This window comes from Planosporangium mesophilum, from assembly GCF_016863255.1.
Classification (GTDB): Bacteria; Actinomycetota; Actinomycetes; order Mycobacteriales; family Micromonosporaceae; genus Planosporangium; species Planosporangium mesophilum.
Map to the genome: position 1 here is coordinate 1 of NZ_BOON01000032.1, position 56,907 is coordinate 56,907.

Here is a 56,907-nt window from a genome sequence, read left to right on the forward strand (position 1 = left end):
TCCCGTCGGGCGCAGTCGGCTCCCCACGCCTACCGTATGCCGATCCGGTGGGCCTGGGGCAGCGCCGCCGCGCCGGCGGGGCGGGCAGTGGCCCGCGTGAGCGCGCCCGCGGGAACATCCCCCACAGTGGACGCTGACGGTATGACGTCAGGGGCCGGGTGCTGGAACGCATGGCGGTGGTCCAAATAGAACTGTAGAAAATAGACGAACACCAAGGGTAGCAACTCAATAACTGTACGGCGTTGCAAACTCAGCGATTTCCGACCCGCGTGACCGGTTTCGTGTGTCACTTATCGATAGAGGGGTGACGTTACGCATCCTCATCGATACGATCAGCGTTGTGCGAGTCGGGGATCAAGGATGGCGAGCGGCCCACCTTCGCGGGCCGTTGTCGTCGCCCCGGCTGGAGACTGCCGCCAGATCCGTTGCGCGGCAAGGTTTTCCCACTCGTGACCTCGAAACGGTGACAGGCGGCCGATGCGCCGCCGTTACTATGCTTCGGTCCGTCCGGGACGGGCGCCCGGCTCGCTGCCTTCGTGGCGGTGCCGCCGGCCGAGCTCCACCGCACAGCGTGGTCGGGACAGCAAGGTGTGGCTCTCCGTGTGCACCGACCCGACCCGTCGGGCGCCGATGGGTCGGCTACCAACCCGGGAACGTGTTGCTACGGCGATGACCAGGACTCCGCGAGCCCTGGGCCGAGGCGCCACCGCGATGCCGGTCCGGGCCGGCAGGCGACTCACGAAGGGGTCTGTTGATGGACAACTACTTCACCACGAAACGTCACGAGCGTCTCCGGGAAGAGGTCCGCGCCTTCGCCGAGGCGGAGGTACGCCCCCGCGTACCGGAGATGGAGGCGTCCCGGACGGTTCAGTACGAACTGTCCCGGCTGATCGCACGTCAGGGCTGGATCGGAGTCACGATCAGCCCCGAGTACGGCGGCATGGGGCTGGGTCACCTGGCGAAGACGATCATCATCGAGGAGTTGTCGCGGGTCAGCGGCGCCATGGGCGCCATGGTGCAGGCATCCCAGTTGGGCGTCGCGAAGATCGTGCACTTCGGCAACGAGGATCAGAAGAAGGCCTGGCTGCCCGCGGTGTCGGACGGAAGCTGCCTGCCCACCATCGCGGTCACCGAGCCGCAGTCGGGCGGCCACGTCCTCGGCATGACCGCGAGCGCGGTACGCGACGGGGACGACTACATCCTCAACGGCCGCAAGGTGTTCGTCGGCAACAGCCACGTCGGCGACCTGCACGGCGTCGTCGTACGCACCGGGCCGGGGTCCACGGGCCTGGCGGCCTTCCTGGTGGAGTCGGACCGCCCGGGCTTCTCGCTCGGGCCGCACCGCGCCGCCATGGGCCTGCACGGCTTCAGCTTCGGCGAGCTCATCTTCGACAACTGCCGGGTCCCGGTGGAGAACCTGCTCGGCGCCGAGGGTGACGGCCTGGCCGTCGCGTACTCCTCCAGCGTCCTGTACGGCAGGGCCAACCTCACCGCCGTCTCGCTCGGCATCCACCAGGCCCTGATGGAGGAGACCTCCCGGTTCGTCGCCGAGCAGCACCGCTACGGCAAGCCGCTGTACGACCTGCCCTCGATCAAGCTGAAGCTGGGGCAGATGCAGTCCCGCCTGATGACCGCGCGGCTGGCCGCCTACCACGCGGTGCACCTGCTGGATCAGGGCCTGCCCTGCGACGCGGAGCTGATGAACGCCAAGCTCATCAATGTCGAGTACGCCCTGGACTCGGCGCGCAACGCGATGGAGGTGCACGCCGCGTGCGGGCTCTACCCCGACCGCCCGATCGAGCGGTACCTCCGCGACGCGCACCACATCTTTGCCCCGGCCGGCACCTCCGACGTGCAGCTGCTCCGGCTCGGGGAGGTGGCGCTGGGCATGTCGAAGGGGCAGTGGTCGGAGCGGCTCGCCGCTGCCGTGGTGGGGGCGGCGGCCGCGTCCTGACTAGTCCAGCCGTCCGTCGCGCTGGTTGATCCGCTCCACCAGTTCGGCGGCGAGCGCCTTGATGGTCTCCAGCCCCGGCCGTCCCCACGGGCGGGGCTCGGTGTCCACGACGCAGATCGTGCCGAGGGTCGTACCCGTGTGGTCGATGAGCGGGGCACCCAGGTACGACCGGATGCCGATCTCGTCGACCACCGGGTTGCCGGCGAACCGCGGGTAGTCGCAGACGTCGTCCAGCACCAGTGCCTTGCGCCGGACCACCACGTGCGGGCAGTAGCCGTGGTCCCGGGCCATCACGCGGCCGGGCTCCCCGCTGGCCCCGCTCTCCACGTTGGTGCTGGCCTGCCCCGACGAGGGCGTGTGCAGTCCGGCGAAGTACTGGCGGTCCTCACTGATGAAGTTGACCATCGCGTACGGGGCGCCGGTGATCCGGGCCAGCTTGTGGGCGAACTCGTCGAACTCCGGGTCGGGGTTCTCCCCGAGACCGAGTTCGCGCAGCCGGTTCACCCGGTGCGGCGCTTCCGGGTCGACGGGGGTCAGCGGCTGGTGGTCGGCGGGGTCGTAGCTCATGAGAGGCTCCGTATCTGGTGGGGGATTTCAGGCGGATCGGGAGGTGGCGGCGCCGAGCAGGTGCTGGATCAGCGCGACCAGCGCGGCGGTCGCGGAGCGGGCCTGGCGGGCGTCGCACGTGACGACCGGGACGTGGGGCTTGAGGTCCAGAGCGAGCCGTACCTCCTCGGGGTCGTAGCGGAACGCGCCGTCGAACTGGTTGATCGCCACCAGGAAGTTGATGCCTCGGGATTCGAAGAAGTCGATGGCGGCGAAGCAGGCCTCCAGCCGGCGGGTGTCGGCCAGGACGACCGCCCCCAGCGCGCCGTTGGACAGTTCGTCCCACATGAACCAGAAGCGCTCCTGCCCGGGCGTGCCGAACAGGTAGAGGACGTACCTGGGGTCGATCGTGATGCGGCCGAAGTCCATGGCCACGGTGGTCGTCGACTTGTTCTCCACCCCGGCCAGGCTGTCGGTGCCGGCGCTCGCCGTGGTGAGTAGCTCCTCCGTGCTCAAGGGTTCGATCTCGCTCACCGCGCCGACGAAGGTCGTCTTGCCTACGCCGAACCCACCGGCGACCAGGATCTTGAGCGCCGTCGGGAACGGCTCAGAGCCGTCGTTGTAGGCCATCGAGAAGTGCCTCCAGAACAGAACGATCAGTGGAATCGGCGGCAGAGCCGGGGGCTCGGGTACTCACTGCTCCGCAGTCGACCAGATCGGACAGCAGCACCTTTGTGATGACCGCGGGCAGTTTCAGGTGTGCCGCGATCTCTGCGACCGTTGTCGGGCCGGCGCACAGGCCGAGGGCCCGGGCGTGGTCGGGCTCCAGGTGTGCACGGGGCACCCGGCCGGTCGCCATCACCATGGACAGCAGATCCAGCTTGGCGGTGGGCTGGGTGCGCCCGTTGCTCACCGTGTACGGGCGCACGAGGCGCCCGGCATCGTCGTCGAGCCACAGCTCGTCCTGGGGCCCCGTCATACTCACCGGATCGCGCTGCCCGGCATGCCGACGGTATGCCGCGCGGGCGTGGCGAGGTACGGACGGACGCTCTTGACCAGTTGCGACATCTCGTACCCGAGAACGCCCGCGTCGGCTCCGCGGGCCGCCAGCACGGCCAGCACCGCGCCGGAGCCGGCCGTCGAGACGAAGAGCAGGGTGTCGTCGAGCTCGGCCACCACCTGCCGAACCCCGTCACCGCCGCCGAAGCGGGTCCCGGCGCTGCGCGCGAGCGAGAACAGCCCCGAGGCAATCGCGGCCAGATGGTCCGCGCTGTCGGCATCCAGGCCGTGGGCGGCCTTCTTCAGGCCGTCGGAGGACAGCAGCAGGGCGCTTAGGGTATGGGGAACGCGCTGGACCAGGCCGGTCAGCAGCCAGGCTAGATCCGCGGCCTGCCCTGGGGGGACGTCGCTCAGCATGATAGGTGGATCCTCCTTGGGGGAATGGGGGATGAGGCTTGGTCAGCTGATGCCGTCCGTACGGCCGTGGTGGCCGTCCTCGTCGTCGGCCCCGCTGTCGGCCAGGCTCACGCCGCGCATGAACGAGGCCATCAGGTTGGGGTCGTGGCCGGCGACCGGTTCCTCCGGCCGGGGCGCGGGGGCCTGGTGCAGCTGGGGCACGAGGTGCGTCTGCCGGTGACGCTGGGGAAGTTGCGGGCGGTCGCTGGGGCTGGCGGCACCGTGGCTCGCGCCGCTCATGCTCGCGCCGCTCATGCTCGCGGCACCCATGCTCGCACCACCGTGGTTCACGCCGCCGTGGTTCACGCCGCCGTGGTTCGCGGCACCGTGGTTCACGCCGCCGTGGTTCGCGGCACCGTAGCTCGCGCCGCCGTGGTTCACACCGCCGTGGTTCGCGGCACCGTAGCTCGCGCCGCCGGCGCCCGGGTCGCTGGTGGGGGTCGTCGGGACGGACACCACCGGCGCGGGCGACGGCTCCCGCATGACCGGGCGTACCACCTGGGTAGGGCCGCTGCTGTGGCCGTAGCCGGGGGTGGTCGGGGCCTCGGCCGGGATCGCCGCCGTGGCGTGGGCGGCCAGCGCCGGTACCGGCTGCTGCGGAGGCGGCGCCTGGATCACCTGCTGCGCCGCCACCTGCTGCCGGGCCTCGTGCTCCGGCTCCCCGCCGAGCAGCCCGTGGGGCAGGATCACGACGGCCTGGGTACCGCCGTAGATGTTGGCCTGCAGCCGCACCGCGAGGCCGTGCCGGCGACCGAGCGCCGAGACCACGAACAGGCCGATGCGGCCGTCGCGCAGCAGCTCGCCGATGTCGACCCGGTCGGGGTCGGCGAGCAGGTTGTTCACCCGGTCCTGGTCGGCGAACGACATGCCCAGGCCGCGGTCCTCGACCTCGACGGCCAGGCCGGAGGTGACGCTCTGGGCGCGCAGCAGCACGTTGGTGTGGGGAGGGGAGAAGTTGGTGGCGTTCTCGACCAGCTCCGCCAACAGGTGGATGACGTCGGCGACGGCGTGACCGCGCAGGGTGCCCTCGATCGGCGGTACGAGCTTGACCCGCGAGTACTGCTCGACCTCGGCGATGGCCGAGCGCAGCACCTCGGTCACGGCCACCGGCCGGCTCCACTGGCGCCGCGAGACCGCGCCGCCGAGCACCGCGAGGTTCTCCGCGTGCCGACGCATGCGGGTGGCGAGGTGATCGACGTAGAACAGGCCCTTGAGGAGGTCGGGATCCTCGACCTCGTTCTCCAGCTCGTCGAGGAGCTGGATCTCCCGGTGCACCAGGGACTGCAGCCGCCTGGCGAGGTTGACGAACACCTCGACCTGCTGGCCGGACCGGCCGGCGGGGGTCATGGTGGAGGCGCGGACGACCGCCGCCTGCGTGGCCAGCTGCGCCTGGTTCAGGTCGTTCTCCAGCAGTGCGAACACGTCGCCGGCGTCGGCGGGTACGTACTCCGCGCCGCGCAGGGCGGGGCGTTCGCCGTTGTTCAGCGCGTCGAGCAGCCGCTGCAGCTCGGCCTGGCCCCGGGCGGTCGACGACCGCAGGGCACCGACCCTCCGGTTCAGCGCGCGGGTGACCCCGCCGGCCTGGGCGGCGGCCGCGAGCAGGACGGCCACGGCCGTCAGGACCGCCGCGCCCAGCACGACCTGGGTCGCGACCGGCACCGCGGCCCCGGAGGTGGTCATCACATAGACCACCGTGCCCGCCCCGAGCAGAGCCATGACGGTCGCCGGGAGCACAGCGGCCCACAGCAGGCGGGATCTTATGCCGCCCTCGGCTTGTACCTGGCGGGCGGGGGGGCTGGCATAGCGCCCGCCACCCCGGCGAACCGCATGCGCGTTGGGTGAGGAGAGTTTCGACATCAGCGTCCTCGCTACAGGGGCCGGCCCGACAACAGGGTCACGGTGCTTGACTCTGTGTTGCAAGGGGGCAGTTCAATATTTCGATGGCAGCAGTGTAGTGATGTGGTTGGCGCACAGGCGAACCCGAACGACCATTGTGGACGTGGTCGTCAACGGGGGCACTCCCGCTCACAGATACGGCTCGGGTACCCCTGGTCGTCACCGGTACTGACCCTAGCCTCTCGGTCCGCGTCTGAGCAGGTGTCGGATTCACCCGTACGGTGCATGTTCAGCAGGACCGGACACGTCCCCGGGCCGCACTCGGCGATCCAGCCGATCAGTGCCCCAGCGCCCGGTCGAGGTTGGCCACGGCGCTGATCAGGGCCGGACGGGTGAACGCCTGCGGGAAGTTGCCCAGCGCCTTCCCGGACCGGTCGATCTGCCCGGCGTACGGGCCGACATGGTCCGGGTCGCGTTTTCCGCCCGGTTGCGGGCGCATGAACGGCGCTGTCGGGACTGACGACGCTGTCGGGACTGACGACGCTGTCGGGCTACGGCAGGTCCTCGGGGTACTCGACCTCCGCCAGGTGCCCCGCCCGACGGCCGCCGTGGTCGGGGCCGCCGCCGTCGGGATCGCCGGGCGTCTCGCCGCCGCGCGGGACGCCGCCGCGGTCCACCAGCTTGGGCTCTGAGGACCACCACGGGTCGTAGACGCGACGGCCGCGCCACAACAGGGCTGCCTCCGTCGCGGTGACGAAGGCCGCGGCCAGGCCCTTCCTCGACCTCACACCGAATCCGGCGGCCAGCAGCGGGCTCCCGGTGGGGCCCGCTGCGCCCAGGTCGATGACGGCCTCGCCGTCGTCGCTGCCGGAAACGATGGTTATCGACGGGCCACCCCGGGCCACCTCGCTGACCAGTACCCACTCGCGTCGCCAGCGGCCCTGCCCGTACCGCTCGAGGATCTGTTCGTCCACCCCGGCCTGGTCGGCGATGCGTCGCACCGTGACCGCGCCGGCCTTCAGTACAAAGGCGCCCTGCCGCGAGAAGCGGACGTGCATCTCCAGGTTGCCATTGCCGACCGCACCCAGCGCCGGTGCGCCGGCCGCACCGACCACGCCGAGCGCCGGCGCGCCGGCCGCCGCGAGTCGGGTGCTGACCTGGGCCCCGTCGTGCGAACTGTAGTCGTAGTCGACCGGCTCGCCGGCCGGGTCGGCCGAGAACCTGACCCCCAACTCGGCCAGCGTCGTCTGCTTGGTCCAGCCCGACTCGTCGAAGACCCCGACATCGCCGAGGCTCATCGGGGTACCCGGCAGCCAGACCGGAAGCCGCTCGAAACTGCCGCGCGCCTCGTGCCACAGGCTGTTGACCAGACTGTTCACCGGACCCCCTGTAGTGTCGTGATCGGAGCGACCCGGATCGAGGCGGCGGCGTGGATGCCGTAGAGCAGGCCGAGAGGGTTTCCGCGGTCCTCCAGCAGGCGCCACTTCGCCCCGTGCAGCGCCTCCCCGACGGTCTGCGCCCTGCCGGTCAGGTTCGTGTAGAAGTGCTTCGAGATCTCGGCGGCGACCCGGTCCGGCACGTTGGCCGCGGTGCCGATGATGCCCCGGTTGCGGTTGTCGTGGAACGGCTTGAGCAGGGAGGCGGCGCTCGCCGGATCCATCACGGCGGTGCCGCACGCGTTCAGGAAGACCAGCGGCTTGTCTGCTCGCCTGCCGGCCGGCGAGCGCCGCACCAGCTCACCCACGAGCTTGTCGAGCAGGATGACCAGCCCCCGCCGTCGCTCGTCGGCCAGCCGGTACGCGAACGTCGCGGTGTCGCCGCCGTCGGCCTCGCAGTGGCAGGCGAAGTGGACGATCTGGTCGGCGTAGCTTCGGCGCGCGCCGTCGACGCCTAGTGCCGGGTCGCACAGCTGCTGCGCGAGTGTCGGCGCGCCGGTGTCGGTGACGTCCCTCGGGTACGGGCCCTCCAGCCGGAACAGCCGCCCCCTGCCCCGGAAGAAGCCCACCTCGGCGTGCGCGCCGTCGAGGTTGGCGTCGTAGATCACGCGTACCGGCAGCCGGTTCCACCCGTTGAGCAACAGACCGTCGGGCACGCGGTCGGGGGTGGAGCGTTCCACCACGGTGGCGAAGCCGGGGAACACCCGGGCGGCGTCCTCCAGCCCCGGCTGGTCGCGTACCTCGACCGTGGCCGACGGCTCGAAAAGCGGCAGCAGCTCCCAGGGGAAGTAGTCGTCCGGTTCCGCGACGGCGTGGATGAGCGGGACCCTGGCCTGTCCGTTCCGCCATGTCGGGCAGGCGGCCCGCAGGAAGCTCGCCAGGTTGTTGACGTCGGCCAGCGGGTCGCGCAGTGCGTAGCCGAGGAAAACCTGCCCGGCCTCCGCGATGTCAGCCAACACCTGGCCGGCCGTCGCCAGTTCGATCCGTTGCCGCCCGCCCCCGATCATCGAGGTGGCCGCGGCGATGCCGCGGCCGAGTCTGGCGTACCGCTCGCGGACCACATCCGGCCGCTTCAGCCGGACCGAGAGCGGCTCGGCGACGAGCGGAGCCGTCAGCTCGAGGACCGGACCCCGGGTGTCGTGCGTGGTGTAGACCGTAACGTCAGGCCGCTGCGCCGTCAGGGCGTCCATCGGATTCGTCATCACCGCCCGCCATCAGCTCGATCGGCAGTGCCTGCACCAGGCGGCCCGAGGACAGCAGGGCGACGCGGAGGTCGTACGAGTCCGGGTGCTCGACGCGCAGGGTGGTCCGGTGCCGGACCAGGCCGCCGTCGACCCGGCACCTGGTCTCCAGCCGCCTGTCCGGCACGTCGACCAGCGGGGCGTCGATCACTATCGTGAGGTCGACCTCGGCGGCGCTGTCACCCGACGTGACCGCGAACGGCAGCCAGATCCGGAGCTCGGCCAGTGCCGGCCGGTCACGCTCGTGCTCGGCGAAGGCGCGGTACCCGGTCGTCACCAGCACGGTCAGCTCGCAGACCCGGCCGACCGGCACCCGCCACACCGGCGCGGCGTCACCGTCGGGCGACGGCACGTTCGATACCCCGTCGCCGGCCAGGCCGGTGCCGACCGCGCCGCGGAACGTCACCGGCGCCGGGGGTACCAGCACGTCCCGGATCCCGGCCTGTACCCGGCCGGCGACGAGGTCGCCCAGGTGCGCGGCCAGGCCGTCCGCGGCGGCGGGGGACAGCGTGACCGGGCCGCCGACCGGCGCCGCGGGAAGCGGTACCCGGCCGCTCCAGACTGCGGCCTCGAGAGCCGGCCCGCCCGGCCGGGCGGCCGCCGACGGGACCGGCACGCGCCGGCCCAGCCGCTCCAGGCTGCGTAGCACCTTGTTCAGCGCGGCCCAGTCCTGGTGCTCGCCCAGCGTCGTAGCCGACTCCATCATGAGCTGGCGAGCGCCGGGTAGGTCACCGGCGTGCAGGCGAAGCTCTCCCTCGGCCCGCTCGAGCCGCGCCGCGAGCGGGGACAGCACCTCGGCCTTCTCGCCCGAGCGGCGCAGCGCGGCGAGTTCGGCCTCAGCGGTACGCGCCATGTGCTCCGCCTCCACCGGACGGCCGATGGCGAGGATGGCGCGGGTGAGCAGGCTGTGTGCGCGCACAACGCCGAGTTCGTTGTGCATCTGCCGGAAGGTGACGGCAGCGGTGGCGGCCCGCCGCACTGCCTTGGCCGCCACGTCGGCGGCCGCGCCGCGGTCGGCGTCGGCGTTCCCGGCCGCGGCGCCGTGTTCGTCGAGGAGGAGGCGCGCCAGCCGGTACCGCACGGTGGCCATACGGCGCAGATCGCCCTCCACGAACCGCAGGGCCCGGCCCAGGTAGTCCTCCGCGCTGCGCCATTCGGCGCGCCGGCGAGCCGCCTCGGCCAGCGACAGGAAGACGCGGAACCTGGTGGCATCGGGCAGTTCGGCGTCGAGCAGGTGGTCGTACGTGGCGTCCGGGGTGTCGACGTGGTGCGCGTCGGCGAGCAGGAGCTGGAGCAGTCTCTGCTCCTGCCGGTCGTCGACGGCCTCGGCCATCGTGAACGCCCGGTCCAGTTCGACGAGGGCGTGGCGGTAGCAGGCGGCCTGGAGGTACGCCTCTCCCAGCTTGCGGGTCGCCACCGTGATGCGCTGGGCCGCGTCGAACCGGGTTCGCTGGTCGCCGCCGGCCCGGTCGGCGGTTCTGGCCCAGAGCCCGCTTGCCAAATCTGCGGCCTTCGCCAGGCAGTTCTCGGCGTCCCGGTAGCGCTCGATGGCGACGAGGAAGGTGCCCTTGGCCAGCAGTACGTCGACCAGTCCGAGGTCGTTGCCGTCCGCCTCGGCCGCCCGGGCCGCCAGGGCGTACGCGTCCAGGGTCTCCTCGGGGCTCACCTCGGCCGCCACGCAGCCGCCCAGCCAGGTGCCGATGCGCCAGCAGAGGGCCGGGTCGCGGTGGTCGGGATCATTGCTCGCGAGCTCCATGACCCGGAGCAGGTTCGGGTACTCCGCCCGAACCCAGTTCTCCGGGTGGACCGACAGCCGCTTGGGCAGCGTCGAGTCGTGCGGCAGCCACTGCGACTCCGGGCGCTGCCGGGAGACCCCGTCGAGTTCGTCCAGCACCGCGGTGATCACGTCGCGGTACGCCTCGGCGAGCCGGCCCTGCGCCGCGGCCCGCTCGTCCGGCGGCAGCGCAGCGGCCCGTTCGGCGGCGAAGAGCCTGACCAGCGGGTGGAACCCGTACCTGGCCACGCCGGACGACTCGTCGGTGCCGAGGTCGTCAAGCAACTCCGCGGCCGCCAGCCGGTCGATCAGCGCCTCCGCCTGCTTGGCTGGTACCTCCAGCAACGGGCCCAGTACCCAGGGCACGAACGTCGACGACGGGACCAGCGCCAGCGCGGCGAAGGCGCGCTGCTCGGCCGGCAGCAACCGGTCGTACTCGGTCTGCAGGTGTGCCCGCAGCGGGCGACCCGGCTGGTCCAGCCAGGTCAGCCGGGTCCTGGGGGAGCGCAGTAGACCAGCGATGTGGCAGATGTCCGTACCGTCGTTGGAGACCCGCTCGGCGGCGGCGCGGATCGCGAGGGGCAGCCGCCCGCACAGTTCCACGATCTCCGCGGCGCACTCGGGGCGCGTGCTCTCGTCGGTGCCGGAGACGGTCCGGAAGATGTCGAGGGCGTCGTCGGGATCCGGCAGGTCCAGGGCGTACGAGGACGCGGGCGGTAGCTCGAACCAGAGCAGGTCGCGGCGGCTGGTGACGATGACGGCGGCCGCCGGATCGCTGGGCATCACGTGGCGGACCTGGTCGGCGTGGCGGGCGGCGTCGAGGATGAACAGGATCTTCTTCTTGGCGGTGAGGGACCGGAAGATCATGGCTCGCCCGACGGTGGAATCGGGCATGCTCTCGCTCCACCCCAGCGCTATCAGGAAGTTCTTGAGGATCTCCTTCGGGGTACGTGCGGCGCCGCCGGTGCCGAGGTTCACGAACACCTGGCCGTGTGGGTACTGCGGGGCGAGCCGACGGGCCAGTTCGTCGGAGAGCGCAGTCTTGCCCACCCCGGGCTTACCGTGGATGAGCAGGACGACCGGCCCGGTGGCCTGGCCGGGTTCCGGTCGGCGGAACCAGCGAAATCCCTGGCCGCGCAGCCCCTGATCGCCCCAGCCACGAGCGCGCCATCCCTGAATGCGCCACCCCTGCACCCACCGGCGGAACGCCTGCCAGAGCGCCCGCCAGGCGGGTGGGCGGCGGGTGGTGCGGGCCCGCCGCTGGCTGTCGTGCAGCCGGATCAGGTCCTTCAACTCGCGGTCGCGCCCGTCGAAGAGCGCGTCCCGGGGCGGCAGCGCCGGTACGACCTTGCGCGGTCCCAGCCAGCCCGGGCGCGGCATCCGGAATCGCCAACGACCCGGCCCGTGGCCGGCGCGCCTGCCCCGGGCGGCGCTCCGGCGCCGGCCCGCCGGGCGCACGCCGTCCCCCGGCAGCCCGTACCTCTCCTCGGGCGGCGAGTCGACCAGCATCACCGCGGCCGCCGTGAACACGCCCATCGTCACCAGCGCCGCCACCTGCAGGCTGCCCGGTACGTGGTCGTAGACCGTACTCAGGATCGTCGCGAGCGTTCCCACGGCGGCGGCGAGGAGGGTGCGCACGGGCCGCAGACGCCGCCGCCACGTCCGCAGAGACCAGCGTAGAGACACAGGGGTATCCCGTTCGGTCGGTTACGACAGCGGCCAGTTGACGGTTCGGGATGCGGAGGCGAGTGGGGGCGGCCCCTCGGCAGACTCCCGTTCCCTGTGCGCCGACCGGGGGATCAGCGGCTCAGGAGGAAGGGAGGACTCGTACGTCCACAGTAGATGGCCGACGGTCGTCAGGCTGTCGACGTCGCCCAGCTTCGCGAAGGTCTGCTCCGCCGCGGCCAGCAGGTCGACCGCCAACTGGCCCTGCCCGTCGCGCCGGTAGGCGTCGGCCAACGCCACAGCCACGTCGGCTTCGATCCAACGGTCCCCGCATCGGCGGAAGGTGCCGCGGCTCTCCTCCAGGACCGGTATCGCCTTGTCGACCTTCCCCTCGGCGAGGTACGCGCGTCCGAGCGCGAGCCGGGCGTGCCCGCAGCCGTACCGGTGCCGCAGCGCGGTGAACCCCTCCAGCGCCGACAGGCTGAGCCGCCGGCTCTGGTCGTGCAGGGTGAGCCGCCGACCGGGGTCGGCGTGGCCCCAGCTCAGCAGGAGCCGGGCATGCTCGAGCCGGATCCAGGGCCGCCAGAGCTGCTGGCCGATGTCCGGATCGGCGGTGAGCCTCTCGGCCTCGGACAGGGCGGCGCTCGCCGGGGCGAACGCCGTACGGGCATGCAGCACCTTGGCGCCGGCCAGGAGCACCCCCGGCAGGTGCCGGGTGCCCGGCGTGCCCCCGTCCGCGCACAGCTGGCGGGCCTGCTCGGCGTATCGCGTCCCCTCTTCGGGCACGCTGCTCAGAGCCAGCGCCGACGCGAGTTCTCGCAGCACGCGAACCTGCTCCATCCGGTCGTCGGCACCCTCGGCGTACCGGAGGGCCTCCAGCAGATCGGTGGTGGCCTCCGCGACCAGGCGGTGTCGTTGGCGCAGGGTTCCCGAGACCCGCAGGGCCCGCGCCAATACGTGCGGCGAGCTCCAGCCCCACTCCTTGGCCTCGTCCACGCACGTCATGCCCTCGTCGATCCAGCCGAGTTCGGCGTACAGCTCAGCGAGTGCGGCGAGCGTCAGGCCCACCTCGACGCCGGCCGTCGCGTCCTCGTGTTCGGCCAGCGTCGACGCTCGCTCCCTGGCCAGTGCCAGGGACTCCCGGGCGGTGGTCAACGCATCGTCGAGCCTGCCGGAGTCCAGGTACCGGTAGACGGTCTCGCGCAGCGCGTCCTCGGCCCGGCGTTCGGCCCGTCGCCGTCGGTCGTAGTCGAGCGCCCACCGGGCGCCGTCGCGCTGGCCGGGCGTCAGCATCCGGGCCGAGTGGGTACCGGCGTACGCGTGGACGTACACCGGCACCCGGAACATCAGCAGGCCGGAGCTGTCGTCCACCCGCCGCTCGGCGAAGCGCGCCCGCGCGAGCCGGTCGAGCAGGCGGCCCGCCTCGGCCGGCGTGACGCCGGTGGATTCCGGGAAAGCGCCCTCGAACAGCGCGGCGAGCATCCAGGGCTCGACCCGACGGTCGTCGAGGAGACCGAGCAGGACCAGGGCACTCCGCTCCTGCTCGGTCAGGAGCGCGAAGGCGAGGTCGAGAACGCCGGCGAAGGGAGCCAGGCCGCCGCGCCGCCCGCCTCCGTCCCCCTCCCTCATCCGTCGCACCGCGATCTCCAGGGTCCAGTTCTTGCGTACCGCGAGGACGGTGCCGGCCATGTGAACGGCTATCGGGTACCCGGCTGCGGCGGTCACGATCCGCGACGCGTACCTCGGCTCGGCCGCCACCCGTCCTCCTCCGAGCAGCCTGTCGAGCAGCCGCGTGGCGGCCTCGGGCGGCAGCGGCCCCAGCGCCACGTCGAGCTGCCGTTGCCGTACCCGCAATGGAGTTGTCGAGGTCACGATGGCGACGCACTCCGGGCCGGCAGGCAGCAGCGGCCCGATTCGGGTGACGTCGCTGAGGTTGTCGAGAATGACGAGGATGCGCTTGTCGCGGGTACGGTCGCGGTACCACCGCTCGCGCTCCGACGCCTCCGGCGCCTCGTCCCTCGGACCCTTGAGCGCCGTCACGAACAGTTCGAGCGGATCCTCCGCGAGACCGTCGCCGCGCGCGTCGAACCGGACGAGTAGCTGGCCGTCCGGAAAAGCATCGGCCACCAGGTGTGCCACCTTTGTCACGAAAGCCGTCTTACCGATTCCCGGCTCGCCGTGCACCACGATCAGTCGAGGCCCGTCGTCGGCGTCGGGCCGGTACAGGTGATCCAGCACCCGCTCGATGTCGGCGTCCCGGCCCTCCAGTAGGCCGGGCGGTGGTGGCAGTTCGGCCGGTACGACGCGCTGCCGGCGAGGGCTGCCGAACGTGCGCCGAAGGCCGCCGGGCACTTCCGACACGGCCGGAGCCAGACGTTCACTCCGTACCACCGTCAGCACGGCGTACATCACAAGCGCACCGGAAATGCTCGCGAGGACGATGGCAAAACGCGGAGTCACGACGCCGAGAAAAAGCAGGGGAACGACGAAGAAGAGGAGAGGGATCAATGACGCCGGCTTCCACCCGGAAAGGGTACGCATCTGCACTCCTCGTGGCTGGATCACCACATCATGCAGCGGCCACGCAACCACAAGCCAGGGCATTGGTACCTTTGGATGAGTAATCGGTACGTCGTCCAGCGGCACCTAAGCCGATCAATTGATGGAGTTGGCACCAACGGCCGCTGGCGCTGTACCGACTGTCACCCGCGCGACAGGCTTTTCAGGTCATGATGGGGAAGATCCCGGCCGCGCTCCGGCCGGTCGCCGCCTCGATGAAGTCCACCGGCGGCGCCGTCTCCGCGAGAACCGCCGCGGTGTGCGCCAGGCCGGCGGCGGGCACTTCCGGCGGCGCGCCGAGCGCCTGCTGGAGGTCCAGCAGGTGGACGGTCGCCTCCACGATGCCGATGCTGACCGCCTCGTCGAGGCGGAGCATGGCGTGGCCGAAGTAGTCGATCACGACCGGGCCGAGTCGCCGGGCGGTTGCGATCGCCGTCGGGCCGACGGTGGCGAACGTTTCGATCATCTGAGCCGTGCTGTAGGCGGCCGCATCCTCGCGCGCCCCGGCCGCGACCTTGTCCGCACGGGATGTGGCGAGACCGTCCGGGCGGTTGAACTCCCGCAGCAGCGCGGCGGCGGTGTGATGCGTGGGATCGACGTCGCGGACCTGGCCGACCAGCATCGAGAATCCGAAGACCCATCCGCCGAGGTGCGCGTAGAGGCTGCGCACGTCCCAGTCGCCGAGGCGGGTCGGTCGGGCCCACTGCTCGTCGGTCATCGACCGGCCGTGTTCCTTCCAGGCCGACCAGAGTTCATCGAGTGTCGTGAGTCGATCCTCGATCGCCATGCCCGGAGTGTACTGACTGCGTGTGTCCCTATTCGGGTTCACACCGGCTCCTCTTGACTGGCCCCAGCCGGGGCCGGTTCTTGGTTGCCGTCCGGGCGCCTGCCGTTCCTTGACGGCGGGTCTTCTCCCGGTTCCGATCCAGGGCCCCAACCCCTGTTCAGGGTCTTGGTGGTGCAGGGTGGCGGTCGGCTCTTTCCCGCTGCATGCGGGTGCAGACACGGTACGTGTGTCAGGCGTCCGCAGGTTGCGGCGGTGAAGCAGATGGTCCGACTGCTGGTGCCGGTGCCCAGCGGGCGAGGTTGACCGCCGCGTTGACGTCGCGGTCGAGGACCAGCCCGCAGCCACAGGCGAACACCCGGTCGGTGAGGCTGAGGTTGGCCTTGACGGTGCCGCAGCCGGAGCAGGTCTTGCTCGAAGGGAACCACCGGTCGGCTTCAACGAGGTCGAGACCGTACCAGGCGGCCTTGTAGGTGAGCAGTCGCCGCAGATCACCGAGTCCGGCGTCGGCGACGTACCGGGCCAGCCACCTTAGCCGGCTCATGCCGGCGATGTTGAGGTCTTCGACGATGAGCCGGGTGAGCGTGGTCGCCAGTTGGTGCGACAGCTGATGGGCGAGGTTGTTGCGCAGGTGCGCGACCCGGGCATGGACCTTCCCGAGCCGCGCGGCTGCTTTGCAACGGCCTGCCGAGCCTTGCTTGGTTCTCGCGTAGGTCTTGTTCGCTCGCCGCAGTGCAGCCTGTGCGCGCTGCAGTGCTTTCACCCCCTCCACCGCGTGCAGCACACGCCCGTCGGCGTCGGCCACCACGGCGAGCGCCTTCACCCCGACGTCCAGACCTGCCGGCACCGGGTGGCGCCCGGCGGGCGAGCGACGTTGGGGGTGAAACGGCGCCGCCAGCCCGATCAACGCGACTATCCACCGACCGCGCTCGAACCGGATACTCGCCGCGTACAGGTGCAGCCGTCCCGCCTCCAGCATCCGGCGCAGCTTCTTGGTGCAGCCGTGCACGCGAACGTCTCCGAACGTGGGCAGCCGAAGGCTCTTCGAACCGGCGACCCTAATCTGCTGGGCCTTACCGGGCATGGCCCGGTTGCGCAGTCGAAACGACGGCACCGACTTGTGCTTGGGCTTGAACCTGGGGAATCCGGTCGTCTTGCCGGCCCGTTTCCCGCTGCGGGAGTCGGAGAAGTTGGCCAGCGCCTGGGCGGCGTTGACGGATGCGCACTCGAACACGTCGGAGGACACCTCGCCGCGCCATGCCAGGCCGCGGCTGCCGTCGGCGTTGGTCGGGCTGGTTGCCAGGTGCCCGTTTTTCCAGGCGTTGAACTCGTTGATGAACGAGAATTTGCTCCACGGCAGGCACGGCGTGAGGTCCGCCTCGGCAACGCCATAGGTGCGCTCGGCGGCGCGTTGATCGAGGTTGGCCTTCACCCGCGCGAGATGGTGGTTGAACGCGAACCGGCCGCCCCGGCGTGGGCCAGCAGCTGCCGGGACTGGTCGCAGGTCGGGTCGAGAGCGAACTTGAACGCCACCTCACGCGTCAAGGGCATACCGGTGTGCGAGCGCAGTGGCTCGGTACGCGCCTGGCGTCTGGGCATGGGCCGGATGGTGCCAGCGGGCACCGACAAAAACATTCAGCCTGTGGCGAGCGCCCGCAACACGGTCGCCACGCACGCGACCTGTAGCCACCCGGTCGCCGAGGCGGTCGTGTTCTCGAACGACTTCGCCAACCGTCGCGACCGGCCCAGCCTGCCGTGGGCCACCTCCACCCGCTAGGCGTACGCGATCGGCCGGAACACCGGCGACTTGTCCGGCCACCCGACCCGGCGCACCTCAACCTGGTGCGCCCGGGTGATCTCTCGGGCCGCGCGCTCTGTGGTGCCCCGGTCAACCAGGACCAGTTCGAGCCGGTCGGCCGCCCCGACCGCGGCGAGCTAGCCGAGCAGCTGTGCGGTCGCGTCGTTTTCGTGGGTGGACGCAGGCACCACCACGGCGCCCACCGGAAGTCCGGTCACGTCCACCGCGACCACACGCTTGGCCCCCAGCGTCCGCCCGTACGGGCCGCCCCGGTCGTGGAACGTCGCGCCCCCGTTGGAGGATCCGCGCGCTAGGTGACTGTCGACGACCACCATCGACGGAATCTCCTCTGTACGACCGGCGGCACGTCGAGCCGCCTTGTGCAGCACGGCCAGCAGCCGCGCCCAAGTTCCGTTGCGTGACCAGCGCCGAAACTGCGACCACACCCGTGTCCAGGGACCGAACGACTCCGGCAGGTAGCGCCACTGGCAACCGGTATGTGCCACGTACGGCATCCCGTCAACCACCGGCCGCAGGTCGTCCTTGAACTTCCGGCCACGCTTCCCTGGCGACTGTAGAACGGGCTTGAGCAGGTCCCACTGGGCATCGGTCAAGTCAGTCGCGTACGGCACTAACACCCAGTTCGGCAGCCGGGCGTGCGACTTGAGGAATAGGGACACACTCAGTGAGAGAGCGCCGGCGCCGTCGGGGCCCCCGCGGCCGCGTCGCAGCATCACTGTGCCCGCAGCATCACTGTGCCCGCAGCGTCCGGCTGCGACCGCGGAACTCGGCCACCACCTCGTCGCCGCGCCGCACGGTGATGTCGTAGATGCCGCTGCGGCCCTGGCGCACCCGCTCGACCGCCTCGGCGACCAAGACGTCCCCCACCCGTACCGGTGCCAGGAAGTCGATCTCGGCCTGGGCGGCCACGGTCACCGAGCCCGGGTAGTTGCAGGCGCAGGCGAACGCGCTGTCGGCGAAGAGGAAGACGTATCCGCCGTGGGCGATGCCGTGTCCATTGATCATGGTCTCGGTCACCGTCATGCGCAGCACGGCCCGGCCCGGCGCAAGGTCGACGGGCTCGATGCCGAGGGCGGCGGACGCCCGGTCCGCCGCCAGCATCGCCGCCGCGCCACCGTCCTGCCCGGTCGCCACCATGGCCGCCTCCCGTCGCCGCAACGCCCCGGCGTCGATCTCGAACCGGATGGGGCCGAGGCTAACAGCGTTTCTACGCGCACCGACCTCCGTCCGCGGACCGGGTCCGACCTAAGGTGGTCGGCGTGACAGAGACCGTGCTCGGCTTCGTCGACCGGCACGTACGTGGTTAGGCGCGGCTGCGGTACAGATCCCGCAGCAGCAGCACCTCGGCGCCGTGGTGCAGCACCTCGCGGTTGATGTGCAGCACGAGCGCCGCCAGCGAATGCTCGGCGTACGGACCCTCGGCGGGCCCGCAGGGCCGGGCCAGCCCGTCGGCGCCGAGGCCCCGCACGCCGTCGCGCCACGCCGCGTACACCGTGTCGAGCTGAGCCAGCGCCTCGGCCGCGGTCCCGGCGTACGGGAAGGTCTCGTAGTTCATGGCCGGTGCGTCGAAGTGCGAGGCCGCGCGCATTCCCAGCACCCCGACGATGATGTGGCCGAGCCGCCACGCGATCGTCGTCACCGGCGCCGGCTGCGGTTCGGGCATCGCGAAGTCGATGGTGAAGTCCCCGCCGCCGGCGGCGATCGGGGCGGTGCTGGTGCCGCGCGGACGGACGTTCCAGCAGCCGCCGACCGGCTCCCAGAGGTACTCGTCGTCGGTGAGGCCGTCCAGCCGCGGCCGCAGGAAGTTCTGCCAGTGCCAGTCGAGCTGCTCGACCAGCTCGGAGTTCCAGTCGATAGTCATGTCCACGACCCTAGGACGCATTGAGGACAGTATCGGTCCGCAATCGATGGCAGACCGGCGTGGAGTTCGAGGTCCTCGAGCCGCCGGAGCTGGCCGAGCACGTCCGTTCAATGGCCGGACGGCTCGGCCGCGTGGCCGGTCAGGCGGCCACCTGACTTGTCGGGCTCTGGTCGAACTGGGTCCGGTACAGCTCCTCGTACCGCCCGCCGGCGGCGAGCAGGTCCGCGTGGGTGCCGCGCTCCACGATCCGGCCATCCTCGACCACCAGGATCTGGTCCGCGGCGCGGATGGTGGACAGCCGGTGTGCGATCACGACGGCGGTCCGCCCGGCCAGCGCCTCGCCCAGCGCCTCCTGGACGGCCGCCTCCGACGTCGAGTCCAGATGTGCGGTGGCCTCGTCGAGGATCACCACCCGTGGCCGCGCCAGCAGCAACCGCGCGATCGTCAGGCGCTGGCGCTCGCCCCCGGAGAGCCGGTACCCGCGCTCCCCGACGACGGTGTCCAGCCCGTCGGGCAGCGTCGCGACGAGGTCGGCGAGCCTGGCCCGGCTCAGCACCTCCCACAGCTCCTCGTCGGTCGCCTGCGGCCGTGCCAGCAGCAGGTTCGACCGGATCGACTCGTGGAACAGGTGCCCGTCCTGGGTGACCATGCCGAGCGTGTCGCGGATCGAGTCGGCCGTCAGGTCCCGTACGTCCACGTCGGACAGGCGTACCGCGCCGCCGCCGACGTCGTACAGGCGCGGCATGAGCTGCGCGATCGTCGACTTCCCGGCGCCCGACGACCCGACCAGGGCCACCATCTGTCCGGGCTCCACCCGGAACGACAGACCGTGCAGGACCTGCTCGCCGCCGCGGGTGTCGAGGTTGGCGACCTCCTCCAGGGACGCGAGCGACACCTTGTCCGCAGACGGGTACGCGAAGTCGACCCGGTCGAACTCGACCGCGACCGGCCCCTCGGGCACCCGCTGGGCCTGCGGCTTCTCCTCGATCAGCGGCTTGAGGTCGAGGATCTCGAAGACCCGCTCGAAGCTCACCAGCGCGCTCATCACCTCGACCCGCGCGCTCGCCAGGGCAGTCAGCGGCGCGTACAGCCGGGTGAGCAGCAGGGCGAGGGCGACGAGGGCGCCCGGCTGCAGTTGTCCGCGCAGCGCGTAGAGGCCGCCGAGGCCGTACACGAGCGCCAGGGCGAGGGCCGATACCAGCGTCAGCGCGGTGACGAAGACCCACTGCACCATCGCGGTACGGACGCCGATGTCGCGTACCCGCCGGGCCCGCGCCGCGAACTCCGCCGACTCCTCGGCGGGGCGGCCGAAGAGCTTCACCAGCGTCGCCCCGGGCGCCGAGAACCGCTCCGTCATCTGAGTGCTCATCGACGCGTTGTGGGTGGCCGCCTCGCGCTCCAGCCGGGCCAGCCGGCCGCCCATCCGCCGCGCCGGCAGCACGAACACCGGCAGCATGAGCAGCGCGAGCAGCGTGATCTGCCAGGAGATCCCGATCATCACGACCAGCGTGAGCACCAGCGCCACGATGTTGCCCACCACCCCGGAGAGGGTGTCGCTGAACGCCCGCTGCGCGCCGATGACGTCGTTGTTGAGCCGGCTGACGAGGGCGCCGGTACGGGTACGGGTGAAGAACGCGACCGGCATGCGCTGTACGTGATCGAACACGGCGGTACGCAGGTCGAGGATCAGCCCCTCGCCGATGCGCGCCGACAGCGACCGGTTGAGCAGCCCCAGGCCGGCCTCGACCACGGCGATGACCGCGATGAGCACCGCGAGCATCACGACGACGTTGGCCGCCGCGCGGTGGACGATCGCGTCGACGATCCGGCCCGCCAGGACCGGAGTGGCGACGGCCAGCACCGCCGTCACGACGCTGAGCAGGAGGAACCAGGCCAGTTGCCGTCGGTGCGGGCGGGCGAACCCGCCGATGCGGCGGAGCGTCTGCCGGGAGAACGGGCGCCGGTCCTCCTGAGCGTTCATCGCGTGGTACAGCGAGTTCCATGCCGTGACTTCCATGTCCATCGCATACCCCCGCGGTTCCGGCCGACCATCCTCGTTGACCGTAGAACCTCAACCGAGGTCGAGGTCAAGCGGTTGTCGGGTACCGCCGGACGAACTCGACGATCACCTCGCCGAGCCGCTGCCCGGCATCCTCCTGCAGGAAGTGACCCGCGCCCGCGATGACCGGATGCTCGACGCCGGCGGCGCCGGGTACGGTGCGCTGGAGTACCGGGGCCATCGCGCCGGTGATCGGGTCGCCGTCGCTGAAGGCCACCAGGAAAGGTCTGTCCCAGGTGGACAGTTGCTGCCAGGCGGCGCGGTTCGCCGGCGTCGCGGGATCGTCGGGTGAGGTCGGCACCAGATTGGGCATCACGCGCACCGCGGCCAGGTAGCTCTCGTCCGGGAACGGCGCGTCGTAGGCGGCGAGCACCTCCTCGGGCGGGTCGGTCTGGCAGCCCGCCTGAACCAGTCGCGACACCTGCAGTGTCGGCGCCGAGCGGACCACGTCCCGAAACCGGTGCCAGATCTCCGGCATCGGCTGGTCCCCGGTGGGCAGTCCGGTGTTGGCCGCCACCACCCGGGCGAACCGGTCCGGGTGCTCGGCCACCAGCCGCAGCCCGATCAGGCCGCCCCAGTCCTGCCCGACCACGGTCACGTCGCGCAGGTCCAGGGCGTCGAAGGCGAAGGACCGTACCCACTCCACGTGCCGGGCGTAGCTGTGGGCCTCCTGCTCCGCCGGCTTGTCCGACCGGCCGAACCCGATGAGGTCCGGGGCGATCGCGCGCAGCCCGGCCGCGGCGAGCACCGGCATGACCGTGCGGTACAGGAACGACCAACTCGGCTCGCCGTGCAGCAGGAGGACCGGCTCGCCGTCGGACGGCCCGTCCTCCACATAGGCCATCCGGACGCCGTCGACGTCCGCGTACCGCGGTGGGTAGGCGAAGTCCGGCAGGTCGGTGAAGCGGTCCTCGGGCGTGCGTAGTACTCGCATCGGATCATGTTGCCACGAATGGGGCAGGCGGCTGACGCATATTCTCCCGCGCAGCGGGCACGGACCCCTTCTGCCGTCGTACGGACGCGGACCGACGCAGGCGCACCGTCCGGAAGGACCGTCATGTACCTGACGCCCCGAGAGTTGGACAAGCTGCAGATCCTGTCCATGGCCCAGATCGCGCAGGCGCGTAAGGCGAAGGGTCTCAAGCTCAACTATCCGGAGGCGGTCTCGATCATCGCCGCGACCGCCCTGGAGGGTGCCCGGGAGGGCAAGACCCTGGAGGAGGTGATGGCGACCGCGCGCACGGCGCTGACCAGGTCGGACGTGATGGAGGGCGTCGCCGACCTCGCGCGGTTCGTCCAGGTCGAGGCGGTCTTCACTGACGGAACCCGCCTCGTCACGGTGCACGGCCCTATTCAGTAGGACGATCCAGTAGCACGGCCCCACCAGTGAGGGTTCGTCATGCCCGAAACACCATCCGAGGCCGTCCCCAAGCTCGGGGAGGCGCCCCACTACGTACCGCCCGGCGGGTACGTCCTCGCCGCCGAGCCGCTGGAGCTCAACGCGGGGCGGGAGGTCGTGACGATCGAGGTCACCAACACCGGGGACCGGCCGGTCCAGGTCGGTTCGCACTTCCACTTCTTCGAGGTCAACCGGGTGCTCGCGTTCGACCGCGAGGCGGCGTTCGGGATGCGGCTGGACATCCCGGCCGCGACCTCCATCCGCTTCGAACCCGGCGACCGGAAGACCGTCGGGCTGGTGCGGTTCGCGGGCCGGCAGCGCGTGTACGGCTTCAACGGCCTGGTGCAGGGCTGGACCGGTACCGGACCGAGGCCCGGGTACCAGCCGCACAAGCCCGAGGCCATCGCCCGCGTCGCGTTCCGCGGGTTCCTCATGGTGCCAGGTGAGGAAGGCACATGAGCCAGATCTCCCGCCGGCAGTATGTCGACCTGTACGGCCCGACCGTCGGTGACAAGATCCGCCTGGGGGACACCGACCTCTACGTCGAGATCGAGCGGGACCTGCGCGTCCTGGGTGACGAGGCGGTGTTCGGTGGTACGAAGACCATCCGCGACGGTATGGCCCAGGACAATCAGACGACCTCGGCGGGCGGCGCCCTCGACCTGGTCATCACGAACGTGACCGTGGTCGACCCGGTCCTCGGGGTGGTCAAGGGGGACGTCGGGGTCAAGGACGGGAAGGTCGTCGGCGTCGGCAAGGCCGGCAACCCCAGCACCATGGAGGGCGTCACGCCCGGTCTGGTGATCGGTACGGCGACCGACGCGATCTCCGGCGAGCACATGATCCTCACCCCGGGCGGGATCGACACCCACGTCCACTACATCTCGCCGCAGCAGGTCCACCACGCGCTCAGCAACGGCGTCACCACGTTCGTGGGCGGCGGGATCGGGCCCACCGACGGCAGCAAGGCCACCACGGTCACCCCCGGGGTGTGGAACATCGAGATGATGCTGCGCGCGGTGGAGGGCCTGCCGGTCAACGTCGGGCTCTTGGGCAAGGGCAACTGCGCCGGCCGGGCGCCGCTGGACGAGCAGGTCATGGCCGGCGCGGCCGGTTTCAAGATCCATGAGGACTGGGGGTCGACCCCGGACGCGATCCGGGCCGCGTTGAGCGCCGCTGACGACTTCGACGTCCAGGTCGCGATCCACACCGACACGATCAATGAGAGCGGGTACGTCGAGGACTCGGTCGCCGCGTTCGAGGGTCGGACCATTCACACGTACCACACCGAGGGCTCCGGTGGCGGGCACGCCCCCGACATCATCAAGGTGGCCGGGGAGCTGAACGTCCTGCCCAGCTCCACGAATCCGACGCTGCCGTACGGCATCAACTCGCAGGCCGAGCTGTACGACATGATCGTCGTCTGCCACAACCTCAACCCGACGATCCCGTCGGACGTGGCGTTCGCGGAGAGCCGGATCCGGGCCGAGACGATCGCCGCCGAGAACGTCCTGCAGGACATCGGGGCGATCTCCATGGTCAGCAGCGACGCGCAGGCCATGGGGCGGGTGGGCGAGAACTGGCTGCGAACGGTACAGACGGCGGACGCCATGAAGGCGGTCCGCGGCAAGCTGCCCGAGGACGCCGAGGGCCACGACAACTTCCGGGTCCTGCGGTACGTGGCGAAGATGACCATCAATCCGGCGCTCACCCAGGGCATCGCTCACGTGCTGGGCTCGATCGAGCCGGGCAAGCTGGCGGACCTGGTGATGTGGGAACCGGCGTTCTTCGGGGCCAAGCCCAGGCGGATCATCAAGGGTGGCCTGATCAACTGGTCGGTGATGGGCGACCCGAACGGTTCGCTGCCCACCCCGCAACCGGTGGTCTACCGGCCGATGTTCGGCTCGTACGGCGAGGCGCTGCCGGAGACCTGCGTGACGTTCGTGTCGCGGGCCGCGTACGACAACGGCGTGGCGCAGCGGCTGGGGCTGCGCCGCCGGGTGCTGCCGGTCTGCGGTACCCGCACGCTGAGCAAACGGGAGATGGTACGCAACGACCGCACCCCCGACATCGACGTCAACCCCGAGACCTACGCGGTGATCGTCGACGGCGAGCACGCCACGGTGCCGCCCGCCCGGTCGATCTCGCTCAACCAGCTCTACTTCTTCAGTTGATGCCTGTCGAGTCCGATGCTCATCGAAGCCGTCATCGGCAACCTGGACGAACCGGGCCGGTTCGCGCAGCTCGACGCGGTGAAGGTCGACACGCTCGTGCTCGACCGGTGGGAGGCGCAGAAGCACCGGCTGCGCAAGACGACCGAGGGCGGTACCGAGGTCGCGCTCTCGCTGGACCGGGACTGCCGGCTGCGCGACGGCGACATCCTGTACTGGGACCGCGCCGCCGGTACCGCGATCGTGGCCCGGGTGGAACTGGGTGAGGTGATGGTCGTGGACCTGCACCCCACGGATGATTCTGTGAAGACTGCCGTCGAGGTGGGGCACGCGCTGGGCAATCAGCACTGGCCCGCGGTCGTGAAGGGAGCGCGGATCTACGTACCGGTCGCCGTCGACCGGGCGGTGCTGGACTCGGTGATGCGTACCCACGCGTTCCCGGGCGTCAGCTACCGGTTCGCGCCCGGCGCCGAGGTCGTCGCGGACCTGACAGCGGGTGAGGCCCGACAGCTGTTCGGCGGAGCCGACAAGGAAGCGGCAGTCGGCGGCGCGGACCCGCCGCATACCCATTCCGGGTGAGAAATGATCTCTGAGCTTCTGCGCGCACTCCAGTTCGGCGACTCGATGTTCCCGGTCGGCGGGTTCACCTTCTCCAACGGCCTGGAGGCCGCGATCTCCGGACGGGTGGTCCGCGACCCGCCGACGCTCGCCGCGTTCGTCCGGACGGCGACCCGCGCCGCGGCGACGAGCGACGGCGTCGCGCTCCTCGAGGCCCACCGCGGCACCCGAAGCGGCGACCCGTACCGGGCCCGGGCGGCCGACCGGGCGCTCTACGCCCGCAAGCCGAACGAGGAACTGCGCGCCATGACGGTGCGCATGGGGCACAAGCTCGCGCAGGCGGGCGCGCGGATCGTGGGTGGCGGCACGCTCGGCGGGTGGCTGCGCGCGGTCACCGAGGAGGCCACCCCGGGGACGTACCCGGCCGGGCTCGGCGTGCTCTTCGGTGAGCTCGGTGTGCCGGAGGCGCACGCGTTCGCGGTACACCAGCACGGCGTCGCGGTGATGATGCTGGGCGCGGCGCTGCGCCTGATGCCGCTGCACCACCTCGACGGGCAGGCGGTCCTGTACGCCGTCGACGGGTCCGTAGCCGACGACTACCGGTACGCGTCGGGGTTGACCCCGGCCGAGATGTCCGCGTTCACGCCGCAGGTGGACGTGCTGGCGGCCAACCATGTGCGCGCCCACGTCCGGATGTTCATGAGCTGATCGGTGGAGCGATGAAGAAGGCGAGTCGCATCGGGATCGGCGGTCCGGTCGGCAGCGGGAAGACGGCGCTCATCGAGGCACTGGTGCCGCGCCTGGTGGAGCGCGGGCTGAGGATGGTCGTCGTCACCAACGACGTGGTGACCACCGAGGACGCCGCGCACGTACGGCGCACGCTCGACGGCGTCCTGGTACCGGAGCGCATCGTCGGGGTCGAGACGGGCGCCTGCCCCCACACGGCGGTGCGGGAGGACCCGAGCATGAACCTGGCCGCCGTCGAGGAGATGGAGGCTCGCTTCCCCGACACCGATGTCGTTCTGATCGAGAGCGGGGGTGACAACCTCACGCTCACGTTCAGTCCCGCGCTCGTCGACTTCTTCGTGTACGTCATCGACGTCGCCGCCGGCGACAAGATCCCGCGCAAGGACGGACCGGGCATCACCAGGTCGGACCTCCTCGTCGTCAACAAGGTCGACCTCGCGCCGTACGTGGGCGCGGACCTGGGGGTGATGGCGCGGGACGCGGCCACCCTGCGGGGGGACAGGCCGGTCGCCTTCACCAACTGCCGGACCGGGGAGGGGATCGACCGGCTGGTCGCCCTCCTCCGGCGGGACGCCCTCTTCGACCTGCCCGCTTCACCACTGCCCGCTTCACCACTGCCCGCTTCACCACTGCCCGCTTCGGACCGGACGTGAGCACGTGACGGTGTCCGAACTGGCGCCCTATGGCGATGAGCCGGCGCAGATGCCCAGCGGGACGCCGGGCAAGAACGGTTTCCTGCGCCTCGGCTTCGCCCGCCGCGGCGCGCGGACCGCTCTGGTCACGCTCCAACGGCGCGCGCCGCTGCTGGTGCAGCAGGCGCTGTACTGGGACGAGGAGCTACCGGACCTCGCCTGCGTCGTCATCGTCGACACGGCCGGCGGGGTGGTGCAGGGGGACAGGTACGAGGTGGAGACGGAGCTGGCGGCGGGTTGCCGGGCACATGTGACGACCCAGGCCGCCACGAGGATCCAGGAGATGGACGCGAACTACGCGTCGCAGGCCCAGCGCATCGTCCTGCACGACGACGCCTACCTGGAGTACCTCCCCGAGCCGGTCATCCCGTACCGGCACAGCCGGTTTGTCGCCCGGACCAGCGTCTGTCTACCGGAGAGCGCGACCCTGCTGTACGCCGAGATTCTCATGCCCGGGCGCAAGCACTACCGGGGCGGCGAGGTGTTCGCGTACGACCTGTACTCGTCCGGCTTGAGCGTCGACCGGCCCGGTGGCAGGGAGCTCTTCGCCGAGAAATTCCTGGTCGAACCGGCGCGCTCAAGCCCCGCTCGGCCCGGCGTGATGGGCGGCTTCCACGTGCTCGGCAACGTCCTGCTGCTCACCTCGGTCGCCGGTACCGAACGCGTACTCGCGCGGATGCCGGCGGTGGGGGAGCACGCCGACGGGTGGGCGGCCGGTGCGAGCCGGCTGCCCAACGGCGCCGGGCTCAGCTACAAGGTCCTGGGGATGGAGTCGGAGCCGGTACGGGCGACGGTGCGCGAGTTCTGGTCGACCGCCCGGCTCGCCATCATGGGCCGCCCGGCACCGGCCCGGTTCCCGTGGCGGTGAGGGAGACAGTGCGGTGAGGGAGACAGTGCGGTGAGGGAGACAGGAGGCGCTGAACGCGATGGAGATCCGAGAATCGTGGCGGCGTGCGGCCGACCGCCACCCGCTGGCCCGCTTCGTCGACCTGAACCTGCGCGGAGCGTCCCAGGTGTTTCTCCAGAACAATCCGCTGACGGGCCTGATCATCCTCGTCGCCGTGTGCTGGGGCGCGATCGCCGGCCGGGTTCCGCAGGCCGCGATCGGCGCGATTCTCGGGCTGGTGCTCGGCACGGTCACGGCGATGCTGCTCAGGGTGCCGCGCGAGCCCCTCCGTGACGGTCTCTACGGATTCAACCCGCTGCTGACCGGCCTCGCGGTTCCGATCTTCCTGCGACCGACTCCGATGATGTGGGTGTACCTCGTCATCGGCGTCGCGGCCACCACGGTGGTGACGCTGGCGGTGGGCAACGTGCTGCGGACCTGGGACGTACCGCCGCTCACCTTCCCGTTCGTCCTGACGACGTGGCTCCTGCTACTGGGCGCGTACCAGTTCGCCAGGATCACGAGCGGCGCGCTCGGCCCACCGACGCTGCCGCACGGCGTCGACCCGAGGGCCGCCCAGGTACACGTGACCGGAGCCTTCCTGACGCCCAGTCTGCTCAAGGACGTCTCGGAGGTCTTCCTGCTCGCCAACTGGGTCACCGGTGTGCTCATCCTGGTCGCGCTGGCGGTGAACTCGCTCTGGGCGGCAGCCGTCGCCGTCGCGGGCGCCGTGGTCAGTACCCTCGTCGCGCTGGTGTTCGGCACCTCCGGGCAGGCCGTCGCGGTGGGCTTGTACGGGTTCAGCGCGGTCCTGACCGCCGTCGCGCTGGGCTGCGTCTTCTACCGCCCGACCTGGCGGGTAGCGCTGTACACGCTGCTCGGCGTCGTCGTCACGGTCGTCATTCACGCGGCGCTCAACACCGCGCTGTCGCCGCTGGGTATCCCCGCGCTCACCGCGCCGTTCGTCTTCGCGACCTGGCTGTTCCTGCTGCCCAAGCGTGATCTGGCGCCGACGACGCACCGTGAACTGCCCGAACACGACATCGTCGACCCCCGCGTCGTCGACGAGCGCCGGGGACGACCATCCTAAGTGTACGGTCAGGGCCTCGGCACGTTCCTGATGTTGGCGCGCGCCATGTCCAGGGCGGCGTCGACGTCCCCGGAGAGAACGATCTTGCTGAAGGCCAGCCCGAACCCCTTGACCTGCTCGGCGGTGATCTTCGGCGGCATGGAGAGGGCGTTCGGGTCGGTGACCACGTCGACGAGGGCCGGGCCGGGGGTGGCCAGAGCCTCGCGTAGCCCGTCGCGTACGTCGCCGGGGTCCTCGATCCGGATGCCGGTCGCGCCGGCAGCCCTCGCGATCGCGGCGAAGTCGGGGTTCGTCAGCCTGGTCTGGTACGGCTGCAGGCCGGAGACGAGCATCTCGAGCTCGACCATGCCCCACGAGCCGTTGTCGAACAGCGCGATCTTCACCGGCAGGTCGTACTGGAGCAGGGTGAGGAAGTCGCCCATCAGCATCGTGAACCCGCCGTCGCCGCTCATCGAGATGACCTGCCGGTGGCGGTCGGTCAGTTGCGCTCCGATGGCGTGGGGCAGGGCGTTGGCCATGGTGCCGTGGTTGAACGAGCCGATGATGCGGCGGGCCCGGCGCGGGTAGATGTGGCGGGCGGCCCAGACCGTACACATTCCGGTGTCGACGGTGAAGACAGCGTCGTCGTCGGCGAGTTCGTCGAGGGCGCCGGCCACCTGCTCCGGGTGGATCGGCCGGCGACCGTCCACGCCCCGGGTGTACACGTTGACCCGGTCCACCAGCTGCCGGTTGCGGCGCAGCATCCGGTCCAGGAACGAGCGGTCGTTCTTCTCCGCGACCCGGGGCAGCAGCGCGGCGAGCGTCTCCCTGACGTCGCCCCAGACGCCGAGGTCCAGGCGCGAGCGGCGGCCCAGCCGCTCCCGTGCCAGGTCGACCTGCACGATCCTCGGCTCGGTCGGCATGAACTGCACGTACGGGAAGTCCGTGCCCAGCAGCACGAGCAGGTCGCACCCGTACATGGCGTCGTGGCAGGCGCCGTATCCGAGCAGCCCGCTCATCCCGACGTCGTACGGGTTGTCGGCCTGGATCCACTCCTTGCCGCGCAGCGAGTGCCCGACGGGGGCCTTGAGCTTCTCGGCGAGGGCGAGCACCTCGTCGCGGGCGCCGGCAACCCCCCGGCCGCAGAACAGCGTCACGCGCCGGGCCCGGTCGACCAGGCCGGCGAACTCGTCGAGCACCTCCTCGGACGGGCGCGCCGCCGGCCGCTGGGCGAGCCGGTACGTGTGCTCCAGGTACTCGCCGCTGGCCTCCTTGCCGGCAATGTCTCCGGGCATCGCGACGACGGAGACGCCCCCCCGGCCGATGCTCTCCTGTACCGCGATCTGGGCGACCCGCGGCACCTGCTCGGTGTGGGTCACGACTCCGCAGTAGTAGCTGCAGTCCGCGAACAGCAGGGTCGGGTTCGTCTCCTGGAAGTACCCGGTGCCGAGCTCCGTGCTGGGGATGTGCGAGGCCAGGGCGATGACCGGCGCCATGCTCCGGTGCGCGTCGTACAGGCCGTTGACGAGATGGACGTGGCCGGGGCCGGCACTCCCGGCGCAGCAGCCGAGCCCGGTGGTGATCTGGGCCTCCGCCGCGGCCGCGAACGCGCCGGTCTCCTCGTGACGGACCGAGATCCAGTCGATGCCGGAGTGCCGGCGAACCGAGTCGACGACGGGGTTGAGGCTGTCACCCACGACCCCGTACATCCTGCGTACGCCCGCGGCGAGCAGAATCTCGATGAACTGGTCGGCTACGGTGCGTCTGGCCATGACGACCACCCTCGGTTGCTCGTCTCCGCACCCTTCCCGGCGCGATCTCATGTAACCCCGGCCGGGCGGCCTGGTCTGCGGCCCCTTGGTTATGAAGATCTCTCGCGTGTTGGCTTCACCCGACGGGGCCCAGATAGACCCAGGCGCCGGCGTCACGTACGAAGCGGCTGCGCTCGTGCTGTACACCCCGATGTCCATGCACGCTGTAGTGGGCGCGGAACTCGACGGTTCCTTCGGTGTCCAGGAGTCCGCCGCCGGTCGCGCCGAGGACGTCCAGTCGTGACCATCGCTGCTGCACGTCGAGCCGGATGCGGGGCGGTCTGGTTGTCGGATGCCAGGTCCGGAGCAGGTACGCCGCATCGTTGACGGCGAACGCGCTGAAGCGGGAGCGCATGAGCGACTCCGCCGTGGGCGCGGTGGCCTGCCCCCGGTGGAAGCGTCCGCAGCAGTCACCGTAGGGCTGGCCGAGGCCGCAAGGACACGGGGCGGTTGGTGTCGTATCGGTTGCTGCCCTACGGGGCGGGGTGCGTCTGGCCACTCCTCATTGTGACCAACCGGGTGCCGCTGTTTCGGGCCGGCTCATGAAACTGTTTCGGGCCGGCTCATGAAACGCGCCCGAGCGTGAGGTACGCGAAGCCCATGACGTCGCGGTGGCCGCGCAGCCAGATGTTGCGCTGCGCGTCGAGCTTGGCCCGCAGTTCGTCGGCCTCGGGATGGTCGCCGTGGGACAGCAGCCACTCCTCCACGTCGGCCACCATCCCGGATTCGAACTCCTCCCCATTCGCCACGGGTGGCGGTCTCGATCCGCAGGGGCCGGAACCCGGCGGCACCCGGTCGGACGACTCCCGTGCGGCCGCGTTGGTGCGTCCCCGCGCCACATCAGGACCGTGGATCTCGACTCCGACGCCGCGCGCGCCCGGGCAGGCGGCCAAGATGCGCAGCAGCAGTTCACCCCAGCCGCAGCCGAGGTCGATCACTGTAGACGGCTTCAGGGCGGCCAGATCAGCGACGAGCCGATCCGCCCGTTCAGCCGGAAGGGGCGCCGCGAAGTCGAGGCGGGAACCCGTACCAAGAGTGGGTGCATCAGTCACCGGCCGGACCCTAGTAACCGGCGTCGATCATGGCTAATGGTTTTGGGTGAACTCAGACCGCGGCAAGCGCCTTGTTGATGTTCCACTCGGCCAGGCCGAGCATCCAATCACGATCCGGGAAGTCGGTGTCCGCGATGCGCAGCGGGCCTTCGATCAGCGAAAGCACCTGCGCGTACTGGTAGAGCGCCAGCCGGTCGGCGTCCAGGTCGACCGGCCGCAGCGCCGGGTACGCGTCGCCGAAGCGCATCTGCAGCCACGCGTGGTCCCACTCGACGTCGAAGTGGGTCAACCCCTCAAAGTCGATCATCACGGGCTCGCCGCCCGGCGTGACCAGCACGTGGTCCGGGCCGAGTTCGCCGTGCACCAGCCCGTATGTTGCCCGCGGCGTGATCGCGGCGCCAAGGTCTCGGACGTGCGCGACGATCCGGTGGTACGCATCGGCCAACCGGGCGTCGCGGGCCGCCGCTGCGTCGAGGTGGCTCAGTGCTCGGTTCACGATGATGTCCTCGGTGCGTCGAGTCTGGGATGCCTCGCCGCGAGCGATGAGCGCGAGCTTGCCGTAGTGCGGGCCGGTCGCGGTGAGCATTCGGCGCAAGGTGTCGCCGAGCGCGGACAGCGGCGCGGCGGCCGCGACCGGGTCGCGCTCCATCAACGCCTCCAGCCGCAGCGCGCCGGCGTCCTCCACCAGCGCGATGTCCGCGCCGAGGTACCGGCCGTCGCGGTCCAGCATGAACAGTCGCGGGATACGCACGCCTGCGGCAGTAAGCGCCGCATGGCTCACAGCGAAGAGTTCCGCACCGCAGGCGTCGGTGAAGGGGTCGTCCGTGACCGTAGGCGACGGTGGCCAGTAGTTTTCGCCCGCCGCCCACACGTACAGAATCGCGGTAGTCGCGTCGTCGAGCCTGAGCCGATAGACGCCCTTCTTGGTGCCGCCGGTGAGTCGATCCAGCGCGGTGAGCCGCCGGTCAGCGCCGAACTGCTCGGCCACGAAGTCGTGCAAGTCACCCGGCTGCAGGAATACACGGGTCATGATCGCCTCCCCGTCATTTCGATCCCCGACATGCTGCCCGGCGGGGTGGAGTCCGGCAATCAAGTTGGGCTGATCTACCTCTGCCTAGGGGGTCACCGTAAACCCACCCACAGAAAGCCGACGAGTAGCACAGACGTTCGAGAGAACTGTCGTACCCGCGCTCTATTTTGGACGCGTGGATGAGCGGTTGGCCGGGCTGAGCCGGGTGCTCAAGGAGCACCTGGAGTCGGTGCCGTTCATCTGCTCGCCGTCGGCGGTGGTCGAGCAGTTGGACCAGGTGCACGTCATCGTCCAGCAGGTGGCGGCGTTGCAGCTGGCGCTGGTCCGGCAGGCCGACGCGCTCGGCGTCGCCGCCGTTCAGGGTGCGACGAGCACGGTGGCGTGGCTGGCCGACCGGTACCGGGTGCGTCCGGGTACCGCCACCGCCCAGGTCGGGCTGGCGCGGGTGCTGGATGCGGATTGCCCGGTCACCGCGGCGGCGCTGGCCGAGGGTCGGGTGAATGTCGAGCAGGCGCGGGTGATCGCCGATGCGGTGGCCGCCGTGCCGGTGGAGTTCCGGGAGCGGGCGGACAAGCGGCTGGCCGGGGACGCGGCCGAGTTCGGGCCGAAGCAGTTGAAGGCCCTGGGCGGGCGGATCCTGGAGATGGTCGCGCCGGAGGAGGCCGAGGCCCGCGAGCTGGCGGCGCTGGAGCGCGCCGAGGAGCGGGCGTATGTCGGGCGGGAGTTGCGGCTGTCGGACGTGGCGGGTGAGGCGCGGGTGCGGGTGACCGGCTGGCTGGACCGGGCGGCCGCCGCGGTCGTGACCGCGGCGCTGGATCCGCTGTGCGCGCCGCGTGGTGGCGGGGCCGGGGACGTGCGGACGCCGGGGCAGCGGCGCGCCGACGCCTTGGTCGAGGTGTGCCGGCTGGCTGCGGCGTGTACCGAGCTGCCCGCCAACGGCGGCGACCGGCCCCAGGTGGTGATCACCGTCGGCTTCGACACCCTGCGCGACCGGCTGGGCTCGGCGATGCTCGACGACGGCCACCTGGTGTCGGCGACGGCGGCCCGGCGGCTGGCCTGCGACGCGGCGCTCCTGCCGGCGGTCCTCGGCAGCGACAGCCAGGTCCTCGACGTCGGCCGCCAGCAGCGGCTGTTCACCGCCTCGTTGCGCCGGGCCCTCGTGCTGCGGGACCAGGGCTGCGCGTTCCCGGGATGCGATCGTCCGGCCCGCTGGTGCGACGGACATCATGTGATGCACTGGGCAGACGGCGGAACGACGGCGCTCGACAACGCGGTCCTACTCTGTGGGCATCACCATCGGCTCATCCACCACGGCGACTGGCGGGTGCGGATCAACCCCGGCGACGGGTTCCCCGACTTCATCCCGCCCGCCTACCTCGACCCCGAGCAGAAACCCCGGCGCAACCGCTACCACCGACGCGAGTGAGCAGCGAACCGGCGCCGGCCACGCGGGTCCAGACCAGGCGCCCGGCGATACCGCACGGCCGAGCGGCATCACTGTCGCGAAAACGCTCTGATTGGCCGTAATGCTCTGTGTCGCTAACGCTCTGTGTCGCTAACGCTCTGTGTCCGTAACGCTCTGATTGGCCATAACCGACCGGCCAATGTGGACCGCTGAAGCGGGAGCGCATGAGTGACTCCGCCGTCGGTGCCGTGGCCTGCCCCCGGTGAAGAGGCCCACAGCACTCACCGTAGGGCTGGCCGAGCCCGCAGGGGCAGGGTGAGGTCGGGTCTGCTGCTGCCGTCCGAGGTGGGGTGCGTCTGGCCACTCCTCACTGTGACCGGTCGGCCCTCTCCTCCTGAGGGGATGGGTGCGCGGCACCGGCCTCGTGCTCCGGACCATCCTCCTCGGGCACCCGCGGTGGCCGGATCATAGGCTCGCAGGTATGGCGAGGTACTACGACGTACACCCGGACAACCCGCAGGCCCGTTCTATTCGGCAGGTCGTCGAACTGGTCCGAGGCGGCGGGTTGATCGCGTACCCCACGGATTCGTGCTTCGCGCTGGGATGCCAGCTGGGCAACCGGGAGGGGCGGGACCGGATCCGGGAAATCCGCCACCTCGACGAACGGCACCATTTCACGCTGGTATGCCGAGACTTCGCTCAGCTCGGCCAGTTCGTCCAGGTCAGCAACTCGGCGTTCCGATTGGTCAAGGCGTGCACTCCGGGCAGCTACACGTTCATTCTTCCGGCCACCCCGGAGGTGCCGCGCCGGCTGCTGCATCCCAAGAAGCGCACGGTGGGGGTACGCGTCCCCGGGCATCCGGTCGCGCAGGCGCTGTTGGCCGAACTCGGCGAGCCGTTGCTGTCGAGCACCCTGCTGCTGCCCGGCGAGGACGAGCCGATGACTCAGGGGTGGGAAATCAAGGAGCGACTGGATCACCTCGTTGACGCGGTGATCGACGCGGGCGACTGTGGAACGGAGCCGACGACCGTGGTGGATCTGTCGCAACCCGAGCCCGAGATTTTGCGCCGGGGAGCCGGCGATCCGTCGCGCTTCGAGTAACCGTGGCGCGCGGTCACCGGGAGGCTCGACCCGAGGCACGAGTCGAGCCACCCGGCGAGTCACGACCGAGCGACCGTCACGACCGAGCGACCGTCACGACCGAGCGACCGTCACGACCGAGCGACCATCACCACTGGGTGGCGACGTACGTCGTCTCCAGGTACTCCTCGATGCCCTCGTAGCCACCCTCGCGGCCGAGCCCGGACTCCTTGACCCCGCCGAACGGAGCGGCCGGGTCGGAGACCAGGCCACGGTTGAGGCCGACCATGCCGACCTCCAGCCGTTCGGAGATCCGCAGGCCCCGGGCGAGGTCGCCGGTGTACACGTACCCCGACAGCCCCATGTCCGTGCCGTTGGCCAGCCGCACCGCCTCGTCGGAGTCGGCGACCGGGATGATCGGCGCCACCGGACCGAAGATCTCCTGCGTGGCGACCGGGGCGTCCCGCGGGACGTCGGTGAGGACGGTCGCGGGGTAGAAGAAGCCCGGCCCGTCGGGGCGTACGCCGCCGAGGCGCACCTTCGCCCCGGCCGCGATCGAGTCCTCGACCCGCTGGGCGATGCCGTCCAGTTGCTTGGCGTTGATCACCGGGCCGAGCTGGGTGTCCTCGTCGGTACCGGGGCCCATCCGCAGCGCGCCCATCGCCTCGGCGAGCTTGTCGGCGAACGCCGCCGCGACGCCCTCCTGGACGAAGAACCGGTTCGCGGCCGTGCAGGCCTGCCCACCGTTGCGCATCTTGGCCAGCAGCGCGCCCTCCACCGCGGCGTCGAGGTCGGCGTCGTCGAGCACGATGAACGGCGCGTTGCCGCCGAGCTCCATCGAGGCGTTGACGATCCGGTCGGCCGCCTGCCGGAGCAGGATGCGACCCACGCCGGTGGAGCCGGTGAACGACAGCTTGCGTACCCGGCTGTCGGCCAGCGCCCACTCCACGACCTCGGCGGGCCGGTCGGTGGTCAGGATGTTGACCACGCCGTCCGGTACCCCCGCCTCGGCCAGCAGCTTGCCCACCATCAGTGCGGTCAGCGGGGTGTCCTCGGCCGGCTTGAGCAGCACGGTGCAGCCGGCGGCCAGGGCCGGGGCGATCTTGCGGGTGGCCATCGCGGCCGGGAAGTTCCACGGCGTCAGCAGCAGCGCCACCCCGACCGGCCGCTTGAAGGTGAGGATCCGGTTGGCGCCCGACGGCGCCGTCCGCAGCTCGCCGCCGATGCGTACGGCCTCTTCGGAGAACCAGCGGAAGAACTCCGCCGCGTACGTGACCTCGCCGCGGGCGTCGGTCAGCGACTTGCCCATCTCCAGCGACATCAGGTACGCGAGGTCCTCACGCCGCGCGATCATCAGCTCGTACATCCGGCGCAGCGTCTCGGCACGCTCGCGGGGTGCGGTGGCGGCCCAGCCGGGCAGGGCCGCCGAGGCAGCCTCGACCGCCCGGGCCACGTCGCCCTGACCCGCGCGCGGAACCCGAGCGATCTCGTCGCCGGTCGACGGGTTGAGGACGGCGAAGTCGCCCTGCTCCCCAGCGGTCCAGGCACCGCCGACCAGCAGGTCGGTCGGCACACCCGCGGGCAACACGCCGCTCATGCGGCCGCCTTCGACGTTGCCGCCTCCAGGGCCGCAGAAAGGATGTCGAGTCCCTCGTTGAGCAGATCGTCGCCGATCACCAGCGGCGGCAGGAAGCGCAGCACGTTGCCGAAGGTACCAGCGGTCAGCGTCACCAGGCCCTCCCGGTGGCAGGCGGCCGAGATCGCAGCGGTCAGCGCGGCGTTCGGCTCCTTCGACCCGCCACCCTTCACCAGTTCGACCGCGATCATCGCGCCACGACCCCGGACGTCGCCGATGACGTCGTACGTGGCGGCCAGCTCCTTGAGCCGCGACATCATGACCGACTCGATCCGCTTCGCGGCGCCGATGAGGTCGTCGGCGCGCATCGTCTCGATCGCGGCCAGAGCCGCGGCGCAGGCGACCGGGTTGCCGCCGTACGTACCGCCCAACCCGCCGGCGTGCACGGCGTCCATCAGGTCGGCGCGGCCGGTGACCGCCGCCAGCGGCAGGCCGCCGGCGATACCCTTCGCCGTGGTGATCAGGTCGGGGACGACACCCTCATGGGTACTGGCGAACCAGTCGCCGGTACGGCAGAAGCCGGACTGGATCTCGTCGGCGATGAACACGATGCCGTGCTCGCGGCACCAGTCGGCCACCGCGCGCAGGAAGCCCGGCGCCGGGACGATGAAGCCGCCCTCGCCCTGGATCGGCTCGACGATGACGGCCGCCACGTTGGACTCACCCACCTGCGCGTGCACCTGCTCGACGAAGGCCGCGAACGCCTCCTCGGCGCAGTTCTCCGGACCGGTCGGCCAGCGGTACGGGTACGCCATCGGCATCCGGTAGATGTCACCGGCGAACGGGCCGAAGCCGTGCTTGTACGGCATGGACTTGGCGGTCAGCGCCATCGTCAGGTTGGTCCGCCCGTGGTACGCGTGGTCGAACGCGATCACGGCGCTCCGGCCGGTGGCGTGGCGCGCGATCTTGATTGCGTTCTCCACCGCCTCGGAGCCGGAGTTGAACAGCGCGGAGCGCTTCTCGTGCGTACCCGGGGTCAGCTCGTTGAGCGCCTCGCAGACCGCCAGGTACTCCTCGTACGGGGTGACCATGAAGCAGGTGTGCGTGAAGTCGGCGACCTGTTCCCGTACCGCGTCCACCACCCGCGGCGCGGCGTTGCCGACGGAGGTCACCGCGATGCCGGACCCGAAGTCGATGAGCTGGTTGCCGTCGACGTCGACGAGCACGCCCCCGCCCGCCCGCTCGATGTAGACCGGCAGGGTGGTGCCGACGCCGGCCGACACCGCCGCGCTCTTGCGGGCGTGCAGTTCCCGCGAACGGGGGCCGGGGATCTCGGTACGTAGCAGGCGGTGCTGGGGAACGGTACTCACTTCACTGTCTCCATTGGACGGGCTTCCGTGATCATGGAGCCTTGGTGTCGCCATGGGGTGCACCAACGCTCCGTGGCCATGCGAAGGGGGAAGGCTCAGAAGTCGATGTTGTGCATGACGTGCTTGATGCGGGTGTAGTCCTCCAGGCCGTACATGGACAGGTCCTTGCCGTACCCGGAGTGCTTGAAGCCGCCGTGCGGCATCTCGGCCACGATCGACATGTGGCAGTTGACCCAGACGGCCCCGAAGTCCAGCCGGCGCGCGACCCGCATGGCCCGCCCGTGGTCGCGGGTCCAGACGCTGGAGGCCAGACCGTACTCCACGCCGTTGGCCCACCGTACGGCCTGGTCCTCGTGGTCGAACCGCTGCACGGTGATCACCGGGCCGAAGGCCTCGGTCTGGCTCAGCTCGTCGTCCTGGCGCAGCCCGGCCACGACGGTGGGCTGCCAGAAGTATCCACGCTCGCCCAGGCGTGATCCGCCGGCGAGCACCCGTGCGTGGTCGGGCACCCGCTCCACGAGGCCGCTGACGTGCGCGAGCTGGTTGGCGTTGTTCAGCGGGCCGTAGTACGCGTCGGGGTCCGACGGCGGCCCGGTACGCGTGCGCCGCGCCTGCTCGGCCAGCGCCTCCGCGAACTCGTCCGCGACCCCCGCGCTGACCAGCACCCGGGTGGCGGCCGTGCAGTCCTGGCCGGCGTTGAAGTAGCCGGCGCCCGCGATGCCCTCGGCCGCGGCCTCGAGGTCGACGTCGTCGAACACGATCACCGGCGCCTTGCCGCCGAGTTCCAGGTGTACCCGCTTGAGGTCGGCGGCCGCGGCGGCGGCCACCTCGTACCCGGCCCGCGTCGAACCGGTGATCGACACCATCGCCGGCGTCTTGTCCGACACGACGGCTCGGCCGGTGTCGCGGTCGCCGCACACGACGTTGAGGACGCCCGGCGGGAAGAACTCGGCGGCGATCTCGGCCATCAGCGCGCTGCTGACGGGCGTGGTGTCGCTCGGCTTGAGGACCACGGTGTTGCCCGCGGCCACGGCCGGCGCGAACTTCCACACCGCCATCATCATCGGGTAGTTCCACGGAGCGACCTGCCCGACCACCCCGACCGGCTCCCGGCGTACGTAGGACGTGTGGCCGGCCAGGTACTCGCCGGCGCTCTTGCCCTCGAGCAGCCGCGCCGCGCCGGCGAAGAAGCGGATCTGGTCGACCGACGGGGCCAGCTCCTCGGCGGCGGTCAGCTCGATCGGCTTGCCGGTGTTCTCGCTCTCGGCCGCCACCAGCTCCGCGCCGCGCGCCTCCAGAGCGTCGGCGAAGCGCAGCAGGGCCCGCTGCCGCTCGCTCGGGGTGGTGTCGCGCCAGGTCTCGAACGCCCGGGCTGCGGAGGCGTACGCCCGTTCGACGTCCTCGCGGCCGGACAGCGGTGCGGTGCCGAAGACCTCGCCGGTGGACGGGTCGATCAGGTCCATCGTGCGGGCGTCGGCCGCGTCCACGAGCTTGCCGTCGATGACGTTCTGTACCCGGCGGGTCATGGTGCTCCTAGTGTCTATGTGTCTATGCGGTGAGGTCGAGGATGGTGCGCAGGCCGACCGCCTCGCGCAGGTCGGCGAACGCGGCGTCGACCTCGTCGAGCGGGCGTACGGCGCCGACCAGGGCGTCCAGCGGGAGGTGGCCGGCGGTGTACAGCCGCGCGAGGCGGGGGAAGTCGACGGCGGGCACGCTGCTCCCGTAGTTGCAGCCCAGCACCTGTTTGCCGGCGTCGGCCAGGTCGAACGGGTCGATGCTGGCGCGTACCCCGTCGGCCGGCATGCCGACCAGAACCGCCTGCCCACCGCGGCCGACCAGCGACGGCAGCATCGTGATCGTCTCGGCCCGGCCGATCGCCTCGAAGGCGTGGTCGGCTCCGCCGTCGGTGCGATCGGCACTGCCGTCGGTGATGGCCGCGACGTGGGCCGCCAGGTCCGGGTCGTCGCCGCGCAGGACGTGGGTGGCGCCGAGGGTCCGCGCGTGCGCGAGGCGCTCGTCGGAGAGGTCGATCGCGATGATCGGGTCGGCCCCGACCAGCGCCAGCCCGAGCAGGATGGACTGGCCGACGCCGCCGCAGCCGACGACCACGGCGCTGTCGCCGGAGCGTACCCGCGCGGTGTTCAGGACGGCGCCCACGCCCGTGGTCACCGCGCAGCCGATCAGCGCGGCGATCCCGGGCGGCAGGTCGGCCGGGACCGCCACGGCGGCGGCCTCCGGTACGACGGTCGCCTCGGCGAAGGTACCGAGCCCGAGGAGCGCGTGGACGTCGGCGCCGTCAGCGTCCCGCAGCGACGTCCGGCCGTCGGGCAGCCGGTGGTCGATCGACCGGGTGCCGGTGCAGAGCCAGGCCCTGCCCCGGCGGCACTGCCGGCAGTGACCGCACTGCGCGTACCAGGAGAGCGCCACGTGGTCGCCGGGGCGCAGGGTACGCACGTCGGGCCCGACCGCCTCGACGATCCCGGCGCCCTCGTGGCCCAGCACCATCGGCAGCGGCGCGGCCCACTCGCCGGCCGCGACGTGCAGGTCGGAGTGGCAGACGCCGCTGGCGGTCAGCCGGACCCGGACGAGGTCCCCGCCGGGCTCGACGAGCTCCAGGGGGGCCTCGACGGTCGGGGCACCGGCGTGGGTGAGTACCCGTGCTCGGACCGTCACAGGGCGCCCGTTGCCTGTGCGGCGTTGAGTTCGCGGTCGCTGGCGGCCTCGGCGTCCTGCTCGGTCGCGAGGTCGAGCGAGCGGCTCAGCAGCAGGTAGACGATGCCGGTGACGGCCAGTCCGACGAGCCAGGCGATGTCGACGCCGCCCATCTTCTCGGCCAGGAACCCGGTGTAGCTCCAGCTTCCGAGCTGGGGCAGCACCATGAACGGGATCTCGACCACGATGCCGATCGCGTACGCGGTCAGGCCTCGCCAGCCCCACGAGCCGTAGATGCCGTGCGGCTTGAACAGGTCGGTGATCGCGTAGTGCCCGCGGCGGACCACGAAGAAGTCGACCAGGTTGGCGGCGGTCCACGGCACCAGCAGGTACAGCATGAGTGTCAGCGCGGTGAACACGGTGCTGACCGAGTCGGTGGTGATCGCCTTGCCGATGCCGAACCAGACGGCCGCGAAGACCAGGATGGTGACCACCCGGGCGGTGCGCGTCGGCTTGATCGGCCGGATCGAGTCGACCGCGGTCAGTACGGTCAGCATGCCGCCGTACGCGTTCATGCCCATGGTGGCGGCGAGCGCCAGCGCCGACAGCAGCGCCACCGCCTGGCCCAGGTGCGGGATCACGTTGTTGCCCGCGGTCTGCAGCCCGGCCAGGCCGTCCTCGGCGCCGAGCCGGATCGCCAGCCACGCGCCGAGCGCGATCAGCCAGATCGCCGCGCCGGAGGCGCCGAAGAAGACGGACACGATGACCGCGCGGGGCTTCGTCGTCGCCGGCAGGTACCGCGAGTAGTCCGACACGTAGGGCGCGTACGTGATGTTGTACGCCGCCGATGCGGCCAGTTGGGCCATGAAGGCCACCCAGCCGAACCCGTAGTGGGTCCCGCTGGACCCGCCGCCGCCGTGACCGGTGATGATGCCGATGGTCACGATCACCATCAGGGGCAGCGAGACGTACAGCAGGGCGCGGAACGCCTTGTGTACCCAGTCGTGCCCGAAGATCGCCAGCAGCGCGGCGGCGACCGTGACGACGACGGCGATCGCGTTGGCGTTCCAGCCGAACGCGCTGTGCAGGCCCTCACCGAGCAGGACCTGGTCGGTGACGTTGAACGCCAGGTACGTGAACAGGGTGGCGAGCAGCGGGATGAGCACGCCGCGGTAGCCGAACTGCGCCCGCGACTGGATCATCTGCGGCAGCCCGAGCGTCGGCCCCTGCGAGGCGTGGAACGCCATGAAGATGGTGCCGATGACGATGCCGAGCGTCCCGGCCAGGACCGTCCAGCCCAGGGACAGGCCCATGGACGGTCCGATGAAGCCGATCGGGATCGAGAAGTACTGGAAGTTGCCCAGGAACCACAGCGGCGCCTGGTGCCACAGGCGCCCATGGCGCTCTTCGTCGGGCACCCAGTCGATCGAGCGGACCTCGATCAGTGGTGGCGCGGCGACGGGCGTCGGGGATGAGTGTGATGCCACCGGACAACTCCCTCGGGAAGCGGGTGCGACAGCAGAAGCGGGTGTCACAGCAGAACGGGTGTCACAGCAGAACAGGTACGACAGCGGAAGCGGTCGCGGTAGAGCAGGAGCGAAGTTGCCCAATGTTGAACGGAAATTGTCTCCTAGTCAACACCCGTCGCCGGGAAGTCAACCGAGCAGGTGGGTGGGGCGACCGCCCGGTGTAGGCGGCCGGCCGGCCGGGGGTCGGGGCTGACAGTGGCCACCGGCGGGGTCTGTCGGATCGTTCAGGCGAATCCGGTCAGGCGGAGGTGTCCCAGGAGGCGGGGGCGATCACCCACATCACCTCCGCGGTCCGGGTCTTGTCCGGGTTCACCCAGCTGTGTGGCTCCCGCCCGGAGAAGGTGATCGTGTCCCCGGCACCGAGGCGCTGCGTGTTGTTGCTGAACAGGAGGTCGATGGTGCCCTTGAGGACGTGGAGCACCTCGATCTCGCAGTTGAGGGTGTACAGCTCGCCGCCGCCGGTACCCCCGGGTTCGATCACCGAGCGGATCAGCTGCAACCGGGCCTGGCCGCGCGGGGTCAGCAGCCGCTCCTCGGCGCCCGCACCGGTGAGGTGGATGCTCGGGGCGTCGGCCTTGCGGACGACGTCCGTCTGCGGGGCCTCGAACAGCGTGCCGATCGGAAGGGACAGCACCTCGCAGATGGTCACCAGCGTGGCGACGCTGGGGGAGGTCTCGTCGCGCTCGATCCGGCTGATGAAGCCCTTGGTCACCTCGGCGCTGGCGGCGACCTGATCGATGGTCAGCCCCTGCCGTTGGCGGGCGGCACGGAGCCGCGCGCCGATCCGCAGCCGGCCGTTGCTGGGGGAGACGGGGACCGATTTCACCGGATAGCCCTTTCGTGCGGTTTCGTGCTGCGAGATGCTTGCCTACCGCGGAAGGGTTCTCCGCCGTGGGGCGACGCCGCCCGCGAGACGACGCCGCCCGCGAGACGATTGCCCGCCGCGAGCCCGGTCCGAGCCGGATGACCATTGGACCAGAAGCGGCCGACTATGGCATGTTTACCTTCTTGCAACTCCTGTTGTATCCATGGCAACATCACCCGGGTTGGTCGCGCAAGTACCTGCGCCCTATCACCGTGATAGTCACGTCGTTCGTGGGAGGGGTTCTCGTGCTGGTTGCCCTGGTAGGGACCCTGCCGTCCGTGGACGGCGCCGCGTGAGCGCACAGAACAGCGCCCAGGACAGCGTCCAGGACAGCGCCCGGGATGAGGTGCTGGCCGCCGCGCGGTCCCTCGTCGCTGCCTTCGGGTCGCACGACGTACCCCGCTACTTCGCCAGCTTCGCCGACGACGCGAGCTTCCTGTTCCACAACAGCGACGAGGTGATCACTTCGCGCTCTCGGTACGAGGAGATCTGGCGCTCCTGGGAGCGCGGCGGCTTCCGGGTCCTCGGCTGCCGGTCGCTGGACCAGCGGGTACAGCTGCTGGGCCCCGACACCGCGATCTTCACCCACCGGGTGCGCACCCTGCTGGAGGGGGAGGCGGCCGAGCTTCGGGAGCGGGAGACGATCGTGTTCCGGCGGAACGGATCCGGACGGTGGCTCGGCGTACACGAACACCTGTCCGCCGACCCCCTGTCCGCCGACCCCCTGTCCGTCGACTCCCTGTCCGCCGACTCGGGACAGTGACCCGATGACGCCCGTACGGGTGGCCTGCTGCCAGGTCCGCCTCACCGTCGGAGACGTCGACGGCAACACCGGCCGGGTACGGCGGGCCGTCGAGGCGGCAGCCGAGGCCGGTGCCCGCATCGTCGTGGTGCCGGAGCTGGCCAACAGCGGGTACGTCTTCACCGACGCCGCCGAGGCGCGGTCCCTCGCGGAGCCGGTCGACGGGTCGACGGTCACCGGCTGGGTCGAGCTCGCCCGCCGGCTCGGGGTGGTCATCGTCGGCGGCTTCTGCGAGCTGGACCCGGACGGGATCCTGCGCAACTCGGCCGTGGTCGTGGACGACGGTGGGGTACGGGCGCTGTACCGCAAGGCGCACCTGTGGGACCGCGAGAAGCTCGTGTTCGTACCCGGTGACGCCGCGCCGCCGGTCGTCGACACCCGGTACGGGCGGATCGCGGTGATGATCTGCTACGACCTCGAGTTCGCCGAGTGGATCCGGCTGCCTGCGCTGGGCGGGGCGCAGCTGCTGTGCGCCCCGGTCAACTGGCCATGGGCGTCGCGACCGGAGGGGGAGCGCCCGAGCGAGGTGGTCCGGGTCCAGGCCGCGGCCGCGACCAACCGCATGTTCGTCGCGGTGGCCGACCGGACCGGCGCCGAGCGCGGCGTCGACTGGGTCGGTGGGACGGTGATCGCCGACCCGGACGGCTGGCCGATCGGCGGCCTCGCGCTCGGCCGGGAGATGACCGTGGTGGCCGACCTCGACCTGGAGGCCGCGCTGGACAAGCGCATCAGCGACCACAACGACGTACACGCCGACCGGCGACCGGAGCTCTATGCGCCGGTACACGCAACTAAGGAAATTCATGACTGACAACCCGCCCCGCGTCGTCTCCGGCGAGCACGTCGGACCGGTCGACGCCAGCGTCCTGCCGCGCTTCGCCGGCCCGGCCACGTTCGCCCGCCTGCCGCGCATCGACGAGGTGTCCGATGTGGACGTCGCGGTGGTCGGCGTGCCCTTCGACGCCGGCGTCAGCTACCGGCCGGGCGCCCGCTTCGGCCCGGCCCACGTACGCGAGTCCTCCCGCCTGCTGCGCCCGTACAACCCCGCGCTCGACGTGGAGCCGTTCGGCCGCCAGCAGGTCGCCGACGCCGGCGACATCGCGGCCAACCCGTTCTCCCTCGACGAGGCGATCGGCCAGATCGAGAACGGCGCGCGGCACCTGCTCGAACGCTCGCACCGGCTGCTCACCATCGGCGGTGACCACACCATCGCGCTGCCGCTGCTGCGGGCCGTGGCGGCGAAGCACGGCCCGGTCGCGGTGGTGCACTTCGACGCCCACCTCGACACCTGGGACACCTACTTCGGCGCGGCGTACACCCACGGCACCCCGTTCCGCCGGGCATCCGAGGAGGGGCTGATCGACCGGTCGGGCTGCCTGCACGTCGGCATCCGCGGCCCGCTGTACTCCTCGTCGGACCTGACCGACGACGTCGAGCTCGGCTTCCAGATCGTGCACGCCCGGGAGATGGAGGACATCGGTACCCGCGGCGTGGTGGAGCGGATCCGCGAGCGGGTCGGCGACCGTCCGGTCTACGTCTCGGTCGACATCGACGTCCTCGACCCGGCCTTCGCCCCCGGTACCGGCACCCCCGAGTCCGGTGGCCTGCTCAGCCGGGAACTGCTGGCGATCCTGCGCTCGTTCGCCGCGCTGAACCTGGTCGGCGCGGACATCGTCGAGGTCGCCCCGGCGTACGACCACGCGGAGATCACCGGTATCGCCGCGTCCCACGCGGCCTACGAGCTGCTGTCGGCGATGGCTCTCCGCGAAGACTCCTAGGGGGCCGACTCCAGGATCACGCGCCCCGCGCAGGACCCGGCGGCGTTGCGGCGCCGCCGGGCCTTGCCCGCGTACATCGTCGCGTCGGCCACGCCGATCAGCGCGTCCCGCTCGGTGGTGCCGCCGGGACGGGCCACCGCCCAGCCCATGGTCACGCCGACGGTCACGATGGCGCCGGGCAGCCGTACCGGAGCCTCCAGCGCCGGGGGGATCCGCTCGCGCAGCCGTGCCACCGCCTGCTCCGGCTCGTCGCGGCACAGGATCAGGAACTCGTCGCCGCCGAGGCGGCCGACCACATCGCCGTCGCGTACGCAGCCGGTCAGGCGGGACGCCACGACCTGCAGGACCGAGTCGCCGGCCTGGTGTCCGAGCCGGTCGTTGATCGGTTTGAACCCGTCCAGGTCGCACAGGAGGATCGCCACCCCGTCGCGTTCGCCGCGGTCGATCTCGGCCAGGGCGCGGTCGATCTCGGCGACGATGTAGCGCCGGTTGTACAGGCCGGTCAGTTCGTCGTGGCTGGCGTGGTACGCCAGGGTCCGCTCGGCCGCGGCCCGCTGCGCGGAGAGCCGCCTGAACCGCAGCAGCACCAGGGGGATGATCAGGAGCGTACCGAGGGGCAGCATCAGGCCCCGGCCGCCCCGTTCGCCGAGCACCTGTACCGCGGCGATCAACGGGTTGACGCAGAGCGCCAGGCCGAGCCAGCCGAGGCACGGGCGGTCATCGACAGCGTGACCATTGGCGGCGTGACTGCCGGCCGGGCTCGGATCCTGCGGCAGGGTGCAGTACGGCGCGCCGGGGTGCAGTGGCGCCGCGGCGAGGGTGAGATACCCGAGGATCATGAACTCTGCCGTCCACAGCGCGGTGCCGTGCACCGTCAGGACGGCCGTGGCGATGGCGGCCAGGGTCACGAGCGCGCACAGCACCATGTAGGTGACGGTGCCCCGGGCCTTCCGCGCCGTCCGGCCGACCCGGACCAGCGAACCGACGACGCCGCTCAGGACCAGCAGGTCGATCAGGAGCATGGCCTGCCCCAGCAGTGACACGTTGGGGACCAGGCGCGGCCGGACCACCCACTCCCAGAGCGGACCGCCACAGCAGAGGCCGATCATGGCCGCGTCCATGACGCCGGCGCTGTCGTTGGCGACGTGCCGGCGCAGCGCCCACCCGGCGCCCACCAGCAGCACCGTATGGGCGGTGCCGACCATCAGGTCGGCCGGCGATCCCTCGGCGCGGCCCAGGTGGTGATCGGTGATCCAGTTCGGCCACAGCAGGTTGCTCAGCGCCAGCAGGATGAGGCCGACGACGGCGACCCGCCACGGCCAGCGGTCCGGCAGGTGCCCGCGGCGGAGGGCGGCCAGGAAGGTGATGATCGGTACGGCCGTCACCAGCGCATACACCGTCCGGCGGGCGGAGGGGTCGGCCAGGGCGTACGCGACGGTCGCGGCGACGGCCGTGACGAGGAACCCGGCGTGGACCAGGCCGGCAGGCACGAATCCGGCGCGCTTGGGCCCGGCGGGGACCGATCCGCCACGATCGGATCCGGCGGGGACCGGCGTGGCATCGACCCGGGCGGTCGGCGCGGCACGGCGGGGCCAGCGCATTGCGCTCTCCTCTCCCTCGGCCTCTCTCGGGTCATCGGGCCGCGGTCGGGACGGTGGAGCCGGATGTACGGGGGGTGGCTCGCCAGGTCGGGGCGAGGGACTCTAGGTGGGTTCCGGGTCAGGAGGGGTGGTGGCCTCGATCGCTGGGGCTGCCTTGATCACTGCGGCTGTCGTGACACGCTCCGAGATCACATGGTTCGCGGTCATGTAGTCCGCGCCGCCCCACGGCCTGACCCGGCGGCGCGCCGCGGATCGGCTGCGTTGATACCGACCGCGTGTGGAGCGCCAGCGAGCACCGCATCAGAGTAGCGGATGGTGCATCGATGATGAGCTCTGCCGGTACCGGTCGTCGGACCACGATCGAGGGCACTGTCCGAGGGCCCGGCGGGCGGGCGCCTACGATATGCGGGTGTCCACGTACGTGACCGATGCGCCGGAACAGGAACGGTTCGAGGCCCGCGACGGCGATGCCGACGGGGAGCTGGCCGGGTTTCTGACCTACCAGTTGACCGGCAACATCATCGTCTTCACCCACCTGGACATCTCGCCGGTGTACGACGGCAGGGGGATCGGCGATGCGCTGGCCCGCGCCGCGATGGACGACGCCGTCGCGCGGCGGCGGACCGTCGTACCCATGTGCTCCTTCCTGGCAGAGTGGCTCCACGGGCATCCGGAGTACAAGAAGATCGTTGCTCCGGGTACGAAGAAGATCAAGTAGATGATCTTGGGCACGTGTGCGGGCCGTGGGTGGCACGTGTATCCAAGACCGTGAATGCATATATTCCGCTGCGGTTGGTAATACGGGTACATGCGCCCGCAATGCCGGAATTTTGATTCGTAGCCCTGACGTTGACACCACAGGCGACTTCCGCCCGGACTCCCACTCGATGTCGTACCGGGCGACTAGGCTCGCTGCGTCGTCCGGCAGTTGATCAAGTCCGGGCGACCCGCACACACCGACCACGATCTTGGAGTACAACCAGGTGACCGCACAGCCCGAGACCATGTACGGGGCCGACGACCTCACTCATCTCGAGGGCCTGGACGCTGTCCGCAAGCGTCCCGGCATGTACATCGGCTCAACCGACAGTCGCGGCGTCGGTCACCTCGTCAACGAGATCCTGGACAACTCCACGGACGAGGGCGTCGCCGGACACGCCACCCACATCGAGGTCACGCTGCACGCGGACGGATCGGTGCAGGTCGACGACGACGGCCGGGGCATCCCGACCGACACCCACGCCAAGTCGGGGATGTCCGGCGTCGAGCTGGTGCTGACCCGCCTGCACGCGGGCGGCAAGTTCGGCGGCTCCGGGTACAAGACCTCCGGCGGCCTGCACGGCGTGGGCGCGTCGGCGGTCAACGCCCTGTCCCGCCGCTTCGACGTGACCGTCAAGCGGAGCGGCAAGGTCCACGAGATGTCGTTCCAGCACGGCGTTCCGGGCGTGTTCGGCGGCGACGGCCCGAAGGCGCGCTTCACCCGCGAGTCCGGCCTGCGGGTGGCGCGGCGGATGAAGCGCGGCGAGTCGACCGGCACGACCATCCGGTACTGGTACGACACCCGCTACTTCGAGACCGGCGCCGCCCTGGACACCGAGGCCGTCCGCACCAAGCTGCGCAACACGGCGTTCCTCGTCCCCGGCGTCACGTACGTCCTGCGGGACCTCACCGGCGACGAGCCGACCGAGGAGAAGTTCCACTTCCCCGACGGCGTCACCGACATGGTGGACTTCCTGGCCCCGGCCGGCGACAAGCCGGTCTCCGGCATCCTGCTGGTCACGGGCGAGGGCACCTACCGCGAGAACGCCGCCGACGCCAACGGCGTCATGCAGTCCAACGTCGAGCGGCGCGCCGAGATCGAGATCGCGTTCCGGTGGGGGACCGGCTACGAGCGGACGGTCGAGTGCTTCACCAACACCATCCGCAACCTGCACGGCGGTACCCACCGCAAGGGCTTCGAGCGGGCCGCGCTGCGCGCGCTGACCGAGGCGATCCGCAACACCCGCGGGCTCCTCAAGCCCAAGGAGGACCTGCCCACCCTGGACGACGTCCTGGAGGGCATGACCGCCGTCATCCACGTACGCCTGCCGGAGCCGCAGTTCACCTCGCAGACCAAGGACGAGCTGTCCACCGCCGGCATCACCCGGGTGGTCCAGTCGCTGGTCGAGCAGCACCTCAAGGCGTGGGTGGACGATCGCAGGACCAAGACCGAGGCCCGTACGGTCCTGCAGAAGATCGTCGACGCCGCCCGGGTGCGGCTGACCCAGAAGCAGCAGAAGGACGCCGCCCGCCGCAAGACCGCCCTCGAGGGCGCCGCGATGCCGGCGAAGCTGGTGGACTGCCGCTCGACCGGGGTCGGGCGCAGCGAGCTGTTCATCGTGGAGGGTGACAGCGCGCTGGGCACCGCGCGGATGGCGCGCTCGTCGGAGTACCAGGCGCTGCTGCCGATCCGAGGGAAGATCCTCAACGTCCAGAAGGCCAGCCTGCAGCAGGTCCTGGACAACACGGAGTGCTCGGCGATCGTGCAGGTGCTCGGCGCCGGGTCGGGCCGCACGTTCGACCTCGGGTCGATGCGCTACGGCCGCATCCTGATCATGGCCGACGCGGACGTCGACGGCTCCCACATCCGAACCCTGCTGATCACGCTCTTCGCCAAGTACATGCGCCCCGTGATCGAGGCCGGTCGGCTGTACGCGGCGATGCCGCCCCTCCACAAGATCGTGACCAAGGGGCGCAGCCCGGAGACGATCTACACGTACACCCAGCCGGAGATGACGAACACGGTGGCCCGCCTGGAGAAGGCCGGCAAGCAGATCGTCACCCCGATTCCCCGCTTCAAGGGCCTGGGCGAGATGGACGCGGACGAACTGTGGGAGACCACGATGAACCCGGCCACCCGCGCGGTCCGCCGCATCACGCTCGACGACGTCGATGCCGCCGAGCGGGTGCTCGAACTGCTCATGGGGGAGAAGGTCGAGCCCCGCAAGAACTGGCTGATCGAGTCGGCCAACCGGGTCGACCAGGAAACGATCGACGCCTGACCGTCGCCGCACACATACGTCGCGCCCAAGAACGTCGAGGAGAAGTACAGCAATGGCACGCCGCAAGGACACCGGGTCGAAGGTCGACCTGTCCGCCTTCGACAACGCGGGCAGGCAGGTCCTCGACAACCCGCTGACCGTGGAGGTCGAGGACTCGTACCTGGAGTACGCGTACTCCGTCATCCACTCCCGCGCCCTGCCGGACGCGCGCGACGGCCTCAAGCCGGTCCACCGCCGCATCCTGTTCTCCATGAGCGAGCAGGGGTACCGGCCGGACCGCGGCCACGTGAAGTCCGCCCGCGTCGTCGGTGACGTCATGGGTAAGTACCACCCGCACGGCGACACCGCGATCTACGACGCGATGGTCCGCCTCGCGCAGGACTTCTCGCTGAACGTGCCGCTGATCGACGGGCACGGCAACTTCGGGTCGCCCGACGACGGGCCGGCCGCCGCCCGGTACACCGAGGCGCGGATGTCGCGGGAGGCGATGCTCCTCGTCGGTGAGCTGGGCGAGGACACCGTCGAGTTCAAGCCGAACTACGACGGGTCGTTGACCGAGCCTTCGGTGCTGCCCGCCGCGTTCCCCAACCTGTTGGTCAACGGCACCTCGGGCATCGCGGTCGGGATGGCGACCAACATGATCCCGCACAACCTCGGCGAGGTCGTCGCGGCCGCCCGGTGGCTGATCACGCACCCGAACGCCTCGCTGGACAAGCTGATGGAGTTCGTGCCCGGCCCCGACCTGCCGACCGGCGGCATGCTGCTCGGCCTGGACGAGGTGCGCAAGGCGTACGAGACCGGCCGCGGCGTGGTCCGGATGCGGGGGCGGGTCGAGACCGGCCCGCTGGAGGGCAGCCGGGGTCGCCAGGCCATCACCGTGACCCAACTGCCGTACGGCGTCGGCGCGGAGAAGGTCATCGCGGCGATCACGAACGAGGTCAACAAGACCAAGCGGCTGCAGGGCATCGCCGACGTGAAGGACCTGACCGACCGGGAGAACGGCACCCGACTCGTCATCGAGTGCAAGGTCGGCGTCAACCCCCAGGCGCTGCTCGCGGACCTGTACCGGCTCACCCCGCTGGAGCAGTCGTTCGGCATCAACAACCTGGTGCTGGTGAACGGGCAGCCGCAGACGCTCGGCCTGAAGGAACTGCTCGAGGTGTTCCTCGCCCACCGGTACGAGGTGGTCACCCGCCGGACCGCGTACCGGCGCCGCAAGCGCTCCGAGCGGCTGCACCTGGTGGACGGCCTGCTGATCGCGCTGCTGGACATCGACAAGGTGGTCCGCCTGATCCGGGCCAGCGATACCGCGCAGGACGCCAAGGACGGCCTGATGAGCCGGTTCAAGCTGTCGGAGATCCAGGCCACCTACATCCTGGACACGCCGCTGCGCCGGCTCACCAAGTTCGACCGGCTGGAGCTGGAGACCGAGCAGGCCCGGCTGCGCGCCGAGATCGCCGAGCTGACCCTGATCCTGGACGACGAGAACGCCCTGAAGAAGGTCGTCTCCACCGAGCTGGCGAGCGTCGCCAAGGAGTTCGCCACCGACCGCCACACCACGCTGGTCGACGGTGACCTCAAGGAGGTTCTCGCCGCGTCCGTACCCGCCGGGCCACTTCATGTGGCCGACGACCCGTGCCAGGTGATCCTGTCGGCGACCGGCCTGGTCGCCCGGACCGCCGCCGAGTCCGAGGAGGCGGCCGAGGGCCACCGCCGCAACGGCCGGTCCAGGCACGACGCCGTCCGCGCGATCGTGCACACGACCGCCCGCGGCCAGGTGCTGCTGGTGACGAACACCGGCCGGGCGTTCAAGACCGACGTCCTGCCGCTACCCGTACTGCCCGAGCAGGCCGGCACGGTGTCGCTGCGCGGCGGCATGTCCGCCAGCGAACTGCTGCCGCTGCAGCCGGGGGAGCGGGTCGTCGGCTTGGCCCCGCTCGGCGAGCAGGGCGCCGGGTCGCCCGGCCTGGCCCTCGGTACCCGTCAGGGCATCGTGAAGGTGTGCGCGCCGGAGTGGCCGGTCCGCTCGGACGAGTTCGAGGTCATCGGCCTCAAGGACGGCGACGAGGTCGTCGGCGCCGTGTGGCTCACCGACGGCGTCGAGACGCTGGTCTTCGTCGGCTCCGACGCGTCGCTGCTGCGGTTCAACGCGAAGGTCGTCCGCCCGCAGGGCCTGCGCAGCGGCGGCATGGCCGGCATCAAGCTGGCCGCCGACGCCGAGGTCGTCTTCTTCGGCGCGGTCCGCACCGACGACACCGAGTACGGCGAGCCGATGGTCGTCACCTCGACCGGCGAGAGCGTGAAGGTCACCCCGTTCAGGCAGTACCCGGCCAAGGGGCGCGCGACCGGCGGGGTGCGCGCCCAGCGGTTCCTCAAGGGCGAGACCCGGCTGGCCGTCGCCTGGGTCGGTGCCCGTCCGGTCGGCTCGACCGGTACGGGTCAGCCGGTCGACCTGCCGGAGGAGCTCGGGCGCCGCGACGGATCCGGCGTGGCCATCGCCGGACCGGCGATCGTCGGCCACCTCATCGAACGCGACTGAATCGAACGCGTCTGAATCGAACGCGACTGACGTGTCGCATACGACCGCGCGGCGGGCCCCCGACCGGGGACCCGCCGCGCGGCGTTTGTGCAGACCGTCAGCCGGCCGTGAGCTCGGTGCTCGTGAACTCGGTGCTCGCGTCGACGAGCCAGTCGACGAGGTAGGCCGCGAACGAGGCGCGTACCAGCAGCCAGAACTCCCCGGCCTCCCGCCCGACCAGCACCACCTGTGCGCGGGCGAGCAGCGTCTGGGCGCAGTCGCCGGTACCGAACGACCGGGGGTGCAGGTCCAGGGCGCAGCCGAGGGCGAGCAGGTCCCGGGCGCGTGCGCCGCCGAGCAGCAGGGTCGTGCGCTGCGCCGACACGTCCACAACGGATGCGTGCGCGTCGCCGACGGCCGACCGCAGCCGCGCCTCCAGCTCACCCTCGGTACCGGGTGCGCCCACGACCAGCCACTCGTCCGGGCCGAGCCAGAGCACGGTCACCTCACCCGCGCTGGCGCTCCCCGGCCCGGTGGGCAGTGCCACCCCGAGTTCGGCGGCGACCGCTTCGGCGGCCGGGCCCGTCGGGTCCAGCCTCAGGTTGAGCTGCGTCAGGAACGGCACCTCGGCCAGCGTCACCGCCCCGCCGGTGGCCGACCCGACCCCGGCGAGGCGGTCCGCGGCCGGGGCCAAGGGGCTTCGCCGGATCATCGTCTGCTCAGCCATCGCGCCGCTTCCCCTCCGGGTCGTACAGAACAGGGCCGGTGATCGTCACCGGTACGAGGACGTCCCCGAGCGGGGCGTACACCCGCTGGCCGATCCGGTCCCGGCCGCCCTTGATCAAGGCGAGCGCGAACGGGCGGCCCAGCGCCGCGCTGTGGTAGCTGGAGGTGACGTGCCCGAGCATCGGCACCGGGGGTTCGGGAAGACTCTCCATCTCCACCAGGTGCGCGCCCTCGGGCAGCAGCGTCTCGCCGTCGTCGGGCAGCAGGCCGACCAGGTGCTTGCGGTCGGGGCGGCCGGTGTCGGCGCGGGCGAACGACCGCTTGCCGATGAAGTCGGGCTTCTTCTTCGACACGATCCAGTCCATGCCGAGGTCCTGCGGCGTGACCGTGCCGTCGGTGTCCTGCCCGATGATCGGGTACCCCTTCTCGGCGCGCAGCACGTGCATGGTCTCGGTGCCGTACGTCGTGATGCCGAGCGGCGCGCCGGCGGCGAGCACCGCCTCCCACAGCGCGAGCGCGTCCCACCAGTTGACGTTCAGCTCGTAGGCCAGTTCGCCGGAGAAGCTGATCCGGCAGACCCGGGCGGCGAGCCCGGCGACCGTGGTGTCGCGCCAGGTCATGAACGGGAAGCTGTCGTTGTCGACGGCGAGGTCCGGCGCGAGCGTACCGAGCACCTCCCGGGAGCGCGGCCCGACCAGGGCAATGGTCGCCCACTGCTCGGTCACCGAGGTGCAGTGCACGCGCAGGTCCGGCCACTCGGTCTGGAGGAAGTCCTCCATCCAGTCCAGGACTCCCGCCGCGTTGCCGGTCGTGGTGGTGACCAGGAAGCGGTCTTCGGCCAGGCGGATCACGGTACCGTCGTCGAAGATCATGCCGTCCGGGCGGCACATCACGCCGTACCGGATCGAGCCCACCTTCAGGCTGCTCATCAGGTTCGTGTACAGCCGGTCGAGCAGGACGGCCGCGTCCGGCCCCTGTACGTCGATCTTGCCGAGGGTGGAGGCGTCCATCGTCGCCACGCCCTCGCGGGCGGCCCGGCACTCGCGCAGCACCGCGGCGTGCAGGTCCTCGCCGTCGCGCGGGTAGTACCAGGGCCGCTGCCACTGGCCGACGTTCTCGAAGAGCGCGCCGTTGGCCTGGTGCCAGGCGTGCAGGGCGGTCACCCGGATCGGGTCGTGCAGCGCGCCCCGGTCGCGGCCGGCGAGCGCCGCGAAGCTGACCGGCGCGTACGGGGGCCGGAACGTGGTCGTACCCAGGTCACCGACGTCGACGCCGAGCAGGTGCGCGACCACCCCACTGGTCAGTACGCCGGAGGTCTTGCCCTGGTCGTGCGCGGTCCCGGCGGTGGTGTACCGCTTGACGTGCTCCACCGAGCGCATGCCGGTACCGGTGGCGCGCCGGATCTCCGCGACGGTCACGTCGCGCTGCAGGTCCACGAACTGGACCGTCTCGTCGCCGGGGAGGACCCAGGTGTGCGCCGGGGGCGTGACCGGCGACTCGTCGGCGGCCGGCAGCTCCCGGCCGGTGCCCGCCGCGAATCCGGTCGCCTCGACCGCGGCCCGCCCGGCCCCGGTACCCTCGGCGAGGCAGCCGGCCAGGCCGTACGTGCCGTTGGCCGAGCCGGCGACCGCCACCGCCTCGCGGCAGCCGTCCGGTACGAATGAGCCGAGGTCGGCGTCGTAGCGCAGCTTGCCGCCGGCCTGGCTGTACAGGGCGCCGACCGGGTTCCAACCGCCGGAGACGAGCAGCAGGTCCGCCTCGAACTCGCGGCCACCGGCCAGAACCACCGAGGAGACCCGCTCCTCGCCGACGACCCGCTCGACGCCGTACCCGGCGAGCACCTCCACGCCGCGATCCGCGAGGCGCTCCGTCCACAACGGACTGACGCTGGGGCGGAGGTCGGCGATCACCGCGATCGCGACGCCGGCGTCGAGCAGGTCGAGCGCGGCCGCGTACGCGCTGTCGTTGGTGGTGAGCACGACCGCGCGGCGGCCGGGCAGGACCCCGTACCGGTTGACGTAGGTGCGGGCGGCGCCGGCGAGCATGATGCCGGGCCGGTCGTTGTCGTCGAACGCCAGGGAGCGCTCGTGCGCGCCCGTGGCGAGCACGACGCGGCGGGCCCGGATCCGCCAGATCCGTTCGCGGGACAGGTGCGCGGGCGCCGAGGCGCCGAGGTGGTTGGTGCGCCGCTCGACCGCCACGACGTAGTTGTCGTCGTAGTACCCGAAGGCGGAGGTACGGGTGAGCAGCCGTACCTCGGGGTTGGCGTGCAGGTCGGCGGCGACCGACGCGACCCAGTCCAGGGCCTTGGCTTCCCTCGTGCCGAGCAGGCTGCCGCCCGGCTCCGAGCGATCGTCGACCACGACCACCCGGGCGCCGGAGGCGGCGGCCACAGAGGCGGCGGCGAGCCCGGCCGGGCCGGCGCCGACGACCAGGACGTCGCAGTGGGTGTGCACGGCGTCGTACCGGGCCGGGTCCGGGTCGGTGGCCAGCCGCCCCTGACCGCCGAGGCCGCGTGCGACGAGCCCGTCGTACAGTTCGACGGTCGTCGCGGTCAGCATCGGCTCCGGGAACGGTGCCTCGACCTGTACCAGGGCGTTGGGCTCCTCGGCGCCGGCCGCGAAGATGCCACGCGGGCGGCCCAGCTTGATGCTCGTCGAGGTGCGGTGCACGCCGTTGGCGAGCAGCGCCGAGGCGAGCGTGTCCCCGGCGTACCCGGTGTAGTCGCGGCCGTCGAAGCGGAAGCGCAGCGGCCGGTCGCGGTCGATTCGTCCACCCTGGACGGTCCGGAACTCCTGCTGCGTCATGCCAGCACCGGCCTCGGCGCGCCGACCTTGTACACGGCCAGGATCTCGTTGGTCACGGTGTCACGGACGACGTTGAACCACCGCCGGCAGCTCGCCGAGTGGTTCCACCGCTCCGCGAAGGGGCCCTTGGGGTTGTCGCGGAAGAACAGGAACCGCGCCCACTCCTCGTCGGACAGCGCGGCGGGGTCGGAAGGGTAGGCCACGTGGGCCTGGCCGCCGTAGTGGAACTCGGCCTCCTCCCGGGGGCCGCACCAGGGGCAGGGGATGAGCATCATCGTCGCGGGCTCCTTGTTCTCGCGCGCTCAGTGAGCAACGGCGGCCGCGCCGTGCTCGTCGACGAGCGCGCCGGTGGTGAAGCGGTCGAGGCTGAACGGGGCGTTGAGGGGGTGGGGCTCGCCGGTGGCGATGGTGTGCGCGTAGCACCAGCCGACGCCGGGGGTGGCCTTGAAGCCGCCGGTACCCCAGCCGCAGTTGAGGTACAGGTCGTCCACCGGGGTGAGCCCGACGATGGGCGAGGCGTCGGGCGTGACGTCGACGATGCCGCCCCAGGTCCGCAGCACGTGGGCGCGGGCGAAGGCCGGGAACAACTCCAGCGCCGCCGACATCTGACGCTCGATGATGTGGAACGCGCCGCGCTGCCCGTACCCGTTGTAGCTGTCGATGCCGGCGCCCATCACCAGTTCGCCCTTGTGCGCCTGGCTCACGTACACGTGGACGGCGTTGGACATGACGACCGTCGGGTGTACCGGCTC

General features: G+C 71.0%; 53 protein-coding genes (1 of these 53 only partly in view). 19 read left to right on the top strand and 34 right to left on the bottom strand.

All coding sequences use genetic code 11. The features are described 5' to 3' along the window. Positions 1-754: 754 nt before the first annotated feature. On the top strand, positions 755-1,954 hold the full coding sequence (locus Pme01_RS17025) for an acyl-CoA dehydrogenase family protein (RefSeq protein WP_168116006.1): 1,200 nt from the start codon (positions 755-757) through the stop codon (positions 1,952-1,954). Here Pme01_RS17025 and Pme01_RS17030 read toward each other — a convergent pair whose 3' ends face one another. The 13 genes from Pme01_RS17030 to Pme01_RS17090 form a co-directional block, all read right to left on the bottom strand. After that, a complete protein-coding gene (locus Pme01_RS17030; protein WP_168116007.1) occupies positions 1,955-2,521 on the bottom strand; it encodes a GAF domain-containing protein in 567 nt (188 codons plus the stop codon). A 27-nt stretch (positions 2,522-2,548) separates the two neighbouring features. Continuing rightward, entirely contained in the window at positions 2,549-3,130 is a 582-nt protein-coding gene (locus tag Pme01_RS17035; protein WP_168116008.1) for a GTP-binding protein, read from the bottom strand. Further along, positions 3,108-3,479, bottom strand: a complete 372-nt coding sequence (locus tag Pme01_RS17040) for a DUF742 domain-containing protein (RefSeq protein ID WP_168116145.1) — start codon at positions 3,477-3,479, stop codon at positions 3,108-3,110. Before Pme01_RS17040 ends, Pme01_RS17035 begins: the two co-directional genes overlap by 23 nt. 2 nt (positions 3,480-3,481) lie before the next feature. Beyond that, positions 3,482-3,916 carry a roadblock/LC7 domain-containing protein gene (locus Pme01_RS17045; protein ID WP_168116009.1) on the bottom strand — a complete coding sequence of 145 codons (435 nt, stop codon included), beginning with the start codon at positions 3,914-3,916 and terminating at the stop codon, positions 3,482-3,484. 42 nt (positions 3,917-3,958) lie between these two features. Further along, positions 3,959-5,671 (bottom strand): ATP-binding protein, encoded by a 1,713-nt coding sequence (locus Pme01_RS31070; RefSeq protein ID WP_239088286.1) that lies wholly within the window; start codon positions 5,669-5,671, stop codon positions 3,959-3,961. 457 nt (positions 5,672-6,128) lie between these two features. Then, positions 6,129-6,290, bottom strand: coding sequence for a hypothetical protein (locus tag Pme01_RS17055; RefSeq protein ID WP_168116005.1), 162 nt, complete (start codon positions 6,288-6,290; stop codon positions 6,129-6,131). A 52-nt stretch (positions 6,291-6,342) separates the two neighbouring features. Further along, complete coding sequence (locus Pme01_RS17060) at positions 6,343-7,170, bottom strand: hypothetical protein (RefSeq protein ID WP_168116011.1); 828 nt, start codon at positions 7,168-7,170, stop codon at positions 6,343-6,345. Further along, positions 7,167-8,429 carry a CHAT domain-containing protein gene (locus tag Pme01_RS17065; RefSeq protein WP_168116012.1) on the bottom strand — a complete coding sequence of 421 codons (1,263 nt, stop codon included), beginning with the start codon at positions 8,427-8,429 and terminating at the stop codon, positions 7,167-7,169. The genes Pme01_RS17060 and Pme01_RS17065 overlap by 4 nt, the downstream gene beginning before the upstream one ends. Next, positions 8,389-11,856: an ATP-binding protein gene (locus Pme01_RS17070; RefSeq protein WP_168116013.1), complete on the bottom strand. Its 3,468-nt coding sequence runs from the start codon at positions 11,854-11,856 to the stop codon at positions 8,389-8,391. Before Pme01_RS17070 ends, Pme01_RS17065 begins: the two co-directional genes overlap by 41 nt. A gap of 93 nt (positions 11,857-11,949) precedes the next feature. Continuing rightward, positions 11,950-14,268: an ATP-binding protein gene (locus tag Pme01_RS17075; protein ID WP_168116014.1), complete on the bottom strand. Its 2,319-nt coding sequence runs from the start codon at positions 14,266-14,268 to the stop codon at positions 11,950-11,952. Positions 14,269-14,629: 361 nt separating this feature from the next. Beyond that, positions 14,630-15,253: a maleylpyruvate isomerase family mycothiol-dependent enzyme gene (locus Pme01_RS17080; RefSeq protein ID WP_168116015.1), complete on the bottom strand. Its 624-nt coding sequence runs from the start codon at positions 15,251-15,253 to the stop codon at positions 14,630-14,632. 229 nt (positions 15,254-15,482) lie between these two features. Beyond that, positions 15,483-16,682, bottom strand: coding sequence for an RNA-guided endonuclease TnpB family protein (locus Pme01_RS17085; RefSeq protein ID WP_168116016.1), 1,200 nt, complete (start codon positions 16,680-16,682; stop codon positions 15,483-15,485). Beyond that, positions 16,679-16,849, bottom strand: coding sequence for a hypothetical protein (locus tag Pme01_RS17090; RefSeq protein ID WP_168116017.1), 171 nt, complete (start codon positions 16,847-16,849; stop codon positions 16,679-16,681). The genes Pme01_RS17085 and Pme01_RS17090 overlap by 4 nt, the downstream gene beginning before the upstream one ends. A 43-nt stretch (positions 16,850-16,892) precedes the next feature. On the opposite strand from Pme01_RS17090, the gene Pme01_RS31545 reads away from it, so the two are divergent. After that, the gene (locus tag Pme01_RS31545) at positions 16,893-17,027 is read left to right on the top strand and encodes a hypothetical protein (protein WP_275408537.1); all 135 of its coding nucleotides are present in this window, start codon (positions 16,893-16,895) and stop codon (positions 17,025-17,027) included. Between the two features lie 158 nt (positions 17,028-17,185). Here the strand turns inward: Pme01_RS31545 and Pme01_RS17095 are convergent, their stop codons facing one another. The 3 genes from Pme01_RS17095 to Pme01_RS17105 all read right to left on the bottom strand — a co-directional run bounded on the left by Pme01_RS17095 (position 17,186) and on the right by Pme01_RS17105 (position 18,930). Continuing rightward, positions 17,186-17,662 carry an IS5 family transposase gene (locus Pme01_RS17095; RefSeq protein WP_168116018.1) on the bottom strand — a complete coding sequence of 159 codons (477 nt, stop codon included), beginning with the start codon at positions 17,660-17,662 and terminating at the stop codon, positions 17,186-17,188. Between the two features lie 136 nt (positions 17,663-17,798). Beyond that, positions 17,799-18,206, bottom strand: coding sequence for a hydroxyphenylacetyl-CoA thioesterase PaaI (paaI, locus tag Pme01_RS17100; RefSeq protein ID WP_168116019.1), 408 nt, complete (start codon positions 18,204-18,206; stop codon positions 17,799-17,801). Between the two features lie 166 nt (positions 18,207-18,372). Further along, positions 18,373-18,930: a DinB family protein gene (locus Pme01_RS17105; protein WP_203935688.1), complete on the bottom strand. Its 558-nt coding sequence runs from the start codon at positions 18,928-18,930 to the stop codon at positions 18,373-18,375. Positions 18,931-18,950: 20 nt separating this feature from the next. Between Pme01_RS17105 and Pme01_RS31550 the strand changes: the two genes are divergently transcribed. After that, entirely contained in the window at positions 18,951-19,085 is a 135-nt protein-coding gene (locus Pme01_RS31550; protein WP_275408538.1) for a hypothetical protein, read from the top strand. Here the strand turns inward: Pme01_RS31550 and Pme01_RS17110 are convergent. Then, on the bottom strand, positions 19,070-20,953 hold the full coding sequence (locus tag Pme01_RS17110; RefSeq protein WP_168116020.1) for an ABC transporter ATP-binding protein: 1,884 nt from the start codon (positions 20,951-20,953) through the stop codon (positions 19,070-19,072). The two genes, Pme01_RS31550 and Pme01_RS17110, sit on opposite strands and share 16 nt — an antisense overlap. A gap of 64 nt (positions 20,954-21,017) precedes the next feature. After that, the gene (locus Pme01_RS17115) at positions 21,018-21,923 is read right to left on the bottom strand and encodes a haloalkane dehalogenase (RefSeq protein ID WP_168116021.1); all 906 of its coding nucleotides are present in this window, start codon (positions 21,921-21,923) and stop codon (positions 21,018-21,020) included. A gap of 123 nt (positions 21,924-22,046) precedes the next feature. On the opposite strand from Pme01_RS17115, the gene Pme01_RS17120 reads away from it, so the two are divergent. The 8 genes from Pme01_RS17120 to yut are packed head-to-tail and all read left to right on the top strand — an operon-like array spanning position 22,047 to position 28,532. Then, positions 22,047-22,349, top strand: a complete 303-nt coding sequence (locus tag Pme01_RS17120; RefSeq protein ID WP_168116022.1) for an urease subunit gamma — start codon at positions 22,047-22,049, stop codon at positions 22,347-22,349. A gap of 39 nt (positions 22,350-22,388) precedes the next feature. Further along, complete coding sequence (ureB, locus tag Pme01_RS17125; RefSeq protein ID WP_168116023.1) at positions 22,389-22,847, top strand: urease subunit beta; 459 nt, start codon at positions 22,389-22,391, stop codon at positions 22,845-22,847. After that, on the top strand, positions 22,844-24,562 hold the full coding sequence (locus tag Pme01_RS17130; protein WP_168116024.1) for an urease subunit alpha: 1,719 nt from the start codon (positions 22,844-22,846) through the stop codon (positions 24,560-24,562). The genes ureB and Pme01_RS17130 overlap by 4 nt, the downstream gene beginning before the upstream one ends. A gap of 15 nt (positions 24,563-24,577) precedes the next feature. Further along, a complete protein-coding gene (locus Pme01_RS17135) occupies positions 24,578-25,138 on the top strand; it encodes an urease accessory protein UreE (RefSeq protein ID WP_168116025.1) in 561 nt (186 codons plus the stop codon). 3 nt (positions 25,139-25,141) lie between these two features. Beyond that, positions 25,142-25,825: an urease accessory protein UreF gene (locus tag Pme01_RS17140; RefSeq protein ID WP_168116026.1), complete on the top strand. Its 684-nt coding sequence runs from the start codon at positions 25,142-25,144 to the stop codon at positions 25,823-25,825. 11 nt (positions 25,826-25,836) lie between these two features. Beyond that, positions 25,837-26,517 carry an urease accessory protein UreG gene (gene ureG / locus Pme01_RS17145; protein ID WP_168116027.1) on the top strand — a complete coding sequence of 227 codons (681 nt, stop codon included), beginning with the start codon at positions 25,837-25,839 and terminating at the stop codon, positions 26,515-26,517. A 4-nt stretch (positions 26,518-26,521) separates the two neighbouring features. Further along, complete coding sequence (locus Pme01_RS17150; RefSeq protein WP_239088287.1) at positions 26,522-27,424, top strand: urease accessory protein UreD; 903 nt, start codon at positions 26,522-26,524, stop codon at positions 27,422-27,424. Between the two features lie 58 nt (positions 27,425-27,482). Beyond that, positions 27,483-28,532: an urea transporter gene (gene yut, locus Pme01_RS17155; RefSeq protein ID WP_168116028.1), complete on the top strand. Its 1,050-nt coding sequence runs from the start codon at positions 27,483-27,485 to the stop codon at positions 28,530-28,532. A gap of 8 nt (positions 28,533-28,540) precedes the next feature. Here yut and Pme01_RS17160 read toward each other — a convergent pair whose 3' ends face one another. The 4 genes from Pme01_RS17160 to Pme01_RS17175 all read right to left on the bottom strand — a co-directional run bounded on the left by Pme01_RS17160 (position 28,541) and on the right by Pme01_RS17175 (position 32,404). Further along, positions 28,541-30,283: a pyruvate dehydrogenase gene (locus Pme01_RS17160; protein ID WP_168116029.1), complete on the bottom strand. Its 1,743-nt coding sequence runs from the start codon at positions 30,281-30,283 to the stop codon at positions 28,541-28,543. Positions 30,284-30,398: 115 nt separating this feature from the next. Continuing rightward, positions 30,399-30,821: a YchJ family protein gene (locus tag Pme01_RS17165; protein WP_168116030.1), complete on the bottom strand. Its 423-nt coding sequence runs from the start codon at positions 30,819-30,821 to the stop codon at positions 30,399-30,401. A 64-nt stretch (positions 30,822-30,885) separates the two neighbouring features. Then, positions 30,886-31,374, bottom strand: coding sequence for an SAM-dependent methyltransferase (locus Pme01_RS17170; protein ID WP_203935689.1), 489 nt, complete (start codon positions 31,372-31,374; stop codon positions 30,886-30,888). Positions 31,375-31,426: 52 nt separating this feature from the next. Continuing rightward, positions 31,427-32,404: a phosphotransferase family protein gene (locus Pme01_RS17175; RefSeq protein ID WP_168116149.1), complete on the bottom strand. Its 978-nt coding sequence runs from the start codon at positions 32,402-32,404 to the stop codon at positions 31,427-31,429. 175 nt (positions 32,405-32,579) lie between these two features. On the opposite strand from Pme01_RS17175, the gene Pme01_RS17180 reads away from it, so the two are divergent. Further along, positions 32,580-33,830: an HNH endonuclease signature motif containing protein gene (locus Pme01_RS17180; RefSeq protein ID WP_168116031.1), complete on the top strand. Its 1,251-nt coding sequence runs from the start codon at positions 32,580-32,582 to the stop codon at positions 33,828-33,830. Here the strand turns inward: Pme01_RS17180 and Pme01_RS31805 are convergent. Beyond that, a complete protein-coding gene (locus tag Pme01_RS31805; protein ID WP_203935690.1) occupies positions 33,763-34,173 on the bottom strand; it encodes an SEC-C metal-binding domain-containing protein in 411 nt (136 codons plus the stop codon). The two genes, Pme01_RS17180 and Pme01_RS31805, sit on opposite strands and share 68 nt — an antisense overlap. A 117-nt stretch (positions 34,174-34,290) precedes the next feature. Here Pme01_RS31805 and Pme01_RS17190 point away from each other — a divergent pair, with 117 nt between their 5' ends. Then, positions 34,291-34,911: an L-threonylcarbamoyladenylate synthase gene (locus tag Pme01_RS17190; RefSeq protein WP_168116032.1), complete on the top strand. Its 621-nt coding sequence runs from the start codon at positions 34,291-34,293 to the stop codon at positions 34,909-34,911. 127 nt (positions 34,912-35,038) lie between these two features. Here Pme01_RS17190 and Pme01_RS17195 read toward each other — a convergent pair whose 3' ends face one another. The 6 genes from Pme01_RS17195 to Pme01_RS17220 all read right to left on the bottom strand — a co-directional run bounded on the left by Pme01_RS17195 (position 35,039) and on the right by Pme01_RS17220 (position 42,843). Next, a complete protein-coding gene (locus Pme01_RS17195; RefSeq protein ID WP_168116033.1) occupies positions 35,039-36,487 on the bottom strand; it encodes an NAD-dependent succinate-semialdehyde dehydrogenase in 1,449 nt (482 codons plus the stop codon). Next, a complete protein-coding gene (gabT, locus tag Pme01_RS17200; protein WP_239088288.1) occupies positions 36,484-37,836 on the bottom strand; it encodes a 4-aminobutyrate--2-oxoglutarate transaminase in 1,353 nt (450 codons plus the stop codon). The genes Pme01_RS17195 and gabT overlap by 4 nt, the downstream gene beginning before the upstream one ends. Positions 37,837-37,931: 95 nt before the next feature. After that, positions 37,932-39,362 (bottom strand): gamma-aminobutyraldehyde dehydrogenase, encoded by a 1,431-nt coding sequence (locus Pme01_RS17205; protein ID WP_168116035.1) that lies wholly within the window; start codon positions 39,360-39,362, stop codon positions 37,932-37,934. Positions 39,363-39,384: 22 nt separating this feature from the next. Continuing rightward, entirely contained in the window at positions 39,385-40,509 is a 1,125-nt protein-coding gene (locus Pme01_RS17210; RefSeq protein WP_168116036.1) for an alcohol dehydrogenase catalytic domain-containing protein, read from the bottom strand. Further along, positions 40,506-41,975 carry a purine-cytosine permease family protein gene (locus tag Pme01_RS17215; RefSeq protein WP_168116037.1) on the bottom strand — a complete coding sequence of 490 codons (1,470 nt, stop codon included), beginning with the start codon at positions 41,973-41,975 and terminating at the stop codon, positions 40,506-40,508. Before Pme01_RS17215 ends, Pme01_RS17210 begins: the two co-directional genes overlap by 4 nt. A gap of 280 nt (positions 41,976-42,255) precedes the next feature. Then, entirely contained in the window at positions 42,256-42,843 is a 588-nt protein-coding gene (locus Pme01_RS17220; protein WP_168116038.1) for a helix-turn-helix domain-containing protein, read from the bottom strand. A gap of 331 nt (positions 42,844-43,174) precedes the next feature. Between Pme01_RS17220 and Pme01_RS17225 the strand changes: the two genes are divergently transcribed. The 3 genes from Pme01_RS17225 to speB are packed head-to-tail and all read left to right on the top strand — an operon-like array spanning position 43,175 to position 45,462. Next, positions 43,175-43,645, top strand: a complete 471-nt coding sequence (locus Pme01_RS17225; RefSeq protein WP_203935691.1) for a YybH family protein — start codon at positions 43,175-43,177, stop codon at positions 43,643-43,645. Between the two features lie 4 nt (positions 43,646-43,649). Further along, a complete protein-coding gene (locus Pme01_RS17230) occupies positions 43,650-44,495 on the top strand; it encodes a nitrilase-related carbon-nitrogen hydrolase (RefSeq protein WP_168116040.1) in 846 nt (281 codons plus the stop codon). Next, positions 44,488-45,462 (top strand): agmatinase, encoded by a 975-nt coding sequence (gene speB / locus Pme01_RS17235; RefSeq protein WP_168116041.1) that lies wholly within the window; start codon positions 44,488-44,490, stop codon positions 45,460-45,462. Before Pme01_RS17230 ends, speB begins: the two co-directional genes overlap by 8 nt. On the opposite strand, the gene Pme01_RS31810 is transcribed toward speB, so the two are convergent. Next, on the bottom strand, positions 45,459-47,063 hold the full coding sequence (locus Pme01_RS31810) for a GGDEF domain-containing protein (RefSeq protein WP_168116042.1): 1,605 nt from the start codon (positions 47,061-47,063) through the stop codon (positions 45,459-45,461). The genes speB and Pme01_RS31810 overlap by 4 nt on opposite strands. 403 nt (positions 47,064-47,466) lie before the next feature. On the opposite strand from Pme01_RS31810, the gene Pme01_RS17245 reads away from it, so the two are divergent. The 3 genes from Pme01_RS17245 (at position 47,467) to Pme01_RS17255 (ending at position 52,643) form a co-directional block, all read left to right on the top strand. Then, on the top strand, positions 47,467-47,781 hold the full coding sequence (locus Pme01_RS17245) for a GNAT family N-acetyltransferase (RefSeq protein ID WP_205864144.1): 315 nt from the start codon (positions 47,467-47,469) through the stop codon (positions 47,779-47,781). 286 nt (positions 47,782-48,067) lie between these two features. Then, positions 48,068-50,104, top strand: a complete 2,037-nt coding sequence (locus tag Pme01_RS17250; protein ID WP_203935706.1) for a DNA gyrase/topoisomerase IV subunit B — start codon at positions 48,068-48,070, stop codon at positions 50,102-50,104. Positions 50,105-50,156: 52 nt separating this feature from the next. After that, positions 50,157-52,643: a DNA gyrase/topoisomerase IV subunit A gene (locus Pme01_RS17255; protein WP_168116045.1), complete on the top strand. Its 2,487-nt coding sequence runs from the start codon at positions 50,157-50,159 to the stop codon at positions 52,641-52,643. Between the two features lie 97 nt (positions 52,644-52,740). Here the strand turns inward: Pme01_RS17255 and Pme01_RS17260 are convergent, their stop codons facing one another. The 4 genes in view from Pme01_RS17260 to Pme01_RS17280 are tightly spaced (at most 27 nt apart) and all read right to left on the bottom strand, a layout consistent with a single transcriptional unit that may run on beyond the window. Further along, positions 52,741-53,349 carry a sarcosine oxidase subunit gamma gene (locus Pme01_RS17260; RefSeq protein ID WP_168116046.1) on the bottom strand — a complete coding sequence of 203 codons (609 nt, stop codon included), beginning with the start codon at positions 53,347-53,349 and terminating at the stop codon, positions 52,741-52,743. Further along, the gene (locus Pme01_RS31085) at positions 53,342-56,155 is read right to left on the bottom strand and encodes a 2Fe-2S iron-sulfur cluster-binding protein (protein ID WP_168116047.1); all 2,814 of its coding nucleotides are present in this window, start codon (positions 56,153-56,155) and stop codon (positions 53,342-53,344) included. The genes Pme01_RS17260 and Pme01_RS31085 overlap by 8 nt, the downstream gene beginning before the upstream one ends. Further along, complete coding sequence (locus Pme01_RS17275; protein WP_168116048.1) at positions 56,152-56,430, bottom strand: sarcosine oxidase subunit delta; 279 nt, start codon at positions 56,428-56,430, stop codon at positions 56,152-56,154. Before Pme01_RS17275 ends, Pme01_RS31085 begins: the two co-directional genes overlap by 4 nt. 27 nt (positions 56,431-56,457) lie before the next feature. Next, positions 56,458-56,907, bottom strand: the final stretch of a protein-coding gene (locus tag Pme01_RS17280) for a sarcosine oxidase subunit beta family protein (RefSeq protein WP_168116049.1). The gene runs 777 nt beyond the window's last position; 450 of the gene's 1,227 nt are visible here — the last part of the coding sequence; its start codon lies beyond the right edge, outside the window; it ends in the stop codon at positions 56,458-56,460.

Excerpts from the sequence above, each read along its gene's own strand:
- Pme01_RS17025 (WP_168116006.1), top strand. The coding sequence starts at position 755 with ATGGACAACTACTTCACCACGAAACGTCACGAGCGTCTCCGGGAAGAG.
- Pme01_RS17255 (WP_168116045.1), top strand. The coding sequence starts at position 50,157 with ATGGCACGCCGCAAGGACACCGGGTCGAAGGTCGACCTGTCCGCCTTC.
- Pme01_RS17260 (WP_168116046.1), bottom strand. The coding sequence starts at position 53,349 with ATGGCTGAGCAGACGATGATCCGGCGAAGCCCCTTGGCCCCGGCCGCG.
- Pme01_RS17035 (WP_168116008.1), bottom strand. The coding sequence starts at position 3,130 with ATGGCCTACAACGACGGCTCTGAGCCGTTCCCGACGGCGCTCAAGATC.
- Pme01_RS17130 (WP_168116024.1), top strand. The coding sequence starts at position 22,844 with ATGAGCCAGATCTCCCGCCGGCAGTATGTCGACCTGTACGGCCCGACC.
- Pme01_RS31810 (WP_168116042.1), bottom strand. The coding sequence starts at position 47,063 with ATGCGCTGGCCCCGCCGTGCCGCGCCGACCGCCCGGGTCGATGCCACG.
- Pme01_RS17250 (WP_203935706.1), top strand. The coding sequence starts at position 48,068 with ATGTACGGGGCCGACGACCTCACTCATCTCGAGGGCCTGGACGCTGTC.
- Pme01_RS17090 (WP_168116017.1), bottom strand. The coding sequence starts at position 16,849 with ATGCCCAGACGCCAGGCGCGTACCGAGCCACTGCGCTCGCACACCGGT.
- Pme01_RS31070 (WP_239088286.1), bottom strand. The coding sequence starts at position 5,671 with ATGGCTCTGCTCGGGGCGGGCACGGTGGTCTATGTGATGACCACCTCC.
- Pme01_RS17040 (WP_168116145.1), bottom strand. The coding sequence starts at position 3,479 with ATGACGGGGCCCCAGGACGAGCTGTGGCTCGACGACGATGCCGGGCGC.
- Pme01_RS17120 (WP_168116022.1), top strand. The coding sequence starts at position 22,047 with ATGTACCTGACGCCCCGAGAGTTGGACAAGCTGCAGATCCTGTCCATG.
- ureG (WP_168116027.1), top strand. The coding sequence starts at position 25,837 with ATGAAGAAGGCGAGTCGCATCGGGATCGGCGGTCCGGTCGGCAGCGGG.
- Pme01_RS17205 (WP_168116035.1), bottom strand. The coding sequence starts at position 39,362 with ATGACCCGCCGGGTACAGAACGTCATCGACGGCAAGCTCGTGGACGCG.
- Pme01_RS17230 (WP_168116040.1), top strand. The coding sequence starts at position 43,650 with ATGACGCCCGTACGGGTGGCCTGCTGCCAGGTCCGCCTCACCGTCGGA.
- Pme01_RS17065 (WP_168116012.1), bottom strand. The coding sequence starts at position 8,429 with ATGACGAATCCGATGGACGCCCTGACGGCGCAGCGGCCTGACGTTACG.
- Pme01_RS17105 (WP_203935688.1), bottom strand. The coding sequence starts at position 18,930 with ATGACTATCGACTGGAACTCCGAGCTGGTCGAGCAGCTCGACTGGCAC.
- Pme01_RS17055 (WP_168116005.1), bottom strand. The coding sequence starts at position 6,290 with ATGCGCCCGCAACCGGGCGGAAAACGCGACCCGGACCATGTCGGCCCG.
- Pme01_RS17175 (WP_168116149.1), bottom strand. The coding sequence starts at position 32,404 with ATGACCCGTGTATTCCTGCAGCCGGGTGACTTGCACGACTTCGTGGCC.
- Pme01_RS17160 (WP_168116029.1), bottom strand. The coding sequence starts at position 30,283 with ATGGCCAGACGCACCGTAGCCGACCAGTTCATCGAGATTCTGCTCGCC.
- Pme01_RS17080 (WP_168116015.1), bottom strand. The coding sequence starts at position 15,253 with ATGGCGATCGAGGATCGACTCACGACACTCGATGAACTCTGGTCGGCC.
- Pme01_RS17115 (WP_168116021.1), bottom strand. The coding sequence starts at position 21,923 with ATGCGAGTACTACGCACGCCCGAGGACCGCTTCACCGACCTGCCGGAC.
- Pme01_RS17195 (WP_168116033.1), bottom strand. The coding sequence starts at position 36,487 with ATGAGCGGCGTGTTGCCCGCGGGTGTGCCGACCGACCTGCTGGTCGGC.
- Pme01_RS17030 (WP_168116007.1), bottom strand. The coding sequence starts at position 2,521 with ATGAGCTACGACCCCGCCGACCACCAGCCGCTGACCCCCGTCGACCCG.
- Pme01_RS17245 (WP_205864144.1), top strand. The coding sequence starts at position 47,467 with ATGCGGGTGTCCACGTACGTGACCGATGCGCCGGAACAGGAACGGTTC.
- paaI (WP_168116019.1), bottom strand. The coding sequence starts at position 18,206 with ATGGTGGCGACCGGGCAGGACGGTGGCGCGGCGGCGATGCTGGCGGCG.
- Pme01_RS17190 (WP_168116032.1), top strand. The coding sequence starts at position 34,291 with ATGGCGAGGTACTACGACGTACACCCGGACAACCCGCAGGCCCGTTCT.
- Pme01_RS17110 (WP_168116020.1), bottom strand. The coding sequence starts at position 20,953 with ATGGACATGGAAGTCACGGCATGGAACTCGCTGTACCACGCGATGAAC.
- Pme01_RS31085 (WP_168116047.1), bottom strand. The coding sequence starts at position 56,155 with ATGACGCAGCAGGAGTTCCGGACCGTCCAGGGTGGACGAATCGACCGC.
- yut (WP_168116028.1), top strand. The coding sequence starts at position 27,483 with ATGGAGATCCGAGAATCGTGGCGGCGTGCGGCCGACCGCCACCCGCTG.
- speB (WP_168116041.1), top strand. The coding sequence starts at position 44,488 with ATGACTGACAACCCGCCCCGCGTCGTCTCCGGCGAGCACGTCGGACCG.
- Pme01_RS17135 (WP_168116025.1), top strand. The coding sequence starts at position 24,578 with ATGCTCATCGAAGCCGTCATCGGCAACCTGGACGAACCGGGCCGGTTC.
- Pme01_RS17045 (WP_168116009.1), bottom strand. The coding sequence starts at position 3,916 with ATGCTGAGCGACGTCCCCCCAGGGCAGGCCGCGGATCTAGCCTGGCTG.
- ureB (WP_168116023.1), top strand. The coding sequence starts at position 22,389 with ATGCCCGAAACACCATCCGAGGCCGTCCCCAAGCTCGGGGAGGCGCCC.
- Pme01_RS17275 (WP_168116048.1), bottom strand. The coding sequence starts at position 56,430 with ATGATGCTCATCCCCTGCCCCTGGTGCGGCCCCCGGGAGGAGGCCGAG.
- Pme01_RS17140 (WP_168116026.1), top strand. The coding sequence starts at position 25,142 with ATGATCTCTGAGCTTCTGCGCGCACTCCAGTTCGGCGACTCGATGTTC.